Raw genomic sequence first — 55,875 nt, forward strand, 5'->3', positions numbered from 1 at the left:
CAATCTAGATCACTTAAATTTGCTTGATAACTCTATCTTATCTGCTCTTTTGGTTAAATTTAAACCGGACACTAGTGATATTTTTTAATAATTGCAGTTTACAAAATTATTTCAACAATAATTATCCCTAATTTATTTTTTTGTTTTGTATTTAGAAAAGTTATCGTTGAGTCCGTGAAGCATTATTTTTATTTCTATTTAATCTAAAGTTAAATTTTATGGTTTCAATAGGTTAGAAGTTAGTTTGTTCAGGAAAGTTTAACTCGCAATACTCTTTTTCTTTTAGAAGAAATGAATTGATGAAGGTTAATACATATTATGGTTGTATTTTTTTTGAAAAATGTGTATACGTAGAATATGGAGACAGCTATGAATGAAATAAACTCCACAAAAAGAGTACAAGATTTTATTTTTAGATGTAAAATTTTGCCTAAACTCGGCCAGGGTTTGGCCAGTTCCATTCAAGACAGGGAAAAAGATTTCCTCATGTTGGGGGAAAATCTTCAGCGTATAAACTCAGAAATTTTAGCTTTTAAAGAACAGACCGAGGTGTTGGTCGGAGTTGCTGGGGGAGAAAAAATTGAAGACATAGTTAAAGGCCTGGAACAAGGGTTGGATAGGCTGAGAAAAGGTTATGTTCAGACGAGTTACGATCGTGTTATTTCAGGTATGGCCAAAGAGCTAGGGCAGGTTAAGGAACTTGGTTCTTATGTCTTAAATTTTAAAAAGATTGTGCGCAGGCTACAAACTTTGGGGGTTTTTACTAGAATTGAAAGTGCCAGACTTGGTCAAGTGGGAATTGGCTTTGCAACGTTAGCGGATGATGTTGAAGGACTAGCGCAAAAAATAGTAATCTATGGCCAGGAAATTTTACAAACAGCCCAGTCATTGGGGAAAAAAGTTGATTTGGCTCAGGTACAAACTGTGGGGCTGAAAAACAGGCAAGATAAATTGTTACGGAATGTATTTGTAAACTTAAATGAAAATTTAGAGGTACTAAAGAATTTGCAGCAGAGTTGTGCGCAAATTGCCATGGAAGTGGAACAAGGAGCAAAAGAAATCGCAAATAAAATCAGTACGGTAGTCGCGTCTATGCAGTTTCACGACATTACCAGGCAACAACTGGAACATATACAGGAGGTTCTTTTTGAGGTCCACTCTCTGCTTCAAGACGTAGGTCAAGGGGATGAAGAGCATAAGATGCTGGAGGTGGTGGCCTGGTTTAAAGAGGTAGGTGAATTACAGCTTAGACAATTAAGATATGCTCGGGATAAATTTTATCAGGCTGTAGTGACTCTATTGGATAATTTAACCGGAATTGAAACTGAAATAAGCAAGTTACATAAGAGCTTGGCCCGTACTCATGGTTTTGAAGAAGAAGGCGCGGCTAGCCTTTTGGAAGGTATAAGTTTGGGCATCAAAAATGTGGCCAAAGACATGCGCATTGCGGTTCAGGAAAATGAGCAGATTTCCGGGATGATGAATAGTGTAATAGAAAGTGTGAGTCAGATGAACGAGTTTGTTGAATACATAGAAGAAGTGGGCTTGGAGATAGAACTCATCGCTTTAAATGCTAGTATCAAGGCTGCCCACACAGGAGATAAAGGAAGGGCATTGGGTGTGCTGGCGGTGGCTACTCAAAAGCTGTCCATGGAGGCCAGAGAAAAGACAGATAATATTTCCAAGTTGTTGCAAGAAATAGTTAAAAATTCTCAACTTTTAGCAAAAGATGTGGATGAGGCCTTTGACCATGGCCAAACTGATGAACTGATAGATTATTTATCTCATCACATAAGCGAGCTTATAGGGTTGAATAAACAAGTTCAGGAAAAGTTTTCCCAGAGTTCCCAGGCTAGTGAGGCTGTTTTAAATGAGATAAAAAGGGTTGTTAAAGAGATTGATGTCCATGAAAAGGTGGTGGCAGAGCTTGAAGGGGTGGAACAAGAGTTACGTCTTCTAGTCCAGGAAGCTGGAGCCATTGTGCCGGCTGCTTATAGTGCGGAAAGTTCTGAAAAATTGAAAGGGCTTTTGTCCAAATATACCATGCAAAGTGAACGGTTGATTCATATGGATATGCAGGGAGAAGAAGAGCAATACACTGTCGATGAAGATGAGAATGTTGAGTTATTTGATGATGACTTTGATGAGAATGTGGAGTTGTTTTAACATAGAGAGGTGAGCGGGATAAAAATTCCAAAAATTCGCGAGGTTATCATGTGTAAATTTAAGATCATAGATGAGGGAGATAGGGTTTATCTTAAGTTTAAAGGCGATTTGACCATAGAGCATGGAGAAAAGATTAAAGAAGCTTTAAATCAGGTTTTAACTCAGGGAAAAGATATTTTTGTGGATTTAGATGACATGATAAAGGTGGATCTGTGTTTTATCCAGGCGCTTTTAGCAGCACAAAAAAGCGCGTGGAACAGTCAACTGTCCTTTATGGTCAGCGAGAATGAGGTACTAAAAAAGTATGCTCAGAGTTTGGGGTGTATGTTGAAAAAGATGAAAGTTTTTTCTCCTGAGGTATTAAAGTTAGTAAAGAATAAAACCAACATTAAGGAGTTGTAGATGGCCAAGAAAATTATGACTGTTGATGATTCTGCCAGTGTGCGCCAGATGGTTTGCTTTACTTTAAAAGGGGCAGGCTATGAAGTACTTGAGGCAAAGGATGGTCAGGATGCCTTGGCTAAATTAACAGGTCCGCTAGACTTGATTATCACGGATTTAAATATGCCTAATATGGATGGGATTGAACTTATCCGCCAAGTCAGGTCCAAGCCCGGATTTAAATTTATTCCGATTATTATGCTCACCACTGAGTCTCAGACCGAGAAAAAAATGGAAGGTAAAAAGGCTGGCGCTACTGGCTGGATTGTGAAGCCATTTAAACCAGAGCAATTATTGGCTGTGGTTAAGAAAGTGTTGAAGGGATAGGTTATTAACTCGAGTTTCTAAAGATTTATCTGTTTGTTTTTAACCTATTGGCAATCAATAACTTTTTGCCAAAAGAGGTAAATCATGTCTTTTCAGGATCAGGGTCGACAGGCCTTTCGGGAAGAGGCCTTAGAGCTTTTGGAAGAATTGGAGTCTTCCCTTTTGGAACTCGAAGAAGACCCGGATAACGAGGAGTTAATCAACAGGGTCTTTCGGGCCATGCATACTATCAAGGGCTCTGGGGCCATGTTTGGCTTTGACGACATCTCTAAATTTACTCACGAGTTGGAAACTGTTTTTGATCAGGTCAGGGAAGGTAAAATCAAGGTCGGCAAAGATCTTTTAGACCTGACTCTTAAGGCCAGAGATTTGATTTTGGCTATGCTTGAAGGCCGTGAAGCGGAATCTGAACTTCAGGCCGAAGAAATAATTGCTGGTCTGCGTATGATTGTACCAAGTCAAGTAAAACCTGACGGCGATGATAAAAAAGACTTGGAGAAGGTTAGGGCGGCAGAAGAGATTCGGTCTTATAGAATCATGTTTAAGCCACAGAAGGAGATTTTTTTAACCGGATCTGATCCTGCAGCCTTGATAGAAGAACTGTGTGTTTTGGGTCGGTGTAGGGTAGTTATGCATACTGGGGATATTCCTGGACTGGACGATTTTAATCCGGAATTATGTTATGTGTGGTGGGATGTGATTTTAACTACCGATCAGGGGTTGGACGCTATCAAGGATGTATTTATTTTTGTAGAGGATGATTGCGAGCTAAAAATTGAACAAATTGATGTCCAGGATGTCGAAGGGAGAGGATATAAAAAAATAGGTCAAATTTTGGTAGATCGGGGAGATATTAGCCCTGAAGTGGTACAGAAATTTTTAAAACTTCAGAAGCCTCTTGGTCAGCTTTTGGTGGAAGCTGGTTTATTATCACCTCAAAAGGTGGAGGCTGCTTTAGCGGAACAGGAGGAGGTTCGCCAGGCACAGATTCTGAAGAAAAAAAGCAAGTCAGCCATTGTTTCCAGCATTCGCGTGCCAGCTAAGAAGTTAGATTATCTGGTAAATTTGGTGGGGGAATTGGTTATTGTCCAGGCCAGGCTCAGCCAACTAGTTTGTTCCATGCAAGATCCGCAATTAACCACTTTGGCCGAGGAATTGGAGAGGTTAAGTGATGAACTGCGAGATAGCACATTAGAAATAAGAATGCTGCCTATAGGAACTATCTTTAGTAAGTTTAGGCGGTTGGTCCGCGATCTCTCTCGGGATCTGGATAAAGAAATTGAATTGGTAACAAAAGGGGAGGAAACAGAGCTGGATAAGACGGTAATTGAACGTTTGAATGATCCCTTGGTCCATCTGCTCAGAAACAGTATCGATCATGGTATAGAGACGCCTGATGTGCGCATGGCCAAAGGCAAACCTCCCCAAGGAACTGTGGTTTTAGCTGCAGAACACTCTGGCGGGGAGGTGATTATTCGTATCATTGATGATGGGGCTGGGATAGACAAGGAAAAGGTCAGAGCCAGGGCTATTCAACAAGGTATAATTTCTGCTGATGCAGTATTGAATGATCAGGAGATTTACGATTTGATTTTTGCTCCGGGATTCTCCACTGCGTCTCAGGTGACTAATGTCTCCGGTCGCGGGGTGGGTATGGACGTAGTCAAACGTAATATTGAGGCCTTGCGTGGGCGTATTCAGGTGGAGAGTGAATGGGGTAAAGGTACAACCATAACTTTGCGTCTCCCCCTGACTCTGGCCATAATTGACGGTTTACAGGTCCAGGTAGGCGAAGATTTTTTTATTTTGCCCCTTTCTGTTGTAGAGGAGTGTGTAGAGCTTAAACGTCAGCATGCAGTAAAGCGAAAGAAAGATAAGATTATCAATTTAAGGGGAGAGATTGTTCCTTACATAGTTTTGCGGGATTGTTTTGATATACAAGGAAGGCCGCCAGAAATTGAACAGGTGGTCATCACTCGCGTCCAGGGGAGCCGCATAGGTCTTGTGGTAGACAATGTTATTGGTGAGCATCAGACCGTAATCAAAAGTCTAGGGAGAGTATATCGCGATGTACCTGGTATTTCCGGAGCCACAATCAAAGGTGACGGCAACATTGCCCTGATTTTAGATGTGTCCGATTTGATGTACTTAGAGACAGGTATAGAAAGGACAACGCACTAAAGGTTATTTTTTGACTTAGACTTTGGCTTTTTGGGCAACGATATTTTAAAAGAAATTTTACCTGTAATAGGGACTGTAGTCTCCAATATCTTTAAAAGAATGTTTACTTTCCCGCAGATGTCCGATGATGAGTTTGAGCGGCTCAGAAGGTTTATTTATGAACATTTGGGTATAAGTATATCTCCGGCCAAAAAGACCATGCTACAGGCTAGGTTGCAGAAAAGGCTGAGACATTTGAACCTCAATTCTTTTGAAGAATATTGTAATTACCTTTTCAGGTTAAAAGGCATTGAATCTGAATTCCCTGAATTGGTGGATGCAGTGACCACCAATACTACGGAGTTCTTTCGCGAACCCAACCATTTTGACTTTCTTGTCAACTCCATTTTGCCCCTCTGGCTTAATACCTACGGTTATGAGCGCGCCATGCTTTTGTGGAGTGCTGGTTGCTCCTCAGGTGAGGAACCATATAGTTTGGCTATGGTCTTGCAGGATTTTGCTGAAAAAAATCCTGGATTTAATTTCCTTATTCTTGCCACAGATATAAATAATAAGGTGCTGCAAAAGGCTGTGAAGGCTATTTATCCAGAAGAAAAGGCTTTGAAAATCCCATTGTCTTTAAAGAAAAAATATCTTTTAAGGAGTAGAGACAGAAGCAAAAAATTGGTCCGCATTGCTCCAGAGATCAGGACCAAAGTTAGGTTCCGGCGGTTAAATTTTGTGCGAGAATTTAAGTTCCGCAAACAAATGGATATTATTTTCTGTCGTAATGTATTTATTTATTTTGATCGCATCACTCAAAAAAGAGTTATCTTGCGTTTTTGTTCTTATCTCATGCGTGGTGGTTATCTTTTTTTGGGGCACTCTGAAAGTTTATCTGGCATGCAATTGCCGTTGATGCAGGTTGCTCCTAGTGTATATCAGAAGATAGGCTAATTTTTTTATGTAAAAACATGTCTTGTACAAGTTTTTGTAGACATTGTTTATCAATATAACATCACTAAGACTATCTCTTACACATTAAAAACCCCACAAAGGCAATGTTGGCCGTATAGACTTCTCCCGTTGGAGATGTCTTTTGAGAAAGTATCAAAGAGCCAATTCTTTTTTGGGGAAGCTAGATAAAAAAGTTTACCATTTTTCAACTTGAAAGGAGGAAGAAATGAAAAATGTCAAGTTGGGAGTAAAATTGATCGGTGGCTTTATTTTTACGGCCATCATTGCTCTAGGAGTGGGTTTGGTCGGGGTTTATGTAACTAAAAACCTCGAGAGACACATCGAAGATGTTGGCAAGGTAAGTCTGCCCGGTGTGCGGTCCATGTTACAGATTAAAAGTGAAACCACAGCTATAATGGAGGCTGTGCGAACTTTGACTTCCCCTGATCTGACTAGCGAAGAACGCGATGTAGAATATGAAAATATAAGCAAGGCCAGAGAAAGATATCGGAAGGCCTGGGCAGTATATGATGGACTGCCAAAACACTCTGATGACGAAGCATTATGGACAAAACTTGCATCAGAGATCAAGGAATGGGTAAAAATTAATAACAAAATCATTGGGTTGTCCAAAAAACTGCAGGAAATGGATGTGTTAAATCCATACAAATTGAAAGAAGAGTTACAGCGTTTTCGAGGCGAGCATTATAGACTTTTGGTACAGTTGAATGAGTTTATTCATTTTGGTCACGAATTAGAAGGAGGAGAGGACCCAACCAAATGTGATTTAGGACAGTGGATACTTGGCATAGACACCAAAAATGAGCACATTAAAAAGACTGTCCAGCTAATCGAACATGTTCACAATACGCTCCACCAGAGCGTGGCTCAAGTAAAATCATTGGTGACCCAGGGTAATATTGAAGGTGCGGAAGCTGTTTTTGTAAATACTATTTACCCGGCTGCTAAAAAGACTTTAGAGTATATTCGTGAATTAAGCGCAGAGGCTCGAAAGGCAATGGATATTTATGAACAGATGAATAACTTGATGTCGATTGAGTCTGAGAGCCAAAGTAAAGAAGTTTTTAGTTTGATAGATAAGCTTGTTGACTTAAATATTCAAGACAGTGATCGGGCAGTCGAACTTTCTGAAGCTGACAGCGGAAAAGGTATGACCATAATCATTATAGGTGTGGCTATAGGCGTAATTTTTGCCTTGCTATTGGGTATAGTTTTAACCAAATCTATTACTAATCCAATTTTTAAAGGAGTTAGGTTTGCTCAAGCCATGGCAGAAGGTGATTTTACCCAGAAATTGGACATCGATCAGAAAGACGAAATCGGTATTTTGGCCAAAGCATTAAATGAGATGGTGGATAAACTGCGGACAGTTGTGGCAGAAGTCCAGTCAGCCAGTGAGAACGTGGCCTCAGGCAGTGAGGAATTAAGTACTTCTTCTGAACAGCTCTCTCAGGGGGCCACAGAACAGGCTGCAGCCTTGGAAGAGGTGTCGACGAGCATGGAAGAAATGGCAGCAAATATCCGCCAGAATGCGGAAAACGCCCAGCAAACAGAGAAGATAGCCCTAAAAGCGGCTCAGGATACCCAATCCGGTGGTAAAGCTGTACAGGAAACAGTGACGGCCATGAAAGAGATTGCTGAAAAGATTTCAATTATTGAGGAAATTGCCCGGCAGACGAACTTGTTGGCTTTAAATGCTGCAATTGAAGCGGCCAGGGCAGGGGAGCACGGCAAAGGTTTTGCGGTAGTAGCTGCAGAAGTACGCAAATTGGCGGAGCGAAGTGGGGCTGCAGCAGCAGAGATCAGTGAACTGTCTTCTAGCAGTGTAGATGTGGCTGAAAGGGCCGGGGAAATGCTACAAAAGATTGTTCCGGATATTCAAAGGACAGCGGAGTTGGTTCAGGAGATCACTGCAGCTAGCAATGAACAAAATACCGGAGCTGAGCAGATCAACAAGGCTATCCAGCAGTTAGATCAGGTGGTGCAGCAAAATGCCTCTGCCGCAGAAGAAATGGCTTCTACTTCACAAGAAATGGCTTCCCAGGCACAGCAGTTGCAGGCTACCATGTCTTTCTTTCATATAGATAGGGCCTCGCATAGCCCAGTCAATAAAAAGCGACCGGTACAACAGGCATTTTCTACTTTAAAACAGACAGGTACAATGCAGCCAGCCTCGTCTACTAAGTCAGCTCAGGCTCCTGAAGGGATAGATTTACAATTGGACGGTGACGAAGATGATAAAGAGTTTGAGAGGTTCTAAGTGTTTTAGAGGGGAAGGGATTATGAGTAAAGAGGTAAGATTCTAGTTAAGTAATAGGATAAACAATGAGGTTATAAATATGATCGAAGACAAGGGCATAGCTACAAATCAGTATCTGACCTTTTTTTTGGATGAAGACCTTTTTGCTTTGGATATTGCTTCTGTGCGTGAAGTTCTAGATTATACGAATATTACTCGCATTCCCAAGACACCAGAATTCATGCGCGGAGTGATTAATTTACGAGGCAAAGCCGTCCCTGTCGTGGATTTGCGTTTGAAATTTGGTATGGGCGAGACTGAGCGGACCGTGAATACTTGTATCATAATCGTAGAAGTCGAAATTGATGGAGAGAAAACCATCATGGGTGCCTTAGCAGACTCTGTGCAAGAGGTTTTTGAGCTTGATCCGGAAACTATTGAACCTCCACCAAAATTGGGAACTAAAATTCGCAGTGATTTTATCAAGGGTATGGGTAAATATAATGATAAATTTATAATAATTTTAGATATAAACAAAGTATTTTCAGTTGAAGAGCTGTCTCTGGTCCAGGATGTTCAAGGGGAAAACAAAGAGCAGATTGTTCAATGTGAAGAAAGTGAAGTATAGGTGCAAAAGCGGGGGCACCACCCCCGCTTTTTTTGTATGTGGCTATTATCTTGATTTTAAAATTTAGTTTTAAAATTTGGTGATACAAATTATTTTGTTTTAATATTTAGTTTCTAGAGCATAGCGCTTTCTTTTCCTGAATATAGGTAATATATTCATAGGAAAACTCTAATTCTGTCTTGACTAAGAAATTATCTGTCAAGTTTCAGTCAGAAGAAAAGTTGGAAACCAGGTTGTAATTTTATCATATCTGTAAATAGATTGGTGTACAGGTAGAGTTTTTATCGGATAAGGTAAAGGGGATTGCTTGATGAATGTTATAGAGGCTCTTAATATTATAAGAGATTTTACGCCAATAAGTTCATTTAGCCCAACCGTTACTCATGAACTTATTTTAAAAGAACCATTTGAGAGTCTTTTCCAAAAGTTGAATATAGATTCCTTAGCATTTACTTTTAAGACAAAAAATCAAATAGAAATGTTGTTTGTTTTGCCACGCAATGAAATAGATGGTAAATCAGATAATTTAGAAATGAAGAAAAACATAATGTTGGAACATATAAAATTTATAGGATTTGATATTTATGAAGAAAATAAAAAGTTGACTGAAGAAATAATAAATCTAGAAATAAATAAAAACAATAAAAATAAGACAGGAATCATCACCATACCATATGCGTTACCGAATATGGAAACTGAGTTTTTTCTTTCTGTTTTTGTAGACGATTCTGGGGTTGATGAAGTAAGTTTAGTTATTCTGTCAAATATTGGTTTACAATTAGGTTTTATGTTTTTGGTGAGATCCACTGGTAAAAAACTAGCCGCTGTAAGTGAGAGAGATACTCTTACTGGATTTTATACTAGAGAAACATTATTTAAACTGATAGAGTTTGAAATCAAAAAGGCTAAAACTGCTGATCAGCCTATGAGTATTGCTCTTTTAAATATTGATAATATTCAACTTATAAATGCCAAATATGGAGTAATAGTAGGGGATAACGTAATAAAAGCTGTCGGTAATATGATTAAGAGCTATTTAAGAGAAACTGATATTGTTGGTAGGTTTGCCGGCGATGAGTTTTTGATATTAAGTCCTTTTACAAGCGTTGAGGAAGCTTATGATTTTTTTGAACAATTTAGAAAAAGGGTGGAGAAAGCTAATATATTAAATGATAAGAAAATTAGGATAACCGTAAGCATGGGGTTAATAGAGGTACCAAAGACAATAGATAGTTTGGGAGATGTTGAGTCAGCTTTACGTGTTGCCGTAAAAAAAGCAAAAGGGCGAGGAAAAAATAATGTCCAGGTACTAAAATCGAAAGATGAAATCAAAAAATTTCACAAAAAAATTGTTAGTGGGTTTGAGTTTATAAAATCGAAAATTTTAAACAAAGAAGTTTATCCTTTTTTTCAGCCAATACATAATCTTAAAAGTGGAAACATTTTGGGATATGAAGCTTTGGCGAGGGTTAAAGTAGATAATGAGTATAAATCCATATATGCTTACTTTGAAATTTTGGATGAACTTGGACTATGGGGTGAATTAGATAAAATAATAATAGACAAAGTTTTTCGCTTAAAGAAAGAGACATCTCTTTTTAATGGAAAACGGATTTTTATAAATCTTTCCGGCAGATTTTTACTCTTTGATGAAAATAGAAAATGGTTTTTAAATATAGAAGAAGAGTATCATATAAATCCAAAACAAGTTGTTTTAGAAATAACCGAAAGAGAATATATAAATGATATTTTTACGATAGCTACTTTTTTAAACCAATTAAAAGAAAAAGGTTATAATATAGCTATTGATGACTTTGGAAGTGGCTATTCATCTTATGAATACATAAAGCTTCTAAATCCACACATAATAAAAATAGACGGTTCGTTAGTTAAAGATTGCGTAAATCAACGTATAGACTTAAAAATCATTTCTAACATAACATCGCTTTGTAAAGAACTGGGAATATCTGTTGTTGCCGAGTGGATAGAAAACAAGGCTATACTTGATAAATTAAAAGAGGTGGATATTGACTATGGCCAAGGATTTTATTTGTCACGTCCACAGAATTTATTTGGAGATTAGATATGCTATTGGAGATAGAGAAATTAAACTTCATATTTGATGAGTTGGGAAAAATGGTTGGAACAATTTCAACATTTACACTTTTTCAGAAAGCTCGTGAAGTAGAGGTTAAAAAGGAAAACAGCTTTGCTTCTTCTATGACAATAACCGAGAGAGGACTATTATTTTTAGGAGAACAGAGTTTTTCTTTGGAAGAGATAGAAGGGTTCAAAGAAACGTTATTCGAAAAGATAAAATTAGCCATCGGCGTTTCTTTTGCTGAAAAGATTGAAAGATGTCAGGAGAAGACAAAATGATTTTAGATATACCGTATCTTCAAGACAAGATATTAAACCAACAAGTAATTGAAAACTCTCTTGTAGTTATAAAAGGTGAACCGGGAACAGGGAAAACTACTTTTTGTTTTCAATGGATGTTTAATCTTGCTAGGATTAGGCAAAAATCACTTTACATAGGGACAGTTTCTGAGCCATCATTAAAGCTTATATTCGATATGTCCAATTTCACGTTTTTTGATAAAAAGTTATTGGATTGTATCAATGTTGTTTCATTGGAAAAAAATATTTTTTCAGATAGTAATAAAACGAATTTACTTAATACCATAGAAGAATTAGTGGTTGGATATGATCCAGATATAATATTTATAGATAGTTTTAAGGCGTTGGAAGATTTATTAAGACAGGATGAACTTGTGAGGAAGATAGTATATACTTTATCTATCAAATCTTATCTTGAAAATAAAACTGTTGTGTTGGTAGGAGAGTATGCAGATAATCATTCTTCAGTATTTTCTATAGCAGATATAATTTTTAATATGGAAAAAACTAGTGTTGCAAATACAGAAAGACGATATTTTAGTATAGATAAATTTAGGGGCAGTGATTTTTACCAAGGTAAACATCCTTTCATCATAACAGAAGAAGGAATAAAAGTTTTTCCAAGGCTAAAATCTTCCCCCTATAATAAAGAAATATCAATAAGAGATAGGTTAAAAGTTGGGATACCTACTCTGGATAAGTTGCTTGGAGGTGGCTTAATCAAAGGAACAATAGCACTTATAAAGGGAGAACCGGGAACAGGGAAAACTACTTTTTGTTTTAAATTTTTAACTGAAGGGGCAAAAAAGGGTAAAAGAGGGCTGCATATATCGTTTCAGGAGTCATCGCCCTTAATTATTGAGTTCATGGAAAATCTAGGAATGAATGTAAGAGAATATGTCGATAAGAATATTCTTGATATTAAATTTATAAGTCCTGTTGAAGTAGATCCGGATATTGTTTCCTTTGAAATAATAAAGTTGGTTAAGGAAGGAAACTATAGCAGGGTAACTATTGATTCTATATTCGATCTTGTTTCAAGGGTAATAGATCCGTTAAGGATGAAGGATCTTGTATATTCTCTGGTTCATGAATTCAGAAGACTAGGCATAACAGCTATTTTTACCAAAGAGATTGTTCCGGGACATGTTGAAGATTACGGTATATCTTATATAGCAGACACCTATATTCAGATGAAATACTTAGCCTCGGATGCCGAGATAAAAAGAGTGATTGGTGTAATCAAATCAAAAGGGAGTGATATAGATAACCACTTTTATGAGTTTAAGATAGAGAAAGGTGGTATAAATATACTTCATCCTATAAATTCGGATATTAATTGGTCTATATTTTAAACAAAATAATAGTAGAAAATCTAAACGCAGGGATTTTCAAGGTGCACCCGCTGGATATTTCACTCCAAAAAGTTTTCTCTTTCCCGTCATTTACGAGTGCCGCTTTAGGCTGGACTCTTTGGCGGTAAAGAGGGGTGCATCCGATGGCTGTACTTGCTATTTATGAAAGCATTTTAACCGCAGACGAACGCAGATGGACGCAGACAAGCGAAAACAACGTTTAATATTAGATTTTGTTTTTTGACAGACAGTTCATACCTTGTCCTGCTTGAAGAAGTAGCCTATAAGTAACCTTGCTTTTGACATTAATCTGGTTCAGGGCAATTTTTACCATAAAAGGTGAAAAGAGAATAGATGATAACTTTAACGGATCATGAAGCACGAATCATTGGAGGAAGGTTGGATGACCAAGAATGAGAAACCAAGGCCATCAAATTTTATTCGGGATATAATTGAAGAAGACTTGAAGACCGGAAAGCATAAGACTGTTATTACCCGTTTTCCGCCAGAACCCAACGGCTATCTGCATATTGGCCATGCTAAGTCTATTTGCCTTAATTTTGGCGTGGCCAGGGATTATGGGGGTCGGTGCCATCTGCGTTTTGATGATACCAACCCTAAGAAAGAAGATCCTGAATATGTGCGGTCGATCATGGAGGATGTCCGCTGGTTGGGTTTTGACTGGGGCGAGCATCTCTACTTTGCCTCGGATTATTTTGATAAAATGTATGCGTATGCAGTAGAACTCATTAAAATGGGAAAGGCCTATGTTTGTCACCTGAGTCCGGAAGAGATGCGCCTTTATAGAGGTACTTTAACCGAGCCAGGAAAAGAGAGTCCATATCGAAATCGCAGTGTTGAGGAAAATCTGGACCTTTTTGAGAGGATGAAAAACGGGGAATTTGCTGAAGGCGAATGCGTACTACGTGCCAAGATTGATATGGCCTCGCCAAATATCAATATGCGCGATCCGGTAATCTATCGTATTGTTAAGGCTAGTCATCATCGCACAGGTGATAAATGGTGTATTTATCCTACCTATGACTTTGCCCATTGCCTGTCAGATTCCATAGAGGGTATTACTCATTCCTTGTGTACTCTGGAATTTGAAGATCACCGGCCTCTTTATGATTGGTTTCTAGACGAATTAAAGGTTGAGTGCCATCCCCAGCAGATCGAATTTGCCCGTCTGAATTTAAACTATACGGTTTTGAGCAAGCGTAAGCTCTCTCAACTGGTTGATGAAGGGCATGTTCAGGGCTGGGATGATCCAAGAATGCCCACTATTTCCGGTATGCGCCGCAGAGGCTATACTCCCGAGTCCATCCGGGACTTTTGTGACCGAATTGGTGTGGCCAAAAGTGATAATATCGTGGACATGGCCCTTTTGGAGCATTGTATACGCGATGATTTAAACAAAAAAGCCCCAAGGTTTATGGCCGTGTTAAATCCTCTAAAGGTCGTTATTACCAATTATCCGGAAGATGTTGTGGAAGAACTGACAGCGATCAATAATCCGGAAGATGAATCCATGGGGACCCGCAAGGTACCCTTTTCCAGGGTAATTTATATAGAACGCGATGATTTTCGCGAAGACCCTCCCAGAAAGTTTTTTCGTCTGGCTCCTGGAAGAGAAGTGCGGTTAAGGTATGCTTATTACATTACCTGCCAGGAGGTAGTCAAAAATGAGCAAGGCGAGATTGTTGAGTTAAGATGTACTTATGATCCGGCTACCAAAGGAGGATATTCGCCTGATGGCCGTAAGGTCAAAGGCACCATCCATTGGGTCAGTGCTGAACACGCTGTTAAGGCGGAAGTGCGTCTTTATGATCGCTTGTTTATTAAACCTAACCCTGCTGAAGATGAGAAAAAGGGGATTAGTTTTAAGGAATATATCAATCCTGATTCCTTAAAGATACTTAAAAACTGTTTATTGGAGCCAAATCTTGCCCAGTGTAAACCGGGTGATAGGGTGCAGTTTGAGAGGTTGGGATATTTTTGTGTTGATCCGGACTCGCAAGAGAATCATCTCATATTTAACCGCACCGTGACTTTGCGTGATTCCTGGGCCAAGATTGAGAAAAGGCTAGCAGGGAAACGGTAAAGCGGTCGAAGCGGGGGAAGATAGTATAGTATAGAGAAAAAGGTTATAGAGTTTATTGGTGTTGTTAAGATTTTAGAGGTTATCAATGCAGCCAAAATGTATTCTGACTATTGCTGGCTCAGATTCTGGCGGTGGCGCAGGAATTCAGGCCGATTTAAAGACCATTACTGTCCTGGGTGGCTATGGTTTATCAGTTATTACTGCCTTGACTGCTCAAAATACAAAAGGAGTTGAGGGAATATCTGCAACTGAGCCCGGATTTGTGTCAAAACAATTGCAAACAGTACTTTCAGATTTTCCTGTGGCCGCAGCCAAGACAGGGATGCTTTACTCTTGTCAAGTTATTGAAGAAGTCAGTCAGGGTTTAAAAGATAAAGACTTTCCTTTGGTAGTAGACCCGGTCTGTGTAAGTGGGTCAGGGCAGAGTCTTTTAGAGAAAAAAGCAGTCTGGTTATTGAAGGAAAAGATTTTGCCCCTGGCTGATTTGCTTACCCCGAACAGGTTTGAGGCAGAGATTTTATCGGGAGTCGCTTCTATTGAGGGGGAAGAGGATCTGTTTTTGGCTTTAGAAAGATTGCTTGCCTTAGGCCCCGGAGCTGTACTTTTAAAAGGAGGGCATTTTGAGGGGCAGGAGATGGTTGATTGGCTGGCCATAAAAGGTAAGGCCCCTGTGCCTATCAAGCGTCTCAAAATTTTTACCAAAAATACTCATGGTACGGGATGTACCTTGTCTGCAGCTATCGCCACGTTTTTAGGTCAAGGACTTGAACTTTTCCCGGCAGTGGAAAAGGCGCGTGATTATTTACAACTTACGCTAAACGCTGGTTTTGATCTGGGGGCAGGAACTGGGCCGGTTAACCATCTGGCACCTCTTATAAAGCTTAAGCTTAAGAAGCGGGTGACTAAAGAACTTCTAGAGGTGAGACGAGAGATATTAAAACGGGATAATTTTCATCTTCTTATTCCTGAAGTGCGCATGAATATTGCCCTAGCGTTGCCCTGGCCGGAAAATATAGATGATGTGGCTGCTTTTGAAGGACGTATCTCCAACACATCCGACGGACAGGTTATTGTGGGCTGGCCGGCATTTGGGGCGTCCAGCCACATGGCTAAAGTCGTTCTGGCCGCCAACAGAGTTAATCCTAGGGTCCATTGTGCAGTAAATATCAGATATAACCAGCAGATAGTAGAGGCAGTAGAGAAGGCTGGTTTTACTTTGGCCTGGTTTGACCGTCTGGATGAACCCAAGGAGTTAAAGGAAAAAGAGGGTTCTACCCTGGAGTGGGGCACGTATGCGGCGTTATCTAATCATCCTCATCCGGAGCAGGTTGTAGCCGTCGCGGACAAGGGAGAAGTAGGTAAAGAGCCCATGATCAGGATAGTGGGTGAAGATACAAAAGATATCGTTCAAAAGTTGGATAAGATACTTCTAAGGCTGAATGGTTAGAGTATGTTGTTAAAAAAACAGACAGTAACAGGGAAAAGCCATGGACTCAAAGTATGATAAACTAAAGAAAATTTTTGACCAGTGTGAGTGGACAGAGAAGTACTTTGAAATTCTCCCCGAGAATAGAGATGAAGTGCGTTATGAATGGCTGGAAGAGGATGCCGATTATGCCCGTCCGTTTTTTACTACCGGAATTTTAAAAGAAAAGACTTCTGCGGTTAAAAGAAGTCTTTATCTTGGTCAGGATGAAAATGGGGCCTGGAAATTGTGTGTACGCGAAGTTACATGCGATGACTTTGATCCCAGGGAGGTTGCCAGGGGACTCGTTCGCATGATGGATGTTTCCAAAGTCGTTGAGGCAAATAAAAATAAAGGGCTGCACTGATTGTAGCCCTTTATTGCCTTTTTATGCATTCAAGAAACCAGGATTTTCAATTTGGCGGTCAAAACGGGATTTGACCCAGATTCGGGCGCATCCGCTTTTTGTACTGATTTTTGAGAAGCCTTAATTTTGGCATTGCATCTGCAGATTGTTTTCTCTTTTTTTGTTCAATTTAGCAAAATTTTGTCATAATTAAGTAATCAAACCTGTGCAGTGGCAATAATCCAGAATCTGGCGGCAATCAGGGGAAAATTCTACTACGGAATCCCATACCCACTGATCATCCTAACCTAGTCAACAACTCACCTACTCAACTACTCAACCCAAGTGCAGCCCATCGCATGCTCCCACCAGACTATTTAGTCCCCCAATTTCCTTGCTTCTCTTACAGGCTGCCTCTACAGCTTCGATGATAGCCGCCTTAACTGCCTTTTGATCCAGTTTGTTTAACCCGGCAATAGTGGTTCCGCCCGGGGAGGTAACCATTTCTTTTAATTCAGCCAAATGCCGGTCACTACTGTTTTGGACCATGTGCATCGAGCCTTCAAACAGTGCATAGACCATTTTTCTGGCCATGTCTCGAGGCAGGCCAAAGGTAAGACCTGCATCTATAAAACTGTCCAAAAGATAAAAAACATAGGCTGGCCCGGAACCAACCAGCGCGGTGAAGATATCGAAGTATTCCTCTTTAAGGATATGTACCTCTCCTAAAGTGGCAAATAAGGAGGTGATAAAATTTTGATCGATGTTTTGGGTCAGGTCATGATCAAAACACAAGGCAAAAACTCCCTTGCCCACAAGGGCTGGAGTATTGGGCATCACCCGTACCACAGGGCAAATATTATTGCTCCACTTGATCAGATTTTTTAGTTTTATCCCCGCAGCAATAGAGATAAGGCATTTTTTTTCATTTAGATGGTCTTTGATCTCCCGAACAACATCTTTTAGTACCTGCGGTTTTACTGCCAGAACGATGTAATCGGAATGCTCGATCAAATCGGTTATGCTTTGCCAGGAAGTGAACTCAATATTTTGAGCAAGGTTGTTTATTTTCTCCTGGTCTAGATCAAAGGCGTGAATTTCCAGGTCTTCTCGGGGGGCAAGGCCCCTTATGAGGGCCCCGCCCATATTTCCCGCACCAATAAAGCCTATTTTTTTTATCATTAGCCAACTATCTCCAACTGGTTAAAGAAGTAGGCAATCTCTGTGGCTGCAGTTTCCGGGGCATCAGAACCATGTACGGAGTTTTTTTCAATATCCAGAGCAAATTTTTTGCGGATAGTCCCTTCCTCGGCATTGGCTGGATTGGTTGCGCCCATGAGCTGTCTGTACTTATTGATGGCATCTTCACCTTCCAGGACAGAAACAACAACAGGACCAGAGGACATATATTCTGTTAGACTGTCAAAAAAAGGTTTGTCTTTGTGCACGGCATAAAAGCCTTCGGCTTCTTTCTTAGTCAGTCTGATCATCTTCATGGCAACTATTTTCAGGCCAGCATCCTGAATCATCTTTAATATCGCCCCTTGCAGATTCCTCTGCACAGCATCCGGTTTAATAATAGAAAGAGTTCTCTCGACCATTTTATCCTCCGTTAAGTTTTTTTTGCGCTTCCTACAAAGTGTTGGCTGAAAGTGCAAGTTTTGTATCTTGTATCTGAAGATTCCGTTCCATTAACGTTTCTTAATTACTCAACGATTTTATATAAACTCAGAATCCGGAACTTTTAATTCTTAGCAGGTCTCGGACCTGAACTATTTGCACGGATGTATTCCTTATCTTTTCCCACTCCTGGAGGGCTTTTAATGTTTGAGCATAGGGATGACCTATGGCTATGGCCGTACCTTTTCTTAAGGCGATGTTCTCAGCCTTTTGTAATTGAAATAAAATAGCCTTTTCTTCTTGAACATTATCCAGAAAGACGTGACGCTGTAAATAGGGGATATTTTTTTCTCTGGCCAGGATTTTGGCTACGCTTTTGGAAGTTGTCAGGCTGTCTACGAAAAAAAGTCCTTTTTTCTTGATTTCATCGAAGAGCACACCCATGCTTTCTTTGTCACTGGTAAAGCGAGACCCCATATGGTTATTTATACCTACTGCGCCATGAACCTGTTGTAGATCATCGATAAAAGTTGATTTTATTTGCACGGGCCCTAGATGTACAAACAACGCGCCTGGTCCTGGATTTGCCCGATCAGGATATCCATTCGGCTCCATGGGTAGGTGAAGCATGACTTCAATTTGCAACCTTTTTGCCAGAGAACATACTTCTTTGGTCCTGGTATTATAAGGTAGCACTGAAAACGTGATAGGAAAGTCAAGGTTGGCCAGACTCTGGGCATAATGGACGCTTTCTCCCAGATCATCAATAATGATGGCTAAATAACCGATTTTTTCACCGGGAGAAGGATGAAAGGGCTCAATTTCTATATTTAGAATATGTGTTTTTTGACCATCTATGACAATGGCCCATTGGTGGCGATTTTGTGATATCAGCCTGGTATTACCAACAAAGTCATTCAAGTTTTTTTGTAATCTTTTAAAAAAGATAGAACTTTTTACAGGGAGATAGACAGATATATTTTGAAAATGAAACGGGCTGCCGTGAAAATATCTGGTTTCAATATTTTTATGTTCAAGCTTAGCCCCTTGTTTGGACCAGGTAACAATGGTCTGCAAAATAGCCAGGTCTGCCTGACGGACTTTTGCATCATATTCCTGGCCGATTTTTTCTTCATAGACATACGGTTTCTTTTTTGCCGGAGAGAAGGGTTTGGGAGTCTTATATGGAGAACTGGATTTTGTGCTTTTTTTGATTTGGGTGGAATGGCGGGTGGTTTTGTGTTTTGGGGGCAGCAGAAGAACAGTAACCAGAGCAACAAAAGTTAAGCCCACGATGGAAATAAGTAAAAAATTTTTGAACTTGTTGGATTTATTTTTTTTGCGCGAGGATTTTTTTTTAGATGACTTGGCTGGCATTGTATAAGCTTTAAGTTCAAAGGTAATTGCTGAAAGCTGAAAGGATACAATGCTTCCTTCCAGCTTTCAGCTTAGGGCGTCTTTTTCACGCTTTAATATTTATTTGGTTTTTAAAGCCTTTATAGTAGGCAGAGTCTTGACAAGTTCGAGAGCCATACGCAGTTGATTGTCTTTTTCCAACATTTCCTTAGCTTTTAGTTTCTCTCTCTTTTCTTTTTCTTTATCATTTTTCTTATCAGGATTTTCCAGGTGTTTGGTCAGGTTTTCTTCTCTGAATGCATGGTTATTGGTATCTTTTGGGCGAGGTGGTTCAAAGGGGATATTCAGGTCCGGTTCAACGCCTTCGGCCTGAATGGACCGACCTTTGGGAGTGTAATAGAGAGCGACAGTCAACTTAATGGCGGAACCATCAGATAAAGGAATAATAGTTTGTACCGACCCCTTGCCAAAGGTCTTTTCTCCCAGAAGTAAAGCTCTTTTCTGATCTTTTAGGGCTCCGGCCACAATCTCAGATGCAGAAGCAGAACCAGCATTGATGAGCACAATCAAAGGACAGGTAACATCATCTTTTTGTTTGTGGGCAAAATATTCTTTTCTGCTCTCTTTATTTCGCCCCTGGGTGTAGACAATTAACCCGTCTGATAAAAAGAGATCAGATACAGACACAGCTTGATCCAACAACCCTCCAGGATTGTTGCGGAGATCTAAAATAATACCCTTTAAGTTCTGTTTTGTTGTATATTTTTGAATCTCTTTTTTTAGTTCTTTTGTAGTGTTGGCCTTAAAGTCAATGATGCGTAAATAGAGATAACCTGGTTCCAATTCTTTGCTTTTAACCGAGTGAATGGGAATGGTATCGCGAATGATCTTGACCTTGACAGGTTTTTGCGCGTCTTTGTGCAAAATCGTCAGTTCTACAGGTTCTCCTTTGGGGCCACGGATTTTGTTCACTGCTTCTGTCAGGGTTATGCCTTGAGTTGATTCTCCATTAATTTCCAGAATAAGATCGCCAGCTTTTAGGCCGGCCTTATAGGCAGGTGTATCTTCAATGGGAGCAATAACCATTAATTTTTTATCTTTCATACCAATGTGGATACCTATTCCGCCAAACTCGCCAGAAAACTCTTCCTGCATGAGCTTGAATTCATCTAAATCTATGTAGGATGAGTGCGGGTCCAATTCCTGAAGCATCCCCTGAATGGCGCCTTTGATTAGCTCCTGACGATCCTTTTTCTGGACATAATTTTGTTCAATGAGGTGCAGAACCTGACTGAAACGTTTTAGAGCTTCATAATTACTGCTATTTTTTGCTAAGCTGGAACCTGGAGTAAGACTAAAAAGAACCAAAAGAACTATAGTTCCCAGGATGTGACCCAAACGCATAATTTCCTCCGTTTTCATAAAGTTAGTCACAATGTTCAATGTTACAAAGCATAGGGTATAAAATTTAAGGAATAAGACTCATGGTCTAAGGCTTAAGATAGTAGAATATAAAATTTTAAAAGCGTTTGAGGGTGAAGTGCTGCGCCAATCCTCCAAGTTTTAAACTCAAATTCCTTAACTTCCCCCTTCATACCTTTCACCGCTCTGTTCAGCCGAGCCAATACAAAGGGTTAATCGGTTTTTGGCCAAAACGCAATTCAAAATAAAGTCCGCTCTCTTTGAGTTGCGGATAGAAACCACAGACTCCTATAGGCTCCCCTTTTTCTACCTCTTGGCCGAGCTGGACAAACGTTTTGGCCAGAAACGCATACAAACTATAATAGTTTCGACCATGAAAAATAATGACCACTTTGCCAAATCCGCGTAAAGTATCGTTATGGACAACTTTGCCCCAGGAAACAGACTTGATGGTGGTGTTGGGGGGCAGGGCCAGGCTGATCCCCCTTTGTGGTGGTCTGGCAGATAGATTGAATCGTTTTTTTATTTTGCCTTTGGCCGGCCAAGGCAAATAGCCTTTAAGTCGGGCAAAATCTCTGGTGGTGAGAACTTTTAACTTGTAATTAAGAGAGTGAATTGTAGATAGAATTTCCTGGATTCTTTCCTCTTGGGCCAGTCTTCGGGCTCTGATTTCCTGAACTCTTTGCAGATAAGTTAATTTTTCTTTTAGCAGTTTGTCTTTTGTGTGATTGATTTTTTTTACCTGTACCAAAGCCCTTTCTTTTACTTCCTGGAGTTGGGCTAACCTGGCAGAAATTTGATTTGACTGTGATTTGAGTTTGGCAAATGTGGACCGAGCATGGGTATAGAGATTTTTTAGCCACACAATATACCGGTCTGCCTCAGCCCAATTTTGGAGCTGACCAAGATTTGGGGTCAGGTTTTGCAGGTAAATGGGCCATAAAGTAAACAGAATTTGATTAAGTCTTTTTTGGGTCTTTTTTTGCCTCGTAATTAGATGTTGGTATTCTTTTAAAATCGAGGCCTCTTTGGTTTTTATGCTTGAAAGCTCTTGTTCCTGGGTCATTAACTGTTGGGTAATATTTTGTACTCTAGCCTCGATTTTGGCCAGTTGTGTATACAAACTTTTTTCTTTTTTTGATAATTTTTTAATGATTTGTTTTTCATTGCGTAAGGTTTGTTTGTTTTTTTGGATTTTTAGCTTCAAGGCTCCTGGCTCAAGACTGAACCCCAGGTTAGGTGAAAGTAGGAAATAAAGAGATAAAAAATAGATTATGAAGGGTGAAAGTCTGGTGTGTAGTTTATAACAGGTTGTCATTTTGACTAAAAACTGTTTTGTGGTAAGCATATAATTATCTGAAATTATTAAAAATATTTGCCGTGTACATCTCAGGCAGCAAAAAGTGTTCGCTCCCCGTCAGTTCATCAGTAAGAGTAATTTCTTAATTTTTTCCAACCTTGGCCTAGATACTGGAAATAACCTTAATATTCAAGCTGCATACATCCTTTATCGGTAGGAGCCTCGGGGGATCCAAAAAATGTGGTTGTTATGATACGATTTGACGAAGTTTTTGCTCTAAAGTAATTGGCTAATTTTCTTGGCTATTTATGGGATTGGAATATTTTCAACTCGAGCAAAGACACTTGTTGTTCGTTAATCAATTAAGGAAAGCTTTGCTCGGCTAGGCCTTTTAAATGGTCTGTTACCAGACAGTCTATGGGGTACTATCCGATCGCTGCACTTTGGTTGAGTAGGTGAGTGGTTGAGTAGGTAGGATGGTAAAAGGAAAAGGCTATCGGCTATCCTTGTAACCTCAATGTCATTTTGAGACTTACTAAATAAGTGCCCTTACTAGTACTTGAAGAATAAAATATTTTCAAAGCCACGGAGTAGTTTTCTGTCTCTCTGCTTCAGCTTAATCAAGAAAAACATCAATTCTCGTTGCAAGCAGAATGTAATAAACGATGAATAATCCTGGATAAATGCATCAAAAATCTATAATGTTGGCTACCTTTGAATGTAGGATTTACTTTGAGGGGTAAAGCATAATTAGAAAAATTTGGCCGTTAGATTTTTGTCTTTGGAGGAGATATTTATGAATAGTAATTTGGGCAGAAAGTTAGAAAATAAGGCTGTCCAAAATGCCAATTTGAGGCAGATCGTCAAACGAATTGACGATCTGCCTGTTGTTCCGGCTGTAGCAATCCAGGCTTTGAAACTCTCTCTTCAAGATGATGTTGACCTTAAAAAGCTTGGACAGGTTGTTGAAACAGATGCTGTTTTAACCGCCAAAATCTTGAAGCTAGTCAATAAGGCTTCCATGGGATTGAGTCAAAAAAAGGTGATTTCAGTTCAACAGGCAATTAATCTGATTGGCTTGAATGCCTTGCGCAGTGCCCTGTTAGGAGTAATGATCAAGGAATATTTAGTTGGAGATGATAAGATTGTTTCTAAAAATTATAAAGAATTATGGGCGCATAATTTGTTATGTGCCATTTTGGCCCAGGAAATTGCACAAAAAACGTATCCTGAGTTGAAAAACACCTCCTTTGTGGCTGGACTACTTCACGACATGGGTAAGTCAGTCATTATGGATGTCTTTCCGGAGAAATATGAGCAGATAAAAGAGAGTCAAGATAAACTTAAGATATCCCAGTTTGAAGCCGAACAAAAGCTCTTGGGAACCAACCATTCTTTGGTAGGAAAGATTTTGGCCAAGAATTGGAAACTTCCTGAAGAATTCATTGATTGTATATGGTTTCATCATCAGCCAATAGATTCTATCCAATGCCTGGAGGCAGGAAAGGAGCTCATTTATATTGTAATTATGGCTGATATCCTGGCCCATGAGATTTTTTGTGATCAATCTCTAAGTCGGGATACTGCGATTTGTCTTGATAAGTTAAAGAAAATTTTACGTTTAAATGACCAGGAAATTGAACAAATTAAATTAGAAGGGGCCAAGACTTATTCTGAAAAGGCAGGTCTTTTTTCTTTAGATAGTGATTTTTACAAAATTTTTCATGAAATTATCCAACGTGCCAATAAAAAATTGTCAGAAATGGCCTTGGAGGTGGAACATAAAAATGTTCAGCTTGCCCGGACCAATAAAATCCTTCAACTTGCCCACAATCTGAGTCTCAATCTGACTTCTGTCCTGACGTTGCAGGAGTTGTTTCAGGGAGTGGTTAAGGCTTTTCAATGTGTTCCGGATATTCAGGTAGGGATAATTTATATAATCGATTTGGATACCAGGGAGTTAGAAGGACAGATATGGTTAGATTCGCATCGTACAAGAAATTTACTCTGTTTTTTAGATAAAGAAGGGATACCGGTCTGGGAACATGATGACCAGAGCATACCCGAGGAGTTAAAAAGAGCCATTTGTATGTATAAAGCCCGCTCCGGTAGTGATGTCTCAAAAGTTAGCTATGATTTCTCTCCTCCGTTTCATATATTCAATTTTTGCACTAAAAAAAGTTTGATTGGAGAACTATGTTTAGTTTTTAAAAAGGGCCTGAATGAACTCTATTCGCGCGAAAAGTTAATCTTTAATCAAGTCTCTAATCTCATTGCTTCAACTTTGGAAAGGATTTTTATCTATGAAAAGCTGGAAAAGCGCTCTGAAGAATTAAGTCAGGCCTTGTGGCGGAATCAACAGATAAACTTACAATTACTGCAAACTGAGCGATTGGCTGCAGTTGGTCAATTGGCAGCTGGAGCAGCCCATGAGATCAACAACCCTCTGGCAATAATTTCTGCCAGGGCTCAACTTTTACAGTTTAAAGAAACTGACGCCAAGAAAAAGAAAGAGTTGGCTCTTATAACAGAACAAATTGAGAGAATAAGCCGTATTTTGTCCAGCTTAATGGATTTTGCTCGCCCAAGTCCGCCTAAGTTGACAGATGTAAATCTGCATGAGATTTTGGATAAAGTTTTAGAATTCGTTAGTAATGGGCTAAAAAAGCATAATATATCTATTATTAAGAATTATGATAAGAATTTGCCAGTAATCAAAGCTGATCCTGCCCAGTTGGAGCAGGTTTTTTTGAATTTATGTATCAATGCACAGCATGCTATGGAGAAATCTGGGGGTAACTTGACTCTGGTTACCGAACATTCAGAAGACGGGCAAAATGTAATCATTAAAATCATAGACCAAGGAGAAGGAATTCCTAAAGAAAACTTAAATAAAATTTTCGATCCTTTTTTTACGACCAAGGAGGAGGGAAAAGGGACAGGGCTTGGGTTGTCTACTTCATTTGGAATTATCAACAATCATTTTGGAACTATAAGAATTGATAGTGAAGTGGGTAAAGGGACTACAATTACCATCGAATTACCGGTCAATATTGAGAGTTTGAGACCTGTCGATCAGGATATTTTGGATGCAAAATTAAAGGCTGTTGGAGGAGTCAAACCTAAAGTTTTGGTTGTCGATGACGAGGAGCATATTCGAGACATCCTCAAGGAGACTTTAGAGGGCGAGAATATGCTTGTGGATACAGCCGACAACGGCCAGGAAGGTTTAGAAAAATTGTTGACAGAGAAGTATGATCTCCTTCTTTTAGATATAAGGATGCCTTTGCGGGACGGGTTGTCGTTGCTGCGGGAAATAAAAAAGCGAGACAAGTCTTTACCAGTTATAGTCATAACAGGTATGGCTACTCATGAAGAGATGGAAGAGGCGCTTGCTCATGGTTCCTGTAAATGTATACGAAAACCTTTTCATATCAAAACACTTTTAGAGGAGATTCATAAGTCTCTAACCGGAGAGTAATGGCAGATTCTAAAACCAGGATTATTTCCATCGCCAGCGGAAAAGGAGGGGTGGGGAAAACCTCGTTGGCCCTCAATCTCTCTTGGGCTTTAGCTCACTTGGGTCACAAGGTATGTCTTTTGGATGCTGACCTTGGCCTGGCCAACGTGGATGTTTTGCTTAAGATAACACCACGATTTACTTTGGAAGATGTAATCCTTAATAATTTACCCTTGTCCAAGGCTTTAAACAGCGTACATCCACGTTTGGATGTTATTTCAGGGGGCTCAGGGGTGGCGGCTTTGGCTGATTTGTCCAGAGAAAAACGCATCTATCTGGTTGAGCAGTTTAAATCTCTACAGGACTATGATTTTATAATTTTAGATAATTCACCGGGAATTAATAGCCAGGTTATATCTTTTTGTCTTGCTTCCAAGGAAATAGTTGTTGTTATAACCCCTGAACCAACTTCTATTACTGATGCTTATGCTTTGACTAAGGTATTGAAAAGTAAGGGTTTGCAATTTCCACCTCTTCTGCTCTTTAATCGGGTAAGGCCAGATATTAACGTTTTAACTATTTTTGAAAAGTTAAATAATACCAGTAAAAAATTTTTAAATATTCCCCTGTTGTTTTTAGGAGAAGTAAGTGAGGATCAAATTTTTGCCCAGGCCATAAATGAAGGTCGTCCTATTCTGGAATTAGATAAGACAGGGGAGAGCTCACAAAGTATTTTGGCCATTGCCAGACGGCTTGCTCAGAGACCTCGTTCCAGATTATTTCAAACAAAGCCAGAGGAGTTTTGGGAAAAGTCTGTTATAAATTATTTGTGTGAACAGGACCAAAGCATTGCGTCGGGCTGTAAATCAGAAAGTTTATCCATTCAAGACTCAGTAAAAAAGATTGAACTTTTAGTGCATGATTTGTCGAACCTTGATTCAGTTAGATTAGCTGAAGTTAATGACTTAAAAAGACGCCTCGCTGCAATTGAGGCCAAACTGAAAGATGTGATGAGCAAAATATCAGAGGGCGAGGATAAAAGTGGTCTTATTCCCATTGGCCTAATTTGCCCAGACTCCTATATGCGAGAGACATTGGAATATCTTCTGAAGGAGCAAGGATATTTAGGAATTAATTTAATGACCGAAAAAAATAAGGACATTAATCTCTATATAGCTTGTCTGCAACGCTATGAGCCAAAGATAATAAATCTTTTAAAAGAGTTAAAAAGTGTCCCCTGTATCTGGTTAGCTGAATTTTCGGAAGATATACCCTTTTGGGTTCAGGATTTAAATGTTGTGAAAGTCTTTAAAAAGCCTTTTGATGTACAAAATATTTTTCAGGCCATGGTAGAAACTTTGCAAGGCAAGATTGTTTAGCTTCGAACTTGTACCTGAATTGAGCGATTTTTTTGCAGTTCAAACCTTGAGATTGTTTCGCTTCACTTTTTTTCGCTCGCAATGACAAATTTCGCCCCTGTCATTGCGAGGGCAGCGAAGCCGCCCGTGGCAATCTCACCCATTTGGATGATAATCTATGACTCAATATTATTGATTTATAGAGTCTGTGGCTCAACCCTATTTTGACTACCGATTAGAAATCCTGGTTTCTTGAAAGCCTTGCAAAGGGCTGGGTAAACCATCTTAGCGAAGCTTGCGGATAAGCAGAGCATCGGGGTGACAAAGCTAAATATCTGGGACTATTTGCCATAACTATCGACAATAAAAAGACTGTTCATTTATCCCAAATGTACCATTATGCTCTGCCCGCAAGCAAGCTATAGATGGGTCCAGGCATTTGCACCAGCTTGCAGGATTGAAAAAAAATTATGAAAAATTGTCCGCTGAGTAAGGTTTGGCCACAGGCTTTTATAAAAATTGACAAAATTCTCTAGCCTGGTCAGTTAATATATTGGCAGGTCCATCCTTATACAGGATAAGGGGTGGTTCAAGACAAAGACCGGGACCACCATTTTTTACGGCTTGTAGAAGAAAAAGTTTGGCCGGCTTATTCATGCGACCATATACGGGACGCATTTTTTTTGGAGTTAACCTGTTTGCTTTTAGTTCCGTCATCACTTCAGCCAGCCTTTCTGCCAAATAGATAATCCCGACCATTTTTTTGTTTTTAACTGCAAACCTGGCTGCTTGGACAAAAGTATTCAGCGTGGCTGAGGTCTCAAAGCGGGCAATGTTTTTTTCTTTATATGGGGATATTCTGCCCTGGCCATGGGGGCGATAAGGCGGGTTCATCAAGACCAGGTCAAAGCTTTCCGCCTCAACCGAACTGCGGTTGATCTGTTTAATATCCAGGAGAAGGGTCTGGTACCTGTCTTTAACGCCCAAGTTTTTAGCGTTTTCCTCGGCGCAAGAGATCATTTGTGGATCACAGTCCACACCTGTTACCTTCAGATTTAGATCGGGATTGGCTAGTATTATGCCCAGTCCAATAATTCCGCAGCCACACCCCAAGTCCAGAATTTTCCAACCCTCTCCGGGACGAATAAAGGTGGATAGAAGCAAGGCGTCAACAGAAAAGCGAAAACCCTTCTCAGGTTGCTTGAGGCCGCGGGGGAAGTGTTTAATGTTCAAAGTTCAAGGGTCAAGGTTCAAGGTTCAATGTTTAATGTTCAAGGTTGTCTTTCGCCTTTAGCCCATAGCCTTTCGCTTTTTTAATGCCAGAGATAAAAAAGCAGTCCGGTTGGCAGTTTAGGGTAAAAATAGGTGGATTTTCTGGGCATAACCTGACCGGACTGACAAACAGTCTGTAAAATAGACATGGACACAGGTTTCAATAAAAAGGCGGCCTGGATATTTCCCTGGTCAACCTTGGTTATGGCTTCGGAGGCAAAGGGAGTATAGCTCAAGAAACTTCCCGAAGAGAGTTCCTGCTCAGTGAGCCCCAGGGTTTGACGCAAAAAATATTTATCTAAAACATGGGCTCCGATCTGATCAAAGGTGTTTTTTGACTCGCCTTTTGGTTGCAGGAGGTAGTAGCTTCCAGGAATGTAAAGGATACAACCGGCAGGATTTGTGATGTTGTCTAAGCTGTCCTGATGGTCAACTTTTTGGATAGAATAATTTTTCTCGGCTATTTTTAAGATTTCCTGCCAAGAATACATCTTTTCCCAGGACAGCATGCGATGGTACGGGAAAATCTCCAAACCAGGTGAGGAGATATTGCTCAAGTAGGTAAATACATAATCCCAAGGTTTAGGGTCTTCTATGGTGCCAGGACCTTGTTCCTGCTGAAATTTCAAGGCTGTTTCGTATCGATGATGACCGTCGGCAATATAAATTTTCTGGTTCTCGAGCAAACTGGCAATTTTTTCATTTTCTTTTTTCGGGACGAGCCAAAGCCGGTGGCGGATATTTTCCTCCTGAACAAAGTCAACTATGGGAACACTATTTTGAAGTTCACTGCCTATTTTGGTAAGGGTAAGCTCCGGATCATCATAAATTCCAAAAATAGGGCTTAACTGGCCCCCGGTAGCCCTCATTAGTTTTAACCGGTCAGCCTTGGCTTTAGGATAGGTCTGTTCATGAGGGAAGACCTGCCCTTGCCCAAAAGGGGTTAATCTCAGACCTCCCAGTATCCCCCACCTGGTATGTGTTTTACCGTCTACAGTATAATCAGTGGCCAGAATATAGAAGTGGGGATCATTGGTTTTAGAGATAATTCTTTCAGCTTTCCAGGCGGTTAAGATGTTCGCGGCTTGATCATAACTTTCTGGTAAGTCTATATGCACGGCATTATACGGGCTTTGTTTGGCCAGGTTCTGGCGAGCAGGAGCAGATAGGACATCATAAGGGGGAGCTATAACCTGCTCAGGTTTTAAGGCTGGATTGGACCAAGAATAAGAATAAAAGTTTAAAGGTATAAATTGGGGCATTTGACAATAACTCTCCTTGTTAAATTTTAAGTAGGAGCGCTGCTAGTGAGCGCGGTCCTGCTTTTTAGCCACACATATCTCTGGCTTAAGGGTTGAGGAACACTCACAGGATGTTTGTTCGATACCAATATCAATTGAGGAAGTAAACCAGCACATATTGTCCCGGGAATCATGGATTACGGATTAAAGCTCGCCATAAAATTTGGCCGGGGGAAATTTTTAACAGCAAACTGGAATAAAAATAACCCAAGGCCCAGAGTGGGATAGACAAAAGTGCTATCCATTGAAAACTGGCCAGGGCTGTTACGCCGGCAAGAAGCGCAAAACTTAAAAGAATCATTTTTAAGATTTCACCAGCCCCTGTAAACCAGGGACCGATTTTTTTGCGTAAATAAAAACCCAGGAGCAGAACATTGACCCAGGAGGAGATGCTTACAGCTAAAGCCAGCCCAACATGAACTAGTTTTTGCATCAGAAAGTAGCCTAGAGTTATATTGATAAGCATACATATAAAAGCAATTTTAACTGGAGTTTTTGTATCTTCTAAAGAGTAAAAAGCTGAAATTATAGACCTAACACAGGAAAAGGCCGGAAGACCAATGCAATATCCAACCAGAGCGTTGGCAGTGGCCTGGACTGCATGCGATGAAAACGCGCCATGGCCAAAGAGAACTTTGACTAGTGGATAACTTAGCCCAATAAGACCAGCAGTGGCTGGCAGACTGATAAACAGAGTTAAGCTCAAGGATGAGTTTAAGGTATTTTTAAAAGCATCCATGTTTTGTTTAGTGGCCAGTTCGGATAAAGAAGGCAGTGCTGCAGTGCTTACGGCTACTCCAAAGACCCCCAGTGGAAACTGGACCAGGCGGTCGGCATAATAAAGATAGGAGATGGATCCCAGAGGTAAAAAAGAGGCCAGTATAGTGCTAAAAACTATATTTAATTGATAGACAGCAGCCCCCACAATGGTAGGCAGCATTAAGTGGCCTATTTTTTTTACGCCTTTATTTCGCAAGTCAAATGGACCCTTCCATTTAAAACCAATGGTTCGGAGGAAAGGCTGCTGCAGGAGCCATTGACCAAGGCCTGCTACCAGTACCCCGATAGATAGAAATAAAGGGACGCTGTCGCTGCTTAGATGTAAGAAGTAGGCCAGCAGGGCAAAGGAGATGAGAACAATGTTCAGGATTGAGGGGGCCAGTGACGGGGCCAGGAAGTGATTCATGGAATTTAATATACCCATGCATAGGGCAACAGAAGAAATAAAAATAATATAGGGAAAACAGATGCGCACAAGCCTCACAGTCAAGGCAAACACCTCGGGATTTTTTTTGAATCCCGGGGCAATAATTGAGGTTATGGGGTTGGCTAAGAATATACTTAAGCAAACAATTATTCCCAGGATTATTAACAGCCAGACTTGAACAGAGCGGGCCAGTAAAAATGCCTGGCCCAAGCCTTGTTCGTTTTTGGTGCGGGTAAAGACCGGGACAAAGGCCATGGTCAGAGAGCCTTCTGCAAACAGGCGGCGCAACAAATTAGGCAGTCGAAAAGCTACAAAAAAGGCATCCGCAAAAGGGCCTGCGCCCAAGGCAAATGCAATGATTAGATCCCGGCCGAGACCAAGTATCCGGCTTATGAGGGTAGCCCCGGCCACCAGGCTGGCATTACGAGCCAGAGAATGGATAGAAGAACTTTGGCTTTTAGTCACGAATTACAAATCTTATAATTAAGTTTACATCCCAAGATATATTTTTTTGATTTCAGGGTTTGTTAACAGGGCTTCTGATTTGCCCTCCATGGCGATCCTTCCCGTATCCAGGACATAAGCATAGTGGGAATTTTCAAGGGCTAATTGCACATCCTGTTCTACCAGAAGAACAGTATTACCCTCTTTGTTTATACTGTGAACTATTTCGATCAGGTTATCCACTATTAATGGTGCAAGACCTAAAGACATTTCGTCCACCAAAAAAACAGTTGGCCGACCCATCAGGCCTCTGGCCATGGCCACCATTTGCTGTTCCCCGCCGGAAAGGGAGCCGGCCTTTTGTTTTCTCCTTTCCTTTAGTCTGGGGAATAGAGTATAGACATGTTCCAGGTCTTTGGGAATTTCAGGATCTTTTTTGCGGTGATATGCACCCATCAGAAGATTTTCTTCCACTGTCATTTCAGGAAACAGCCTTCTTCCTTCGGGCACATGGATGATTCCCCTTTTTACAATTTCATCGGAAGGCAGTCCTTTTAATGACTCTCCATTGTAAATGATATCTCCTTTTTGATAACTCAATAATCCGGACAATGTCTTCAAAAAGGTTGTTTTCCCGGCACCGTTGGAACCGACAAGAGCAACAATGGAACCCTTTTCTATTTTCAGATTAATATCCCACAAAACCTGAACATCTCCGTAAGAGACGTCTAAGTCTTTTACTTCTATCAGGGCCATTTTATCTCCTTTATTACGCTGCCAATTGTTTATACCTTTTCCCAAGGTAGGCCTTAATCACTTTCTCGTCGTTCAATACCTTTTCCGGAGTACCTTCGGATATCTTTTCCCCATGGTGCAGGACAAAGATCCGATCGCATATGGCCTTGATCACACGCATTACATGCTCAATGACAAAAAGCGTTATGCCCTTTTCGCGGATTTTTAGCATCAGCTCGATAGCCTGGTCTGTTTCGCCGGGGTTTAAGCCGGCCATAACTTCATCAAAAAGGATTACCTCTGGTCCCATGGCCAGGGCTTTAGCCACTTCCAGCCTTTTTCTCGAAGCCACATTCAGGCTGTCGGCCTTTACGCTTTTATATTTCCCCAGACCAACGAAATCCACCACATCAGAGGCTATTTCCAGGGCTTGCTTTGTGTTACGCTGTTTACCTTTGCTGCCGAACATGGCGCCGACAGCCACATTTTCCAAAACTGTCATCCCTGGAAAGGGTTTGACAATCTGGTAAGTCCTGGCGACTCCCAACCTGCCGATCTGGTGGGGCTTGAGTCCCTTTATAGACTGGCCTTTGAAGAAGACATCGCCACTGGTTATGGAAATATTACCGGATATCATGTTTACCAGGGTAGTTTTGCCACTGCCATTGGGTCCGATCAGACCCAAAATTTCTCCTTTATAAAGCTCAAAGTCGACCTTGTTGTTGGCTCTAAGGCCACCGAAGTCTTTTGTTAGTTTTTCTCCCTTTAAAATAGGTTCTTTTTTTTCCATGATAAAATCCCTTTAATTCTCTATTTTCCCTATTTCCCCCATCAACCCATCAGCCCATTCACTCATCAGTCCATTCACCCATCCACACACTCACACTCTATGTTGCCTTATATTCTCCATGAAATAGGCCATGCCTATTTTTCTTTTTCCGCTTATAATATCGTATATTCCCTTGGGGGCGAACAGGATGGCAATAATGATTATTGTCCCGAAAAATAGTGTATGCGCGATAAGAAAGTGATTGGATAAGAACTCGGAGATTAATTCGATGGAAATTGCACCGATTAGGGGGCCGAAAAGGCTGCCAATACCTCCGAAAACAGCCATAACAATCATCTTTACTGTTACCCCGACATTAAAAACCGGTTCCGGTTTAATAAAGCCTTGCTGATAAGCATATATGCTTCCGGCCAGTCCGGTAAAGAAACCGCTCAGGCAAAAAGCAATGGTTTTGAAGAGGGTTGTGTTTATGCCGGCTGAGGCGGCCGCGTCCTCGTCTTCTCTTATGGCGATAAGTCCGTACCCTAGTTTGTTTTTCAAAATGAGGAAAGTAACAATAAGTAATACTGCTAATACCCCAAAGGATACAAAGTAGAAAAATTTGTATGTAACATCAACCGTGAAATCAGGCATGGGCAGATATAGTCCGGAATTGCCCTCTGTGATTTCCAGGTTCTGGACCAGTGCCTTCATTGCTTCGGCAACACCCAAAGTGGCGATAGCAAAATAATGTCCTTTAAGCCTAAGGACAGGCAATCCCATTAAAAGAGCAAACAAGGCGCATCCCAGACCGCTTAACAAAAGGGCGAGAAAGAAATTTATATTTAACAAGTTCATAAGCAGGGCGGTTAAATACGCTCCTATTCCGAAAAAGACTACGTTTCCGAATGAACCGTAGCCTGTATAACCCCCGATGAGGTTCCAGGAACTGGCCATTATAGCAAAAAGAATGATATCCGTACAAAACCTGATGATAAAGTTGCCTACAGTAAAAGGGATTGTCAAACCGACCAGGATCAATGCTATAATTAAAATATTTTTTTTCATCTTTGAGCTTTCCCCCCTAATATTCCTTTGGGCATAAAGATAAGGACCAGCACAAGTATGGTGAAACTGATCAGGTTTTCATAGGTTGAGCCGAACCAGTTAGTCCCGATGGCCTCAACAACGCCCAGGGTCAATCCGCCGATTAACGGACCCAGCATGGTCCCCAGTCCCCCGACTATGGTTACGACAAAGGATTTCAGAGTAAGGTGACCTCCCATGATCGGATTGACAGGAAACAAGATGGCCCACAAGGTTCCTGCGGCTGCTGCCAGGCTCGTGCCTATGGCATAGGTTATGGCATAGATATTGGACACTTTAACACCGGCCAGTTTTGCTGCTTCTATATCCTGGGATGTAGCCCTGATAGCCCTCCCCAGCCGGGTTTTGTTCAAGACAATAAACAGGATGATACTGATTATTATTGCCAGGGCAAAGGCAGCTAGTCTTACATATGGAATTGTTGCTCCCATAAATTCAAAATTTGCCGCTGCATAGGCAACCTTGACCTTTCTTACATCGGCAGTCCACAAAATCAGAGCGGCGTTTATGATAAAAATTTCTATTCCGAAAGCCAAAAGCAGAGTGGTCAAAATTTCAGCTCTGATGACAAGATTGATCAGGTTTTTCTGGATTGCATAACCTATGAAAAACATAATGCCCATAGAGAAGACTAGACTGACAAAAGGGTCCATTCCCATCAGTTCAAATAGCCAGTACGATGTATAGGCCCCAAGCATAATAAACGCACCATGTGCGATGTTGATTATGTCCATAACCCCCCAGATAAGAGACATCCCAAGGGCCATAAGAGCATATAAACCACCTTTTAGTATCCCATTGATAATGACCTGCAAAAGCATATTTTTTCCCCTTTAAACTTGAACCGTCAATCGTGATACAAGATTTTTGGAAAGAGACTTTGAGCGCTTTTTAAGTAAGCCAATTATTCTTTTTTGCTATGAGAATTAAAAGAATAATTGGCCTGTTTTAACCATATTGCTGCAGGGGTCTCGAATCTTGAATAGACTAAACGTAAAGAGACGCCTGCTGTTTTTTGGGAATAATGAATAATTAAGGTAAGTTAGGTTTTGAGTTTGAAAAGACTCAAGAAATTGTCCGGTGGATGAACATCCACCGGACAATTATTTTGCTAGTCTTATCTCTCTTTCCACTTTGGAATGGGATATACTGGTTTTTTATATTCATGGGGATAGACTTCGTAGACACTGTTGTCCAATATTTGCAACACAACACTTGTGCCTTTTATCTGGCCATTGGGATTAAATTCAACACGACCGTAGATGGTATCCAGTTTTGTGGAGGCAATCATTTCCCTCACTTTTTCTCTGTCCAGAGTCCCGGCTCTTTCAATGGCATTTTTTATGACTGCTACACAAGCAATACCGGCAGCGTTGTGATAGTCAGGTTCATATCCGAATTTTTTTTCAAATATTTTAATAAACTCCTTTGTATCTTTGAAAATATATCCTTTGAAATTCATCTGGGTAGACCAGGAGGCTACTCCATAAATATAGTTTGCATCTTTGCCCAGGGCCTTTCTGAAATCAGCTTCAGAGGGACCAACGGTGAGACTGATCATTTTAGGATTAACGTCCAGTTCTTTTGCCTGCTGGGTGAAGTTCAGGGATTCTTCCGTGTGTCCGGCAACCAACACTACATCGGGGTTTTTGGCTTTTATTTTGGTCAACACTGAGGTGAAGTCAGATGTTCCTTCGGCATATTTTTCATAAATAACTACTTCATAGCCCATCTTTTCTGCGATCTTTTTTGTACCTTTTGCGACACTGACATCAAATTTATCATCGGCAAAAAGAATAGCTATTGTTTTTGGTACAGGGTTGACTGTTTTTAAAAATTCCAGGGTAGATTTAAAATACTCTCCGGCAGCAGGAAGCAATCCAAAGATATATTTATTTCCTCTGCTAAAAATTTTACCCGAAGCGCCGCCACCTTCTACCATAGGAACCCTATATCTTCTGGCAACAAGACTGTCAGGAATGGTGATACCGCTGCTGTATGGTCCAAGCAAAAAATCAACTTTGTCTTCACTGATTAATTTTTCTACCAGTCTGGAGCTTTCCGTGGCCTCGCTCTTGTCATCATAATATATAATTTCTAATTTATATCTTTTTCCTCCAATCTCAATGCCGCCTTTTTTGTTAATTTCTTCTACTGCTAAATTGTAGGCATCAACATAGAGTTTACCTGACCTGCTTTTCTTACCGGTAAATGAAATGGCACAGCCTAGTTTAATCACATCCTTTGCAAAGCTTAAACTTGAAAAGGAAATCAATAAGGCCAGGCAACCTAGAGTAACTAGAATTTTTTTCACCACTTCTACCTCCCTCTGGTTTAGACGTTTGTTTAAAGATTAAAGTAGATATTTTTGCCCTTGTATAATTTTTTTCTTAGATTTCAGGTTGTTACGGCAGGGAGAGATACATAGTATAATAAATTTTTATCATTTTGCAAAGATTTTAAGTAAATCAATTTATCCTGCCCTCGAAGGAGCAGATGTTTTTGCTTTTTGATTGCTAGTTGAAATTAAAGTTTAGGAGTTAAATTATTTCAATAAATTAAACGAACTAAAAAGAATTGCAGAGTCGTAAATTTGATTTTTTTCAGGCTCATCAAGGTAGTAGCCAATTTTTCTGAGCCTTTTAGTAAAAACTGCTTCAAAGTCGGAACTTTAATTATAGAAATATTTTTTTTGGTAAAGAAAATATATTTTCGGTAAATGGTTTATAGGAGCAGAGATTTGTTCTGAAAATAAGGGGTGTTAGCAGAGAAGTCGATATTTGAGAGAGCATGAGCGGTTCACAAACTTAGCCGGCGCCGGGCAGGGTGATTCTAGGAGTTGGTTTTCTGAGACTTTATTTCAAGGTATTCTTTTTTTTGTTTGAAATTTTTCATTGTAAATTGACCCACCAATGATAAGGAAGCCTCCTATCGTAGAGATAGGAGGGAAGAGAGGTGATAAACATGGAAGATAGGGTTACATTGAAATAGGCAAACATGCCGCATCTCTATTCTTTAAGCTCATTTCAAAAAGGTACGAAAAGACGTCAACCATAGTCACAACTAATAAACCTTCTGCTTGATGAATAGGGAGATATTTTTGGAGATGAAATCGTAGCTGCCGCCATCCTTGATAGTATGTAACACCACATGCACTGATATGGTTATGAAATACGTTGTTATGGATACATCATCCATAGGTCTTATATCTGTCATGTTTGACCGCCGCATCAGCATGCACAAACAGGTCATTGAGGATATAATAAAATTGTTTGGTAAAAGAAGGATTTTGCGCGGAGTAAGAAACAATGTGCGTTTGGCGGAGGTATTTAATGCTGGAAAAACCAAACAGATATTTTGCGCCCAAAAGAATTGGGGCGATGGATTATCATCTGCTGCCCGATGACATTGAAGCCCTCACCAACACAAACACCAACCAGGAAAGGTAAAGATGAAAAAAATAGTTGACTATTCAACTATCTGTTTTAATAAGCATGGAAAACTTTTTTAAAAGGGCGGGTTGCGATGTGCAAAGGGGCAAAGACGCCAGGGGAGGCCCTGGACGAACTCAACTCTGGTTGCAAACCAGACCTGATTATCACAGACATCAATGTACCTGTTATGGATGGCATGACCTTTATAAAAGAAATTCACAAAATAACAGGGTATAAGGGGGTAAATTTTTGCTCATTTTAATGCTCACTACCGAATCACAGCAAAGCAAACGTATAGAAGTCAAAAAGCAGGGGCAACCGGCTGGTTGGTCAAACCTGTCAAGGCGCAGGACTTATTGGCAGTAATCAAAAAGGTGTTGTCTTAATAAGTCTTAAGGACCTGATTATTTCCCAGGATCATTGAGGATCATTGCAGGCATTTCCCAAAAGACAGCTGGCAAAGAGCAAGAGGAGAGTTGTTGTGCACAAGAAAAATTGTTGGCAATGGCTTTTTTTCTGCTTTGCATCTGTATTATCATATCTTAGTGGATATGCAACCTTATTCATCCAAAATAAATATAATCTGCACTATTGCTGGTTTTTTATATTATTTATCTTGTTGATATTTTGTATTGCTTCACTATTAAAAAGGAAGTATGAAGAAGATAATAATGAAAAAGAGGAAAAAGAAAAGAAAGCGTTTCAGCTAATACAAAAAAATCTAAAAAATTTAAATATTGTTATAGACAAAGCGCTCAAATCGTTAAACTGTAATGATTTTAATGACAATCAACAGATAGTATTGCAATGCTGCTGCAATGGTAGTGAAAAAAGTATAGAGTATAACTATATTTTGTCTAATTTATATGAGATTTCATCAATTTTAGAAATTTTTATTGATAGGGTTAATCATATTGTAGTATTAAAACATCAGCTTGATGCCAACCATGCTCAGGAACTCACATCGTTGACCAACCAATATGCCACTATGGAACAAATCATAAAACAAATAGTTAACGAACTAGCTCTCATTAACAAGATTATTGTCATGCAACAAATTTCTATTACAGATAACACTGACGAAGCTGCCAAAGAAATTATCTCTCAATTAAACTCCATTGACAATGCAGTCCAGACTATTCTGACCATCGCTCGTGATGGCATTGAACAAATAAATCAAATCGTTGCCCAGGTATCTGACAAAGGAGCAACAACTTGGAATGATTTGATAAGTTCTCTTACCAGTCATGTTTATGACCAAATGCAGACTATTACCGACAATATAGCCAATGTTCAATCTGTATTCTCCGAAGTCAAGAATTTAGAAAAATTAATTGATGAAGTTAAACATATTGCTGACCAGACAAAACTGCTTTCCTTAAACGCCGCAATAGAGGCGGCTCGCGCTGGTGAGGCAGGCAGAGGTTTTGCAGTGGTGGCTGATGAAGTGCACAAGCTCTCCAGTCAGTCTCATGCAACAGCAGAGAAAATGAACAAAATGATTATGGGCCTTATAGAAAGCATAGAAAAACGTTTAAAAAATATTATGGCTGAAGCAACAAAACAGCAGTGGGAAAAAGCATTTGAGACCATCAAAAATCAGCTTAACCAGCTTTTTGAAGTCAACGAAAAAACCAACAGCATCTGCTCTCAGACAATGGGAAAGATGCAAGAACAAACTTCCCTGGCTGCGGATATGATCATGGAAGCCTTAAGTAGCATCCAGTTCCAGGACATCATCAGGCAAAAAACAGAAAATATCCAGCAGCTGTTAAATGAGGTAAACGATTATTTTAACAACCTGACAGAAGCCATTGGCACTCAGGAACCCTCAGAAATTGCTGCCCTGCCCATGCCCTCGGCAGATCAACTCAAGAAAAAATACAAGATGGCTGCTGAACGTAAGACCCACGCTTATGCCACAGGTGAAAGCTATTCACTTGATGAAGACGACGGTCCATCAATAGAACTATTTTAAAAATATATACCTTGTAGTTAGTTCAATGTTCGAATTTTTTTTAATTTGTGTAACAAGCGATGATAATTTGCTATACGGTTAATCTGGCTAAATTTTTAACTTTTGAAAATTAAAGAAAATCATTTTATTAGAACAATCATTGTCGGCCATATTAATTACTCAATTCGTTGTCTATATTACGAATAAACTTGCATTTTGGATAATTGGTGCATCCTATAAATTCTTTACCTTTAAACCGGCCTGTTTTTGCAATACGTCTAACCAGTTGATCGCCACATTTAGGACAAGTAGTTGAGTTGGTAGAATATGCTTTTTTTAAATTGTTTACATGTTGTATATCTGTTATTATGGAAGGTTTTAATTGAAATTTTTTAATAGTGCTAATAATATTTAGGACTTCTTCATCAGATAACAATATATATTTTTTAGATTTTATATAGTTAATATAGTTCCATCCATAAATAACATTTTCAGGCATTTGTGTTTTAAATTCGCTATCGCCAACGAAAACAACAATAGAATGAAAATAATGTTCAGGAAGATTTAATAACCTTTCAAGGACTTTGATATGCTTGTAATTTTGATGTAATGGATTTTGAAATTTATTTGTATGTTTATATATTTTTTGTGTCCATATTTTTTGGTTTAGACCACCAAATATCCATCCTTTCATGTTTTTAGTTTCTATAACAAAAATACCATAATTGGAAACGATTATATGGTCAATTTGAGTCGTAGCATTGTGATCATTGATGGTTATATTTTTTAAGATATGATACTGATTTTTATCAAGTGCAAAATATGCAGAAATATTAACTAGAAATTCTCCCAATTTGCCTTTAAAATAAGGCGATTTTAAGAAAGCAATAACTATTACAACAGGAAGAATATATAGAAATATGGAAAAAAATTGATTAAGCAAAATATGCATTATACTTCTTCTTGGCTCTCTATCGTTGTGATTAAGTGATTGGGTAAAATAACATTTCTGAGATGTTTTATCGCTTTAATTTGCTCTTTTTTTTGATAAAGATATAACTAAGTTAATAGCAAGGTAACTGAATGCGCCCTGCATATTTGCAAGTCATATTGCATTGTGTGCTGTTATTGAAGATGTTAAAGGTAAAGCTGCCAATCATTGGACTGTCTGTGCAATTTGCCTAAATAGTTCCCATAGAGGTGATGCAAAAATCTATATCAGGAGAAAGTTGCCCTTTTCAAGGGAAAAAGTTATTCTTTTTATTATTTACCAAAACGAGCAGCATCACTATAAGATTGCAACCAAGGCCCTGCTAAGTCAGGACCTTTTATTTTTTCCATAGCTGCAATCGTACTGTCTGGTGATGTTTATGTAAACGGTTATTATCGAAAAGGCGGGGCTTATGACAATCACACTACCGTTCCGCCACAAACAACAATGTGTGGGATAACTATTCAATAAAAGGCAGCTACAATCACTACACAGGAAAGATAGGAACTAAAAAAACTTATAATTTATATAAAAGCAACTATGGTATCAGGATACAAGCAGGGCAAACATAAATTGAGACCATGCGGCCTGAAAATCCATTTGGCCAAGGGCAGAGTTGGGATATTGAGAAAGATGAAGAATTCAGGCCCAATATTGGTATAAATTCCAGAATAGATGAAGAAGGGTCTGAAACGGGCGGTTTTGATGCGGAGAAGGCTTATCGTGATAATAATGATCTTCTCGCGGTGTAGCTCCAAGGAGGATTCGCAGGTCAGGGTGTTGTGGGGAGGGGCGGAAGAAAATCCGTCTTTACGCGATTAGGACCGAATTTTATAGAATAGATATGGCGCAATAGCCGTCCATATTAAAACAAATATCCAAACCCTGCCCTTGAAAATATTATAGTCGTGAAGGAGTTTACTCCAGGGATGACTCATCACATAATGACCAAAAAGGAACTCAAAAGTAATAGTTAGGATCAGCCAAATAGCACCTATTAAATAAGCCTGCTTTGCTGATTCAATTCGCCAAATTCCTGTGAGAATCCAGATGAAGAATCCTAACAGAGCGATCCCAATTAATGTAGACAATTGATGGGCGGACAACTCGTTCATAAATTGCCCATACCCTTTTTCTCTGATGACTCCGTTAATGATAGCGAGAACGACCAGCCCAATCCAGCTCAGAGCATATTTCATGAGAATGTTCATATCAATCGTGTCCTAACGAGTTTGCAGAAGTTTCCTTTTCGATCCATACGTTTTTGGGGTAAAAAGGGAAGGTTACTACCCAGATTGTTTGCAAGTTTGGCTAAGGCAACCTGAACCTTGAAGCTTGCCACGAAGCTTAAATCCTCGCACTTAAGAGCCCAGCACAAGACCAGAATGATTCTGCCTATGGCGGGCTGAAAGAGCAGGGGGTAATTTCCGTCAAAGAGCTATGGGTGAGAATTCACTCCGGCTACGGCTCCGTAATTTTGATGAAACGGGTTGTGCGGACCCGTAGCATGGTGGTGTGGGTAGGGCCGGAGAAAAGCACATTCTTATCAAATTATGCACTGTTTTTCTTTATAAGGAAAGCAAAAATCACAAAAATCACAAATAGCACCCCAACTGATTTCCAATCCAAATAATTATCAACAACAAAAAACATACTCATTACTAAAACTGTATATATAGCACTTACAAGGTCTAACCAAAGCACTTTCTGTTTACACGGAAACAGAAGATATAGATGCAATACGATCAAAGGAATAATAAACAAGGCAAGAAAAGCAGACAAGCCAATAAACTGAATTGCATTTAAAGCAAGTTCACTGTGTTTTCCCCCTAGTGTTATGAGCCATAGGCCTAGACCAATACCAAGAAGCATACCTGCTGTTATTGCACCAGCAGAAAGACCAGCACGAGACAGCGGCAGAATGATCTTTGTAACAAATGGATGCTTAAGAGCTTCTTCGCCTTTGATTAGCCTCCAGACGGCAAGAATACAGAGACTAACAATACTTAATAGCCCAAAAGTGTTTATAGATAACGATTCTTCAATTATTTTTAGGTATTGACTCGGAAGATTTTTTGTTAAATCAAGACAGACTCCGCCGCCAAGTATTAAAACGAAACCAAATAACAGGAAAACAAAAAAAATTTCCTTAATGCTCTGCAATCCAATAAGCTTAATAGGATTTTTTTCTTCCATTCAGTTTTTTTTTTAGTATATAACGAGTTTATAGAAAAAATCAAATACTACATTCTTAATGTTCGAAGCGACTTCTATCGCTATCTTCTCCATGATAGCAGAATCTAAGACTGTCGCAATTATAGTAAGTCATTATTCGTACCAAGGTGGAGCCTAGTGAAGTCTAGAGTAATGACATGGATTCCAGCTCCATTGATTAATCATCTTTGCCGTAAGTTATTGTTGACTTTGATCAACATACTAAATATTAGTTAAACAAAATTATAGTCCTTAAATTCTTTTTGTGTCAAGAAAATAGTAAAAAATTTTTGTAAATTTAATCTAAACCCGTAAATTCTTTATAAAAAGATAGTGAAAGAATTTTTGTGTAAGCATTGTTTATGCTTAAAAATATAGAGCATCATTATTGATTGGTTTTGCGCGTAAACAAAGTAATTGTCATAAGAGGATATTGCGCCATGCTTAAATATAAAGCATGAAAGATAAAGAGCCATAACGCCTTGTATATATTAACTATTTTGCTAATTATTACCTTTATTTTGCCTCTTATTTATTTTTTTATCTCTTCCACCCATTTAATCTCAGCACCGTCCATATCTGCCTGTCCTGGGCTCGAATTGATAGGCGAGATATTTTTATCAAGTTCACAAAGACTTTCAGCCAAATCAACATTTGGCAGTAGTAGCTCCGGGGTGTATCCGACAGGTGCACTTTGGTTGAGTTAGTTGAGTAGGTGAGTGGTTGAGTAGTTAGGATGGTCAGTGGATATAGGACTCCGTAGTAGAATTTTTTCCTGATTGCCGCCAGATTTTCGATTATTACCACTGGACAGAGTATCTGTACAGGTTTGATTCCTTAATTATGACAAAATTTTGCTAAATATGAACAAAAAAGAGAAAACAATTAGCAGATGCAATGCCAAAATTAAGGGTTCTCAAAAATCAGTGCAAATAGCGGATGCGTCCGTTCTTATTTGACATCAAAAATACAAAAATATTTTTTAGAAAATCTGTAGATACAGAGAAGAAGTCTTTGGATTCAAGTCGTTAAGTTGTTGTTTAGCCCGGATAAACTGATATATTTTGAAATAAGGCATAAAAAACATAACCGTTGCTCACTGAGCAATATCTTAAAAGATGTAAAATTTGTATCAAAAAAGGACTAAAAAATAATTTTTCTCATGTTGCCTCATTATCTTTTTTGATATAGAGATAAAAAAGTTGTGCGTTGTATAATAAAAATAAGTTATTTTATAGGGAGGTAATTATGGAAGATAGTCTAAAACAGGCCTTGGAGATTGTTAAAGCTCAGGCAGGCGTGCGTGTTATGTCAGCGGAAGAGATGGTTTCCATGATAGGGGCCATTGCTGAAAGTATTAGCAAAGTGGGCAAGGCAGAGATTAAGGAGGAGAAGCCACCTGTTGATCCCCAAAAAGCCATTCGTGAAAAGAGTGTTATTTGTCTTGAGTGTGGTAAGGCATTCAAGGTGCTGACCAAAAAACACTTGGCTTCACATGACCTTACTCCAGAGGAATACAAGGAAAAGTGGGGTTATAAGAAAGGTATTTCCTTAGTAGCTAAAAGTTTGGCCAGGGAGAGGCGTAAAAAAATGCAAAGCATGAAGCTTTGGGAAAAGAGAAAGATGAGTAAAGGGTTAGCCTAACTTAGACGGAAGATAAAAAAGCCATCCCTACCGGATGGCTTTTTTATCTTTTAAAGCTCTAACTGCTCAGTCATTTTGAGCCTTCAAAATTTGCATGAACCCAGAGGCGTGTAAGCTTGTTAGGATGAAGTGTAGGAAAAAAAAATCCAAGGAAAGTTTTTATCTTATAATAAAAAAAGAGCCTCTAACCAGGATGGATTAGAGGCTTGAAACAATTTGCCAACCAAAAAAGTCACACGGCACCGGCATTTCTTGGATTATCAAATTTATTGAGAAATTATTGGTGGGCAATGCAGGATTCGAACCTGCGGCCTTCAGCTCCGGAGGCTGACGCTCTATCCAACTGAGCTAATTGCCCTTACTTAAAAAAGAATCTTCTATTCTTAAGACCATTGCCTTGTCAAGTGAGTAAAGATAACCTAGTATACTTTTAATTAACTGGTCTTGCTTAAAAAATTTAAGAACTAAACGCATGAACACAATACCAAATAGATACGTTCTGGCCATAACCGGAGCCAGTGGCATGCCTTATGCCCTAAAGCTCATCCAGGAGCTCAAAAAAAATCCTGGCCTGGAGCTGCATCTTATTATTTCCAATGCGGCCAAAGATATTTTGCCTATGGAGTCACGTGGTTGGGAAAAGATAGTAACCCTTGCAGATCACGCTTATGCCCAGGATCAACTGACCGCTCCTATGGCCAGTGGCTCCTGGCTGCATCATGGGATGGTTGTCTGTCCCTGTTCTATGGCAACTTTGGCGGCCATAGCCAATGGCCTTGGCAACAATCTTATTCACCGCGCTGCAGATGTGTGTCTGAAAGAAAACAGACCCCTTGTTTTGGTTCCCAGAGAAACTCCTTTAAACGCCATCCATTTGCAGAATATGTGCAAAGCTCAACAGGCCGGGGCGGTTATCCTTCCCCCTTCCCCGGGATTCTACCACCAGCCGCAGACTATTGATGATTTGATTAGCCAAATTGTCAGCAGAATTATGGATCACCTAGGTATAGAGAATAATATTTTTAAGCGTTGGGGAACAGAGATGTTTGAGTTTAAAGTTTAAAAGGAGGTTAATATGGGCAACAAACTTACCTGGCATGGTCATGCTAATTTTGAGATCGCTACTCCCAAGTTAAATATCCTCATTGACCCATGGTTTGAGGGCAATCCTTCTGCTGTGAGCAAATCTTCTTCTTTAAGTAAAGTGGATCTGGTTCTGGTCACTCATGACCATGGCGATCATATGGGGCAGGCCATTGAAATATGTAAACAGACAGGGGCTCATCTTGGCGCCATTGTGGAGGTTGCCAAACATTGCATTGCTCAAGGGATTAGTCAGGACAAAGTTCTTAATGGCATCGGTTTTAATATTGGTGGAAGCATTGATTTTAATTCCGTAAAAATCACCATGGTCCAGGCATTTCACTCCTGTGAACGAGGCTTCCCCGTAGGCTATATCGTAACACTCGAAGATGGCTATACAATTTATCATGCCGGGGACACAGCTATTTTTTCCAGTATGGAGTTATGGGGCCAGCTCTTTGACATTGATTTGGCTTTGCTCCCCATTGGGGGGGTGTTTACCATGGACCCCAGGCAGGCAGCATTGGCCTGTAAACTTCTAAAATGTAAAAAAGTGGTTCCCATGCACTGGGGATCTTTTCCTGTTCTGGAAAAAGATACGAAAAATTTTCAAGCAGCACTCAAAGAATATGCCCCCCAGACAGAATTGCTGGAAATGTCTCCGGGTCAGACCGTTGAGTTGTAACTGTTCAAAAAAATAGGCCCTGAATCAGAAATTCAGGGCCTTGAAGTCTAAGTTTTAAACTTGGTCAGGCAAAACAAACTTCCACAGTGAGATCTCCAAACTGGGTAGTAAAAGGGATGGCCAGGACAGCCGAACTAGACACGTGGCTAATAGAGTGGTTTTTTCCGGTAACGACTGAAGGGATGGCACCCTCAAATGGCATGCCAATATCGGCCAGTCCCTTTCGGGCCTGACCGCAAATCATATTTGTTAGCTCACCTACCGCATCAATAATATCCTGTGAAACTTCTGAGTACTGCTCGCCCAGCAGATTTCCGATTATCCCCAGGGCGCTTTGTTCTGTAAAGGTAACCGACATTGTCCCTTTGTTTTTGCCATTAGGGCTGGAAAAGCCAATCACCCCCGAGACATCACCTCTAGCAGTGTGGTCTTTTTTTACATAAGGCTTTCCCGGTTTAACTTCGACCATTGCCATTGTCCCTAATACATTAACTACGGCATCAACGAATTGCTTGATGATCTGCTTGACCTTATCGTCCATCATTGGATCCTTATTTTTTGAGGTGACCGAATTGATCTAAAGTACAACATCTTCAAATAAATAAATTTTTGCTTAATAAATTCTCTCTATCTTTTCAAGATAATGTATTTTGTCCTCGGGGAACGATCATTTTGTTTATGTCGTATTATTTCACTGTCTATTCCTCCCCAAAAAACAACATGGTTAAGAGTCTGTGGCCAAACTCCGTTTTGACCACAGACTCTTAAGTAATTCTGATTATTATGAACAAACAAAGTCCGGCATAAATCCCTGCTAAAAGATCATCAATCATGATTCCGAATCCATTTTTGAGCCATTGCTCGGATTTGCGAATGGGGAAGGGTTTTAAGATGTCAAAAGCACGAAAAAGAAAGAACCCCACAAGGAGCGTGAACCAGGTTCTTTGAGTTAAGGTCAAAAAAGTAACCCATTGTCCGAGCAATTCATCAATAATTACGCACCCCGGATCTTTGTAGTTGTAGCTCTTTTCAGCCAGGCTGGCTGAATAAGCGCCGAGAAAAAAGATTATCACCAAAACGAGAATTTTAAGGGGGAAACTCAAGGGGATAAAGGTGAAGGGGGCAAGGAGAGTGGCAGCTAAAGAACCCCATGTACCTGGGGCTTTAGGTAGATGACCTATAGGGCCAAGAGTGGCCAACTTTATCCACATTGAGTTCATTGTTAGCGTTGGTTTTGGGAGATATCAGAGGCTAATCTAATCGCCCCGACTTTTTCAAGGTGCTCTACAAGCTCGGTCAAGGGCAGGCCAACCACATTGGTATAGGAACCATTGATTCTTTGCACTAAAAAAGCTCCTACGCCCTGGATACCGTACGCTCCGGCCTTGTCCAGAGGTTCTTTGGTCTGCACATAGCTCTTTAGCACCTCTTCGGAAAACTTGGCCATAGTTACAAAAGATTTACAGGCAAAGGAGATGTTGATTTGCTTTTGTTTGTGCACGAGCACTACTGCGGTGATTACTTCATGTGTCTGGCCGGATAGATTTTTTAGCATTTCAATGGCCTGGGTCTCTGATCTGGGCTTGCCCAGGATATCTCCGTTGAGGACTACAATGGTGTCTGCTGCCAGAATAAGGCTATCGGGCCTTTGCTGGCATACATCTTCAGCCTTAAGCCCGGCGAGGTACGTCGCGTATTGCTCTGGGTTTTGTCCGGGCTTTGGCGGAGGCTCTTTGATTTTGCTGGGCAGAACATAGAAATTTAGACCCAGTAAGGAAAGCAGAGCCTGTCTGCGCGGAGACTTTGAGGCCAGCACAAGGTCCATTTCGCCCCGAAATGGACCTTGCGGGAGTAATTCACTATACATTTAAAAGTGCTTCTTTCAAACTTTCATCTAGAGTTGGATGAGCAAAAATGTGTTTAGACACCTCTTCTCTTGTCCAGGCCTGATCGACAATGATTTGGGCCAGGGTGATGAGATGGGAGACATTGTGGCCTATAGCACTAATGCCCACCACCCTGTCTTCAGACCAGAACACCTTGATCAAACCATGTCCAGCACCATGTGCCTGGGCAATGGGATTGGCTATCAAATTGGCTTTGGTAACAGTAAATTGTTTGCCTTGGGCCTCAAGTTGCGAGGTGTTAAGGCCTGCCCGAATAATTTCCGGAGAACCGTAAATACAGGCTGGAACCGGATTTTGAGGATAGGGTTTTTTGTTATGACCCATAATATGGTCAATACAGTATTCTCCCTGATCTGAGGCTGCATGGGCGAGAAGAGTGAGGCCATTGACATCGCCAATAGCATAGATATTGGGTGCAGCTTGCAAATAGTCGTTGGTTTTAATCCAGCCTGGGCCAAAGGTTTCAATATTTGCACTGTCCAGGCCTAAATTTTCACTATTGGGTTTGCGGCCAATAGCAACTAAACACTTGTCTACCTGAATTTCTTCGTCAGGCAGGTGGAGAGATACGCCATCTGCACTGCTTTCCAGCTTTTGAACAAGGGTCTTGGTTTTTATAACCCATTTTTCCCTTTTTAAAATTTTCTCCAGTTCCCTCGATATCTCCGGGTCTTCAGTGGGAACAATCCTGTCTTTAGCTTCAATGAGAAATATTTTACTTCCCAAACGGCTAAAGAACTGTCCGAGCTCAATGCCTATTGCACCAGCACCAATGACGGCTAAAGTTTCCGGGACAGACTCAAGGTCTAAAATATCATTGGAATCGAGAATGTTTTTGTGATCAGGCTTTAGGCCCGGCAGGTCCGCATTTTTAGAGCCTGTGGCAATGATCAAACGGTCAAACTTTATATTAAGCTTATCTTCCCCAAAGACTTCCAGGGTTGAAGAATTTAATAATCTGGCCTGACCGGAAATTAAATCCACGCCAAGCTTTTTTAAACTGGCCGCCATGGCCTTGTGCGTGGCTGAAACCAGGCTTTTTTTGCGCTGCTGCAGTTTTTTCAGGTCGATTTTAATTTCGCCGGAGGCCAGGCGCAGCCTTTGTTGTGCTTTTAGGCCGGCAATGGGTTCGGTTGCACCTAAGAAAAGCTTGGTAGGGATACAACCACGGTTCAAGCAAGTTCCACCCAAGGAGCCGGCCTCAATCAGGGCTGTTTTTAATCCGTTTTTTGCACCTTTAAGGCAAGCTGCATAACCACCTGGGCCTGCGCCAATGATTACTAATTCGTATTGCATATGGTTTTAATCTTCAATGATGGTTTAGGGTTTAAGTGTGTCGAACTCGACTAGTCTTTTAACTCCATTTTTTTGGCAGCTCTTACTTCATCCAACCTTCTGACCGGAGTAGTTACCGGAGCTTGTTGAATGAGTTCCGGATTTTTTTCAGCGATGTTTAATATTTCGATCAGGTCATCAACAAATTGGTCCAGGGTCTCCTTACTTTCAGTCTCTGTTGGCTCGATCATTAAACATTCTTTAACAATCAGAGGAAAGTAGATAGTGGGTGCATGATGTCCCTTATCCAGGAGAGCCTTGGCAATGTCCAGGGCACGTACTCCGTTTTTGGCTTGCTTCACTGCCGAGGCCACAAATTCGTGCATACAGGTGCGATTATATGGGATGTGCAGATAGTCTTCTAATTTTTTGCGTAAATAATTAGCAGCCAGAACTGCGTTTTCTGAAACACGGATCAGCCCCTCGCGACCAAGGCGCAGGATATAAGCATAGGCTTTTAAAATGACCCCGAAGTTACCATAAAAGGGGGCGATATATCCGATGGAATGGGGATAGTCATAATCCAGGAAAAACTGGCCGTCTTCTAATTTGACTACCCTGGAAATTGGCAAAAATGGTTCAAGTTTTTTATTTACACCCACCGGACCGGAGCCTGGTCCGCCACCGCCATGCGGGGTTCCAAAGGTTTTGTGTAAGTTTAGGTGGACCACGTCAAAACCAACGTCGCCAACACGCATTTTGCCTAAAATGGCATTTAAATTGGCCCCATCATAATAAAGCAGTCCATCCACCGAGTGCACTAGCTCAACAATTTCTGGCAGGTGCCGTTCAAAGAGACCTAAAGTATTGGGACAGGTCATCATAACACCGGCCACTTCATCGTCTAAGGCAGCCTTCAGGGCTTCAGGGTCAATGATGCCGTCTTTGGATTCAATGCTAACAACATCGTATCCGGCAATCGCAGCCGAAGCCGGGTTAGTGCCATGGGCTGAGTCAGGAACTATAATTTTAGTTTTTTTGTTACCTTTATGATTGTGATAGGCTGCAATGAGCATGACACCGGTTAGTTCCCCGTGGGCGCCGGCCAGAGGCTGGAGAGTAAAGGCATCCATTCCGGTTATGGCGCAAAGGAGTCTTTCCGTCTCATAGATAACTTCCAGTGCCCCTTGGGTATAATGTCCAGCCCCACGTAGCTGTGGCACCAGAGGGTGAAGCTCTGTAAAACCAGGCAGGCTTGCTATGTCTTCCATGAATTTGGGATTGTACTTCATGGTGCATGAGCCTAAGGGATAGAAATTGCTATCCACGCCAAAATTGCGCCTGGACAAGAGGGTAAAGTGACGGACTACATCCAGTTCTGATTGTTCTGGAAGTCCTGGGGGTTGTTCACGCAATAAATCTTCAGGGACAAAATCGGTGATCTGGCCTTCAGTTTCTCCAGGCCAAACACCTTTTCGACCAGGAACTGATTTAGCAAAAATTGTTTTCATCATGATAATGTTTTAAGTTTTTAACTGTTAAGTTATTTTGTTAAAGCTAAGTTAAAAGGAATAAAAATAACATTTTAACCTTTCAAGCTTTTCCGCACTTACCTAACTCAACGCCCCTCGCATGAGTTCGGCTAATATACCAATATCCTGTTTAGTTCTTTTTTCTGTACACGCAATGAGCAGGCAGTTTTCCATTCCTTGGTAATAACGGCCTAAGGGAAATCCCGGTACATAGCCATGGGGTATTAATTTGTCGATGATATCGTAGGCACTTACTGGCAAACGTAAGGTGAACTCATTGCCAAAGGGTGCATCATTTAAAAGTGTCACTCCATCAATTGAGGTGAGTTTTTGCGCGGCATAATGGGCTAGTTCTATACAAGAGCCTGCTGTTCTTTTCAGACCTTTGGGTCCGAGAAGAGAAACATAGACGAGTGACTGCAAAGCGCACAGAGATTGGTTGGAACAGATATTGGACGTGGCTTTTTGCCTGCGGATATGCTGTTCCCTGGCCTGCAGAGTGAGCACAAATCCTTCCCGGCCATCTTTATCCACTGTTTTGCCTACGATTCGGCCAGGCATCTGACGGATTAACTTCCCTCTACAGGTCATAATCCCCAAATACGGGCCTCCGAAACTAAGAGGCAGGCCCAAACTCTGGCCTTCGGCTACTGCTATGTCTGCGCCCATCTGGCCCGGAGTTTTTAAAACTGACTGCAAAAGGGCATAGACAGAAATGATACTTAAGGCTCCATTTTCCTTGGCTTTAGCAAACAGAGGAGTAAAATCATTGATGCAGCCAAAAAAATTAGGATTCTGGACAACCACTGCGGCTGTGTGTTCGTCAATCTGATCCATCAGTCCTTGGATATCTGTCTGGCCCTGGTTATGAGAAACGGTAACCAGCTCAAGGTGTAGATTGGTTGTATAGCAGTCAAGCATGCAGCGATAGATGGGACTCAAGTCTTCCGAGACAATGATTTTTTTTCTTTTTGTGGCCCGTACAGCCATCATGATAGCCTCGTAAATGGCAGTACCACCATCATATAAAGAGGCATTGGCATAATCCATATCCATGAGTCGGCACATTGCAGTCTGATATTCAAAAATTGCCTGCAGGGTGCCTTGGGAAGCTTCAGGCTGATACGGGGTATAGGCAGTGTAAAATTCAGAGCGAGAAAGGATAGCTTTTATAGCCGAAGGGATATAGTGGTCATAAAAGCCAGCGCCCAAAAAGGTGGTTAAGTCAGTATTATTTTTGGCTGCCAGCTTTTCCAAATGGTTGCGTACCTGCATTTCGCTTTGGCCCTGGGGCAGATCAAAACTTTTGGGCCTTAGCTCAGGAGCAATGTCTGTAAACAGGTCATCTATGCTGGACACGCCAATGGTGTCCAGCATTTCCTGTTGTTGTTTAGGAGTGTGGGGTATGTATGGCATAGCAAATAATTAAGGTTTAAGGTTAAATTCAAAATGTCTGATTATATATGTCAATTTATATATGTCAATGAGTACCAAAATACAAATTATGAGACTAGTGGTCTTCTTCAGCCACTATTTGAGCATATTCTTCGCTATTTAGCAGACCTTCAGCAGGAGATGATAGTTTGAACTTGGCTATCCAGCCCTGTCCATAGGGGTCTTCATTTATTTTTTCCGGAGCATTTTCCAGCTCTTCATTGACAGCTATTACTTCTCCTGTGACCGGTGAGTAAATTTCACTGGCTGCTTTAACAGACTCAATGCTGCCCATTTCATCGCCAGCATTGAGTTTTTGTCCAATTTGGGGCAGTTCAATAAAGGTGATGTCACCGAGTTGTTCCTGGGCAAAGTGAGTAATGCCAATTACTGCTTCATCTCCTTCTATCTTTGCCCATTCATGGGTTTTGGAGTAAAGTAAATTTTCAGGTATCATGATTTCCTCCTTGAAAGCTTTTGTAAAAACAAATTTTTTCTTTCATATAACTTCTACTCAAAAAGGGCAATGGTAGATTTTGGACAAAATTCGGCCTTGTCAAAGTAGGCTATATAACACTATAAAACGCAGTAAACTCGATAAACCAAAAGGCTTATGCGAATTTTAAATCTTGAAGGAGAATACTTTGTCCCTGCTTTAAAGAAAGCCGGGCACAAGGTTTTAAGCATAGGCTATAGTGAAAATTGTGACCTGAAGTTGAAAAAGTTCTTGGGTCCCAAAGAACTGATAAGTTTTTTAGACAGCAAAGGTTTTGTCCCGGACCTGATCTTATGGAATGATCTGTGTCGTCCTCCCGGGGTAGTTGGTTTTGAAAAATTGCCTTGTTTGTGCATGGGTTTCTCCATTGATCAATACTGTAACCCCTGGCAGGTACCATTTTCAGCTTGTTTTGATTTATTTTTAGTGGCTCAAAAAGACTATCTGCCACTTTTTATGGATCTTGAACTGCCGAGACCTGTCTTGTGGTTTCCTCTTTTTTTTGATCCGGGCAAAGCTTTTGACGAAGGTCTGTCGCGAGATATTCCCATCAGTTTTGTGGGGACTCTTGATGGTGTGTACAATCAGAGTCGACGAAAATTTTTACTGGCTTGTCAGAAGAGACTTCCTTTAATCATCAGACAGGGTGCTTACCAGCCTATTTATGCCAGGAGCAAGATTGTCCTTAACCAAAGTGCAGCAGGGGAGCTTAATTTTAGGATTTTTGAAGCAGCTGCTTGTGGAGCAGCGGTTTTGACTGAAAATGTGGACAATGGATTGCGTGATTTGTTTGTTCCCGGGGAAGAGATTCTGGTTTACGAGCGGGGAAACGTTACCAGCGCTGTTACTGTAGCCAGAAAGGCTCTTGAAAGTAAGGAGTTGCAAGAGATTGCCCTTGCGGGCAAGAGAAAGGTGCAGCGGGAGCACAGTATTGGAGCAAGGGTGAAGACTATTATAGAACAGGCTAAAGAGCTTTTAGCACAAAGAGCATATCAGTGGCGGATAGAGAATAAAAAGTTTGTAGCAAAGGAGTTGGCCAAGACTTTTTACTTTTTGTCTGTGGACGAGAATTTGAATTTACCTCTTGATTTGAGACAAAAGTACCTGGAAGCAGGGTGTTTTTACAGGGAATTATTATAGCTATGCTTAAAATTTGTGCGCAAAAAATCCATAAAACTTATAATGCTCAGGATTTATTCAAAGATTTAAGTTTTGAACTTAGTTCTGGCATGCGTTTGGGGCTAGTTGGTCCCAATGGATGCGGCAAAAGTACCTTACTTAAGATTTTGGCTCGTGAAATACTTCCTGACAGTGGACAGGTGGTTTGGCCCAAAGGGGCCAGGCTAGGCTTTATGTATCAGGAATTGGGAGAAGATGACCTGGAAAAGGAGCTTTTAACATTTGTTTTGGAGGCCGTGCCAGACTGGAATGAGTTTTGGCTGGAATGGAAAAGGGCAGTCCTTGAAGATAACAAAACAAAGCTTCTTCAATTAAGCAAGGTGCAACAGGAACTGGAGCATAAATTCGGCTATAATCCGGAATGTCAGGCCGAAAAGATACTCATGGGGTTAGGGTTTGATAAAGACCTCCTGACCAGGCCTTTAAAGGTTCTCAGCGGAGGATGGAGAGAACGGGTCAAGCTGGCCCGTGTGTTGATTCAGGGGGCAGATGTACTTTTTTTGGACGAGCCGACAAACCATCTTGATCTTGAGGCAGTGCTTTGGCTGGAGAACTATCTTTTAAATTTCAAGGGCATTTTGGTGTTTGTGGCCCATGATCGCTTTTTTTTGGACAAGGTTAGTACCCATGTCCTGGTCCTGGGTTTGTCAAAACCGTATTTCAGGCCTGGAAATTTTTCACAGTTTTTAACTTGGCATAGTCAGAACCAGGCACAGGTCCAGAAGCAGGCTGCTAAGTTGCAAAAGGAAATACAACACAATCAGTCCTTTGTGCAGAGGTTTAGATACAAGGCATCAAAGGCCAAACAAGCCCAGGCCAGGCTGGGTCAGATAGAAAAACTGAAAAATAAACTTAACGAACTGAATTTCGAGGATAGGTCAAAAGCCCTTTCTTTCTACTGGCCTAAACCGCAAAGGGGCAATAAAATTGTGCTCAGTGCAGTAGATGTGGACTTTAACTATACTGGTCATGAGCAAAAAATTTTGTCCAAGATAAATTTCAATCTATTGCGTGGACAAAAGATTGCAGTGGTTGGACCAAATGGAGAAGGTAAATCAACCCTTTTACGTCTTATCGTAGGTGAGTTAACTCCAAGTTCAGGATATATAAAATTAGGCTCTAATATTATTGTAGGCTATTACAGTCAGCACCAAACCGAAATTTTGAATATTCAAAATTCCGTGTTACAGGAAATCAGAAGACTCAGTCATCCTTCAACAACAGAAGAAGAGCTTCGGTCTGTACTGGGTTTATTTTTGTTGAGCCAGGATTTTTGGGAGCGAAAAGTAAAAGACTTAAGCGGAGGAGAAAAGTCCAGGCTGGTATTGGCCAGTTTATTTTTAAAGCGGGCCAATTTTTTGGTCCTGGATGAACCGACTAACCACCTGGATTTAGAGAGCCGAGAGGCCTTGATTCAGGCTTTAATTCAATTTCAAGAGACCATTATTATGGTCGCCCATGATCGCTATCTCCTCAGTTCTGTAGCTGAGGAAAATTGGATCTTAAAAAATGGTCAAATTGAGCAAGGCGCTTATAATTTTGACTCTTATTTGCAAAAGTTGACAGGAAAATGTGATTCTGTTGACGTTACTGATCAGCAAAAGACTTTAAAAAAGAGAGAAATAACCAAGAAACTAAAAAGAGCTCGAGCCGAAAAAAGAAATGAGCTTTACCGTAAGCTGAAACCATTAAAAGATAATTACGTTCAGTTAGAGGCGTTGTTGGAAGAAAATTTGCGCCAGCAGGAAGAGTTGGAAAACAAGTTGGCTAATCCCAGTACTTATACCAGCCCTGAGCAGGTAAAAGCGTTGAATGTAGAGTATGCAAATCTTCAAAATCAGGGTGAAGAGCTAATGTCCAAGCTGGAGGTTCTGGAGCAAGAAATCAATCGTCTTGAACAGGAAAAACAGAAGTATTAGTTATTGAGCCTGTGGCCGAACCTTTTTATCAACTTAATTTACTCAACTTTCTCGTATGTTTACATCACCTGTTTTCAAATTTAAGAGATAAAGAAATAAGAATTTAGGCGTGACAGACCGTTCAACTTTCTGGTGCATCAAGACACCGTAACTCAGCTTTTGGTC

The 55,875-nt window shown here is 40.4% G+C and carries 47 protein-coding genes, 1 tRNA gene and 1 pseudogene; 25 read left to right on the forward strand and 24 right to left on the reverse strand.

Going from position 1 to position 55,875, the window contains the following annotated elements; translation table 11 throughout:
• Window positions 1–369: 369 nt before the first annotated feature.
• The 13 genes from KFV02_RS08005 to KFV02_RS08065 all read left to right on the forward strand — a co-directional run bounded on the left by KFV02_RS08005 (window position 370) and on the right by KFV02_RS08065 (window position 16,630).
• The gene (locus KFV02_RS08005; protein WP_252381025.1) at window positions 370–2,166 is read left to right on the forward strand and encodes a methyl-accepting chemotaxis protein; all 1,797 of its coding nucleotides are present in this window, start codon (window positions 370–372) and stop codon (window positions 2,164–2,166) included.
• 48 nt (window positions 2,167–2,214) lie between these two features.
• Entirely contained in the window at window positions 2,215–2,568 is a 354-nt protein-coding gene (locus KFV02_RS08010) for an STAS domain-containing protein (protein ID WP_252381026.1), read from the forward strand.
• A complete protein-coding gene (locus KFV02_RS08015; protein WP_252381027.1) occupies window positions 2,569–2,934 on the forward strand; it encodes a response regulator in 366 nt (121 codons plus the stop codon).
• A gap of 84 nt (window positions 2,935–3,018) precedes the next feature.
• Window positions 3,019–5,115, forward strand: coding sequence for a chemotaxis protein CheA (locus KFV02_RS08020; RefSeq protein WP_252381028.1), 2,097 nt, complete (start codon window positions 3,019–3,021; stop codon window positions 5,113–5,115).
• Window positions 5,116–5,145: 30 nt separating this feature from the next.
• Window positions 5,146–6,051 (forward strand): CheR family methyltransferase, encoded by a 906-nt coding sequence (locus KFV02_RS08025; protein WP_252381029.1) that lies wholly within the window; start codon window positions 5,146–5,148, stop codon window positions 6,049–6,051.
• Between the two features lie 226 nt (window positions 6,052–6,277).
• Window positions 6,278–8,332 (forward strand): methyl-accepting chemotaxis protein, encoded by a 2,055-nt coding sequence (locus KFV02_RS08030; protein ID WP_252381030.1) that lies wholly within the window; start codon window positions 6,278–6,280, stop codon window positions 8,330–8,332.
• A gap of 79 nt (window positions 8,333–8,411) precedes the next feature.
• Window positions 8,412–8,939, forward strand: coding sequence for a chemotaxis protein CheW (locus KFV02_RS08035; RefSeq protein ID WP_252381031.1), 528 nt, complete (start codon window positions 8,412–8,414; stop codon window positions 8,937–8,939).
• 310 nt (window positions 8,940–9,249) lie between these two features.
• Window positions 9,250–11,022: an EAL domain-containing protein gene (locus KFV02_RS08040; RefSeq protein WP_252381032.1), complete on the forward strand. Its 1,773-nt coding sequence runs from the start codon at window positions 9,250–9,252 to the stop codon at window positions 11,020–11,022.
• Window positions 11,023–11,030: 8 nt separating this feature from the next.
• On the forward strand, window positions 11,031–11,318 hold the full coding sequence (locus KFV02_RS08045; protein ID WP_252381033.1) for a hypothetical protein: 288 nt from the start codon (window positions 11,031–11,033) through the stop codon (window positions 11,316–11,318).
• Window positions 11,315–12,694 (forward strand): RAD55 family ATPase, encoded by a 1,380-nt coding sequence (locus KFV02_RS08050; protein WP_252381034.1) that lies wholly within the window; start codon window positions 11,315–11,317, stop codon window positions 12,692–12,694. Before KFV02_RS08045 ends, KFV02_RS08050 begins: the two co-directional genes overlap by 4 nt.
• 403 nt (window positions 12,695–13,097) lie before the next feature.
• The gene (locus KFV02_RS08055; RefSeq protein WP_252381035.1) at window positions 13,098–14,798 is read left to right on the forward strand and encodes a glutamine--tRNA ligase/YqeY domain fusion protein; all 1,701 of its coding nucleotides are present in this window, start codon (window positions 13,098–13,100) and stop codon (window positions 14,796–14,798) included.
• 85 nt (window positions 14,799–14,883) lie between these two features.
• Entirely contained in the window at window positions 14,884–16,245 is a 1,362-nt protein-coding gene (gene thiD / locus KFV02_RS08060) for a bifunctional hydroxymethylpyrimidine kinase/phosphomethylpyrimidine kinase (protein ID WP_252381036.1), read from the forward strand.
• Window positions 16,246–16,285: 40 nt separating this feature from the next.
• Window positions 16,286–16,630 (forward strand): hypothetical protein, encoded by a 345-nt coding sequence (locus tag KFV02_RS08065; RefSeq protein ID WP_252381037.1) that lies wholly within the window; start codon window positions 16,286–16,288, stop codon window positions 16,628–16,630.
• Window positions 16,631–16,945: 315 nt separating this feature from the next.
• Here KFV02_RS08065 and proC read toward each other — a convergent pair whose 3' ends face one another.
• The 5 genes from proC to KFV02_RS08090 all read right to left on the reverse strand — a co-directional run bounded on the left by proC (window position 16,946) and on the right by KFV02_RS08090 (window position 22,355).
• Complete coding sequence (gene proC, locus KFV02_RS08070) at window positions 16,946–17,791, reverse strand: pyrroline-5-carboxylate reductase (protein ID WP_252381038.1); 846 nt, start codon at window positions 17,789–17,791, stop codon at window positions 16,946–16,948.
• Entirely contained in the window at window positions 17,791–18,210 is a 420-nt protein-coding gene (ndk, locus tag KFV02_RS08075; RefSeq protein WP_252381039.1) for a nucleoside-diphosphate kinase, read from the reverse strand. The genes proC and ndk overlap by 1 nt, the downstream gene beginning before the upstream one ends.
• Before the next feature lie 127 nt (window positions 18,211–18,337).
• Window positions 18,338–19,606, reverse strand: a complete 1,269-nt coding sequence (locus KFV02_RS08080) for a divergent polysaccharide deacetylase family protein (protein ID WP_252381040.1) — start codon at window positions 19,604–19,606, stop codon at window positions 18,338–18,340.
• Window positions 19,607–19,705: 99 nt separating this feature from the next.
• Window positions 19,706–20,989: a S41 family peptidase gene (locus KFV02_RS08085; protein WP_252381041.1), complete on the reverse strand. Its 1,284-nt coding sequence runs from the start codon at window positions 20,987–20,989 to the stop codon at window positions 19,706–19,708.
• Window positions 20,990–21,197: 208 nt separating this feature from the next.
• A complete protein-coding gene (locus KFV02_RS08090; protein WP_252381042.1) occupies window positions 21,198–22,355 on the reverse strand; it encodes a murein hydrolase activator EnvC family protein in 1,158 nt (385 codons plus the stop codon).
• A 748-nt stretch (window positions 22,356–23,103) separates the two neighbouring features.
• Here KFV02_RS08090 and KFV02_RS08095 point away from each other — a divergent pair.
• Complete coding sequence (locus KFV02_RS08095) at window positions 23,104–25,788, forward strand: HDOD domain-containing protein (RefSeq protein ID WP_252381043.1); 2,685 nt, start codon at window positions 23,104–23,106, stop codon at window positions 25,786–25,788.
• Complete coding sequence (locus KFV02_RS08100; RefSeq protein WP_252381044.1) at window positions 25,788–27,146, forward strand: MinD/ParA family protein; 1,359 nt, start codon at window positions 25,788–25,790, stop codon at window positions 27,144–27,146. The genes KFV02_RS08095 and KFV02_RS08100 overlap by 1 nt, the downstream gene beginning before the upstream one ends.
• A gap of 489 nt (window positions 27,147–27,635) precedes the next feature.
• Here KFV02_RS08100 and KFV02_RS08105 read toward each other — a convergent pair whose 3' ends face one another.
• The 8 genes from KFV02_RS08105 to KFV02_RS08140 all read right to left on the reverse strand — a co-directional run bounded on the left by KFV02_RS08105 (window position 27,636) and on the right by KFV02_RS08140 (window position 36,274).
• Window positions 27,636–28,358 carry a tRNA1(Val) (adenine(37)-N6)-methyltransferase gene (locus KFV02_RS08105; protein ID WP_252381045.1) on the reverse strand — a complete coding sequence of 241 codons (723 nt, stop codon included), beginning with the start codon at window positions 28,356–28,358 and terminating at the stop codon, window positions 27,636–27,638.
• An 80-nt stretch (window positions 28,359–28,438) separates the two neighbouring features.
• A complete protein-coding gene (locus tag KFV02_RS08110) occupies window positions 28,439–29,659 on the reverse strand; it encodes a DUF1015 domain-containing protein (RefSeq protein ID WP_252381046.1) in 1,221 nt (406 codons plus the stop codon).
• A gap of 169 nt (window positions 29,660–29,828) precedes the next feature.
• Complete coding sequence (gene murJ / locus KFV02_RS08115; RefSeq protein ID WP_252381047.1) at window positions 29,829–31,370, reverse strand: murein biosynthesis integral membrane protein MurJ; 1,542 nt, start codon at window positions 31,368–31,370, stop codon at window positions 29,829–29,831.
• A 24-nt stretch (window positions 31,371–31,394) separates the two neighbouring features.
• The gene (locus KFV02_RS08120) at window positions 31,395–32,105 is read right to left on the reverse strand and encodes an ABC transporter ATP-binding protein (RefSeq protein ID WP_252381048.1); all 711 of its coding nucleotides are present in this window, start codon (window positions 32,103–32,105) and stop codon (window positions 31,395–31,397) included.
• Window positions 32,106–32,118: 13 nt separating this feature from the next.
• Window positions 32,119–32,874, reverse strand: coding sequence for an ABC transporter ATP-binding protein (locus KFV02_RS08125; RefSeq protein WP_252381049.1), 756 nt, complete (start codon window positions 32,872–32,874; stop codon window positions 32,119–32,121).
• 90 nt (window positions 32,875–32,964) lie between these two features.
• A complete protein-coding gene (locus KFV02_RS08130) occupies window positions 32,965–33,921 on the reverse strand; it encodes a branched-chain amino acid ABC transporter permease (RefSeq protein WP_252381050.1) in 957 nt (318 codons plus the stop codon).
• On the reverse strand, window positions 33,918–34,781 hold the full coding sequence (locus tag KFV02_RS08135; RefSeq protein ID WP_252381051.1) for a branched-chain amino acid ABC transporter permease: 864 nt from the start codon (window positions 34,779–34,781) through the stop codon (window positions 33,918–33,920). The genes KFV02_RS08130 and KFV02_RS08135 overlap by 4 nt, the downstream gene beginning before the upstream one ends.
• A gap of 296 nt (window positions 34,782–35,077) precedes the next feature.
• The gene (locus tag KFV02_RS08140; protein ID WP_252381052.1) at window positions 35,078–36,274 is read right to left on the reverse strand and encodes an amino acid ABC transporter substrate-binding protein; all 1,197 of its coding nucleotides are present in this window, start codon (window positions 36,272–36,274) and stop codon (window positions 35,078–35,080) included.
• A 673-nt stretch (window positions 36,275–36,947) separates the two neighbouring features.
• Here KFV02_RS08140 and KFV02_RS11515 point away from each other — a divergent pair.
• The 4 genes and pseudogenes from KFV02_RS11515 (at window position 36,948) to KFV02_RS11520 (ending at window position 39,372) form a co-directional block, all read left to right on the forward strand.
• Complete coding sequence (locus KFV02_RS11515; protein WP_353617323.1) at window positions 36,948–37,043, forward strand: ATP-binding protein; 96 nt, start codon at window positions 36,948–36,950, stop codon at window positions 37,041–37,043.
• A gap of 83 nt (window positions 37,044–37,126) precedes the next feature.
• Window positions 37,127–37,366: a hypothetical protein gene (locus KFV02_RS08150; protein ID WP_252381053.1), complete on the forward strand. Its 240-nt coding sequence runs from the start codon at window positions 37,127–37,129 to the stop codon at window positions 37,364–37,366.
• Window positions 37,367–37,470: 104 nt separating this feature from the next.
• Window positions 37,471–37,656, forward strand: a pseudogene (locus tag KFV02_RS08155) (hypothetical protein); the annotation flags it as partial.
• A gap of 219 nt (window positions 37,657–37,875) precedes the next feature.
• Complete coding sequence (locus tag KFV02_RS11520; RefSeq protein WP_252381055.1) at window positions 37,876–39,372, forward strand: methyl-accepting chemotaxis protein; 1,497 nt, start codon at window positions 37,876–37,878, stop codon at window positions 39,370–39,372.
• Window positions 39,373–39,523: 151 nt separating this feature from the next.
• Here the strand turns inward: KFV02_RS11520 and KFV02_RS08165 are convergent, their stop codons facing one another.
• Window positions 39,524–40,303, reverse strand: a complete 780-nt coding sequence (locus tag KFV02_RS08165; RefSeq protein WP_252381056.1) for an NERD domain-containing protein — start codon at window positions 40,301–40,303, stop codon at window positions 39,524–39,526.
• A gap of 620 nt (window positions 40,304–40,923) precedes the next feature.
• On the opposite strand from KFV02_RS08165, the gene KFV02_RS08170 reads away from it, so the two are divergent.
• A complete protein-coding gene (locus tag KFV02_RS08170; protein ID WP_252381057.1) occupies window positions 40,924–41,094 on the forward strand; it encodes a hypothetical protein in 171 nt (56 codons plus the stop codon).
• Between the two features lie 66 nt (window positions 41,095–41,160).
• Here KFV02_RS08170 and KFV02_RS08175 read toward each other — a convergent pair whose 3' ends face one another.
• Together KFV02_RS08175 and KFV02_RS08180 are read right to left on the reverse strand one after the other, a co-directional pair.
• Window positions 41,161–41,553 carry a hypothetical protein gene (locus KFV02_RS08175; RefSeq protein WP_252381058.1) on the reverse strand — a complete coding sequence of 131 codons (393 nt, stop codon included), beginning with the start codon at window positions 41,551–41,553 and terminating at the stop codon, window positions 41,161–41,163.
• Between the two features lie 340 nt (window positions 41,554–41,893).
• Window positions 41,894–42,538: a hypothetical protein gene (locus KFV02_RS08180; RefSeq protein ID WP_252381059.1), complete on the reverse strand. Its 645-nt coding sequence runs from the start codon at window positions 42,536–42,538 to the stop codon at window positions 41,894–41,896.
• A 1,266-nt stretch (window positions 42,539–43,804) separates the two neighbouring features.
• Here KFV02_RS08180 and KFV02_RS08185 point away from each other — a divergent pair.
• A complete protein-coding gene (locus KFV02_RS08185) occupies window positions 43,805–44,200 on the forward strand; it encodes a Ros/MucR family transcriptional regulator (protein WP_252381060.1) in 396 nt (131 codons plus the stop codon).
• A 281-nt stretch (window positions 44,201–44,481) separates the two neighbouring features.
• On the opposite strand, the gene KFV02_RS08190 is transcribed toward KFV02_RS08185, so the two are convergent.
• A tRNA-Arg gene (locus KFV02_RS08190) sits at window positions 44,482–44,558 on the reverse strand.
• Window positions 44,559–44,672: 114 nt separating this feature from the next.
• On the opposite strand from KFV02_RS08190, the gene KFV02_RS08195 reads away from it, so the two are divergent.
• Both KFV02_RS08195 and KFV02_RS08200 read left to right on the forward strand, forming a co-directional pair.
• Complete coding sequence (locus tag KFV02_RS08195; protein ID WP_252381061.1) at window positions 44,673–45,263, forward strand: UbiX family flavin prenyltransferase; 591 nt, start codon at window positions 44,673–44,675, stop codon at window positions 45,261–45,263.
• Between the two features lie 12 nt (window positions 45,264–45,275).
• On the forward strand, window positions 45,276–45,968 hold the full coding sequence (locus KFV02_RS08200) for a metal-dependent hydrolase (protein ID WP_252381062.1): 693 nt from the start codon (window positions 45,276–45,278) through the stop codon (window positions 45,966–45,968).
• 64 nt (window positions 45,969–46,032) lie between these two features.
• Here the strand turns inward: KFV02_RS08200 and KFV02_RS08205 are convergent, their stop codons facing one another.
• The 7 genes from KFV02_RS08205 to gcvH form a co-directional block, all read right to left on the reverse strand.
• The gene (locus KFV02_RS08205) at window positions 46,033–46,509 is read right to left on the reverse strand and encodes a chemotaxis protein CheX (protein WP_252381070.1); all 477 of its coding nucleotides are present in this window, start codon (window positions 46,507–46,509) and stop codon (window positions 46,033–46,035) included.
• 223 nt (window positions 46,510–46,732) lie between these two features.
• Window positions 46,733–47,179, reverse strand: coding sequence for a phosphatidylglycerophosphatase A family protein (locus KFV02_RS08210; protein WP_252381063.1), 447 nt, complete (start codon window positions 47,177–47,179; stop codon window positions 46,733–46,735).
• 11 nt (window positions 47,180–47,190) lie between these two features.
• Window positions 47,191–47,835 (reverse strand): Maf family protein, encoded by a 645-nt coding sequence (locus KFV02_RS08215; protein ID WP_252381064.1) that lies wholly within the window; start codon window positions 47,833–47,835, stop codon window positions 47,191–47,193.
• Window positions 47,828–49,171, reverse strand: a complete 1,344-nt coding sequence (gene lpdA, locus KFV02_RS08220) for a dihydrolipoyl dehydrogenase (protein ID WP_252381065.1) — start codon at window positions 49,169–49,171, stop codon at window positions 47,828–47,830. Before lpdA ends, KFV02_RS08215 begins: the two co-directional genes overlap by 8 nt.
• A gap of 50 nt (window positions 49,172–49,221) precedes the next feature.
• On the reverse strand, window positions 49,222–50,661 hold the full coding sequence (gcvPB, locus tag KFV02_RS08225; protein WP_252381071.1) for an aminomethyl-transferring glycine dehydrogenase subunit GcvPB: 1,440 nt from the start codon (window positions 50,659–50,661) through the stop codon (window positions 49,222–49,224).
• Between the two features lie 102 nt (window positions 50,662–50,763).
• Window positions 50,764–52,098, reverse strand: a complete 1,335-nt coding sequence (gene gcvPA, locus KFV02_RS08230) for an aminomethyl-transferring glycine dehydrogenase subunit GcvPA (protein WP_252381066.1) — start codon at window positions 52,096–52,098, stop codon at window positions 50,764–50,766.
• A 94-nt stretch (window positions 52,099–52,192) separates the two neighbouring features.
• Complete coding sequence (gcvH, locus tag KFV02_RS08235) at window positions 52,193–52,573, reverse strand: glycine cleavage system protein GcvH (RefSeq protein WP_252381067.1); 381 nt, start codon at window positions 52,571–52,573, stop codon at window positions 52,193–52,195.
• A gap of 156 nt (window positions 52,574–52,729) precedes the next feature.
• Between gcvH and KFV02_RS08240 the strand changes: the two genes are divergently transcribed.
• Entirely contained in the window at window positions 52,730–53,752 is a 1,023-nt protein-coding gene (locus tag KFV02_RS08240) for a glycosyltransferase family protein (protein ID WP_252381068.1), read from the forward strand.
• A 2-nt stretch (window positions 53,753–53,754) separates the two neighbouring features.
• Window positions 53,755–55,710: a ribosomal protection-like ABC-F family protein gene (abc-f, locus tag KFV02_RS08245; protein ID WP_252381069.1), complete on the forward strand. Its 1,956-nt coding sequence runs from the start codon at window positions 53,755–53,757 to the stop codon at window positions 55,708–55,710.
• Window positions 55,711–55,875 lie beyond the last annotated feature (165 nt).

The organism is Desulfovulcanus ferrireducens, assembly GCF_018704065.1.
GTDB classification, from domain to species: Bacteria; Desulfobacterota; Desulfovibrionia; order Desulfovibrionales; family Desulfonatronovibrionaceae; genus Desulfovulcanus; species Desulfovulcanus ferrireducens.

Bases quoted from the DNA above. Each gene is read 5' to 3' on its own strand.
- KFV02_RS08005 (WP_252381025.1), top strand. From the start codon at position 370: ATGAATGAAATAAACTCCACAAAAAGAGTACAAGATTTTATTTTTAGA.
- KFV02_RS08010 (WP_252381026.1), top strand. From the start codon at position 2,215: ATGTGTAAATTTAAGATCATAGATGAGGGAGATAGGGTTTATCTTAAG.
- KFV02_RS08015 (WP_252381027.1), top strand. From the start codon at position 2,569: ATGGCCAAGAAAATTATGACTGTTGATGATTCTGCCAGTGTGCGCCAG.
- KFV02_RS08020 (WP_252381028.1), top strand. From the start codon at position 3,019: ATGTCTTTTCAGGATCAGGGTCGACAGGCCTTTCGGGAAGAGGCCTTA.
- KFV02_RS08030 (WP_252381030.1), top strand. From the start codon at position 6,278: ATGAAAAATGTCAAGTTGGGAGTAAAATTGATCGGTGGCTTTATTTTT.
- KFV02_RS08035 (WP_252381031.1), top strand. From the start codon at position 8,412: ATGATCGAAGACAAGGGCATAGCTACAAATCAGTATCTGACCTTTTTT.
- KFV02_RS08040 (WP_252381032.1), top strand. From the start codon at position 9,250: ATGAATGTTATAGAGGCTCTTAATATTATAAGAGATTTTACGCCAATA.
- KFV02_RS08050 (WP_252381034.1), top strand. From the start codon at position 11,315: ATGATTTTAGATATACCGTATCTTCAAGACAAGATATTAAACCAACAA.
- KFV02_RS08055 (WP_252381035.1), top strand. From the start codon at position 13,098: ATGACCAAGAATGAGAAACCAAGGCCATCAAATTTTATTCGGGATATA.
- thiD (WP_252381036.1), top strand. From the start codon at position 14,884: ATGCAGCCAAAATGTATTCTGACTATTGCTGGCTCAGATTCTGGCGGT.
- KFV02_RS08065 (WP_252381037.1), top strand. From the start codon at position 16,286: ATGGACTCAAAGTATGATAAACTAAAGAAAATTTTTGACCAGTGTGAG.
- proC (WP_252381038.1), bottom strand. From the start codon at position 17,791: ATGATAAAAAAAATAGGCTTTATTGGTGCGGGAAATATGGGCGGGGCC.
- ndk (WP_252381039.1), bottom strand. From the start codon at position 18,210: ATGGTCGAGAGAACTCTTTCTATTATTAAACCGGATGCTGTGCAGAGG.
- KFV02_RS08080 (WP_252381040.1), bottom strand. From the start codon at position 19,606: ATGCCAGCCAAGTCATCTAAAAAAAAATCCTCGCGCAAAAAAAATAAA.
- KFV02_RS08085 (WP_252381041.1), bottom strand. From the start codon at position 20,989: ATGCGTTTGGGTCACATCCTGGGAACTATAGTTCTTTTGGTTCTTTTT.
- KFV02_RS08090 (WP_252381042.1), bottom strand. From the start codon at position 22,355: ATGCTTACCACAAAACAGTTTTTAGTCAAAATGACAACCTGTTATAAA.
- KFV02_RS08095 (WP_252381043.1), top strand. From the start codon at position 23,104: ATGAATAGTAATTTGGGCAGAAAGTTAGAAAATAAGGCTGTCCAAAAT.
- KFV02_RS08100 (WP_252381044.1), top strand. From the start codon at position 25,788: ATGGCAGATTCTAAAACCAGGATTATTTCCATCGCCAGCGGAAAAGGA.
- KFV02_RS08110 (WP_252381046.1), bottom strand. From the start codon at position 29,659: ATGCCCCAATTTATACCTTTAAACTTTTATTCTTATTCTTGGTCCAAT.
- KFV02_RS08120 (WP_252381048.1), bottom strand. From the start codon at position 32,105: ATGGCCCTGATAGAAGTAAAAGACTTAGACGTCTCTTACGGAGATGTT.
- KFV02_RS08125 (WP_252381049.1), bottom strand. From the start codon at position 32,874: ATGGAAAAAAAAGAACCTATTTTAAAGGGAGAAAAACTAACAAAAGAC.
- KFV02_RS08130 (WP_252381050.1), bottom strand. From the start codon at position 33,921: ATGAAAAAAAATATTTTAATTATAGCATTGATCCTGGTCGGTTTGACA.
- KFV02_RS08135 (WP_252381051.1), bottom strand. From the start codon at position 34,781: ATGCTTTTGCAGGTCATTATCAATGGGATACTAAAAGGTGGTTTATAT.
- KFV02_RS08150 (WP_252381053.1), top strand. From the start codon at position 37,127: ATGAAATACGTTGTTATGGATACATCATCCATAGGTCTTATATCTGTC.
- KFV02_RS08165 (WP_252381056.1), bottom strand. From the start codon at position 40,303: ATGCATATTTTGCTTAATCAATTTTTTTCCATATTTCTATATATTCTT.
- KFV02_RS08170 (WP_252381057.1), top strand. From the start codon at position 40,924: ATGCGGCCTGAAAATCCATTTGGCCAAGGGCAGAGTTGGGATATTGAG.
- KFV02_RS08175 (WP_252381058.1), bottom strand. From the start codon at position 41,553: ATGAACATTCTCATGAAATATGCTCTGAGCTGGATTGGGCTGGTCGTT.
- KFV02_RS08180 (WP_252381059.1), bottom strand. From the start codon at position 42,538: ATGGAAGAAAAAAATCCTATTAAGCTTATTGGATTGCAGAGCATTAAG.
- KFV02_RS08185 (WP_252381060.1), top strand. From the start codon at position 43,805: ATGGAAGATAGTCTAAAACAGGCCTTGGAGATTGTTAAAGCTCAGGCA.
- KFV02_RS08195 (WP_252381061.1), top strand. From the start codon at position 44,673: ATGAACACAATACCAAATAGATACGTTCTGGCCATAACCGGAGCCAGT.
- KFV02_RS08200 (WP_252381062.1), top strand. From the start codon at position 45,276: ATGGGCAACAAACTTACCTGGCATGGTCATGCTAATTTTGAGATCGCT.
- KFV02_RS08205 (WP_252381070.1), bottom strand. From the start codon at position 46,509: ATGGACGATAAGGTCAAGCAGATCATCAAGCAATTCGTTGATGCCGTA.
- KFV02_RS08210 (WP_252381063.1), bottom strand. From the start codon at position 47,179: ATGTGGATAAAGTTGGCCACTCTTGGCCCTATAGGTCATCTACCTAAA.
- KFV02_RS08215 (WP_252381064.1), bottom strand. From the start codon at position 47,835: ATGTATAGTGAATTACTCCCGCAAGGTCCATTTCGGGGCGAAATGGAC.
- lpdA (WP_252381065.1), bottom strand. From the start codon at position 49,171: ATGCAATACGAATTAGTAATCATTGGCGCAGGCCCAGGTGGTTATGCA.
- gcvPB (WP_252381071.1), bottom strand. From the start codon at position 50,661: ATGAAAACAATTTTTGCTAAATCAGTTCCTGGTCGAAAAGGTGTTTGG.
- gcvPA (WP_252381066.1), bottom strand. From the start codon at position 52,098: ATGCCATACATACCCCACACTCCTAAACAACAACAGGAAATGCTGGAC.
- gcvH (WP_252381067.1), bottom strand. From the start codon at position 52,573: ATGATACCTGAAAATTTACTTTACTCCAAAACCCATGAATGGGCAAAG.
- KFV02_RS08240 (WP_252381068.1), top strand. From the start codon at position 52,730: ATGCGAATTTTAAATCTTGAAGGAGAATACTTTGTCCCTGCTTTAAAG.
- abc-f (WP_252381069.1), top strand. From the start codon at position 53,755: ATGCTTAAAATTTGTGCGCAAAAAATCCATAAAACTTATAATGCTCAG.